At 33.1% G+C, this 57495-nt stretch carries 63 protein-coding genes and 1 pseudogene (1 of these 64 only partly in view); 35 read left to right on the top strand and 29 right to left on the bottom strand.

Annotated features, from left to right (window positions below):
• Both H593_RS0113100 and H593_RS0113095 read left to right on the top strand, forming a co-directional pair.
• Positions 1-995, top strand: the 3' portion of a protein-coding gene (locus H593_RS0113100) for a CusA/CzcA family heavy metal efflux RND transporter (RefSeq protein WP_028872871.1). The gene continues 3319 nt to the left of window position 1, outside the view; only the last 995 of its 4314 coding nucleotides appear in the window; the start codon falls outside the window, past its left edge; its stop codon occupies positions 993-995.
• Positions 995-2143, top strand: a complete 1149-nt coding sequence (locus H593_RS0113095; RefSeq protein ID WP_028872870.1) for an efflux RND transporter periplasmic adaptor subunit — start codon at positions 995-997, stop codon at positions 2141-2143. Before H593_RS0113100 ends, H593_RS0113095 begins: the two co-directional genes overlap by 1 nt.
• Before the next feature lie 384 nt (positions 2144-2527).
• Here the strand turns inward: H593_RS0113095 and H593_RS0113090 are convergent, their stop codons facing one another.
• Together H593_RS0113090 and H593_RS0113085 are read right to left on the bottom strand one after the other, a co-directional pair.
• The gene (locus H593_RS0113090) at positions 2528-4069 is read right to left on the bottom strand and encodes a glycine--tRNA ligase (RefSeq protein ID WP_028872869.1); all 1542 of its coding nucleotides are present in this window, start codon (positions 4067-4069) and stop codon (positions 2528-2530) included.
• A gap of 76 nt (positions 4070-4145) precedes the next feature.
• Positions 4146-5030, bottom strand: coding sequence for a hypothetical protein (locus tag H593_RS0113085; protein WP_028872868.1), 885 nt, complete (start codon positions 5028-5030; stop codon positions 4146-4148).
• Between the two features lie 69 nt (positions 5031-5099).
• Between H593_RS0113085 and H593_RS0113080 the strand changes: the two genes are divergently transcribed.
• Complete coding sequence (locus tag H593_RS0113080) at positions 5100-5780, top strand: ComF family protein (RefSeq protein ID WP_028872867.1); 681 nt, start codon at positions 5100-5102, stop codon at positions 5778-5780.
• 237 nt (positions 5781-6017) lie between these two features.
• Positions 6018-7622, top strand: a complete 1605-nt coding sequence (locus tag H593_RS0113075; protein ID WP_028872866.1) for an Ig-like domain-containing domain — start codon at positions 6018-6020, stop codon at positions 7620-7622.
• Here H593_RS0113075 and H593_RS0113070 read toward each other — a convergent pair.
• Together H593_RS0113070 and H593_RS0113065 are read right to left on the bottom strand one after the other, a co-directional pair.
• A complete protein-coding gene (locus tag H593_RS0113070; protein ID WP_028872865.1) occupies positions 7609-8388 on the bottom strand; it encodes an amidohydrolase in 780 nt (259 codons plus the stop codon). The two genes, H593_RS0113075 and H593_RS0113070, sit on opposite strands and share 14 nt — an antisense overlap.
• Positions 8389-8696: 308 nt before the next feature.
• On the bottom strand, positions 8697-9839 hold the full coding sequence (locus H593_RS0113065; protein WP_028872864.1) for a methionine aminotransferase: 1143 nt from the start codon (positions 9837-9839) through the stop codon (positions 8697-8699).
• Positions 9840-9963: 124 nt separating this feature from the next.
• Between H593_RS0113065 and H593_RS19225 the strand changes: the two genes are divergently transcribed.
• Entirely contained in the window at positions 9964-10704 is a 741-nt protein-coding gene (locus tag H593_RS19225) for a hypothetical protein (protein WP_051229732.1), read from the top strand.
• Between the two features lie 26 nt (positions 10705-10730).
• On the opposite strand, the gene H593_RS0113055 is transcribed toward H593_RS19225, so the two are convergent.
• Positions 10731-11195, bottom strand: a complete 465-nt coding sequence (locus tag H593_RS0113055; RefSeq protein ID WP_028872863.1) for a DUF1569 domain-containing protein — start codon at positions 11193-11195, stop codon at positions 10731-10733.
• 304 nt (positions 11196-11499) lie between these two features.
• On the bottom strand, positions 11500-12813 hold the full coding sequence (gene ahcY / locus H593_RS0113050; protein WP_028872862.1) for an adenosylhomocysteinase: 1314 nt from the start codon (positions 12811-12813) through the stop codon (positions 11500-11502).
• 138 nt (positions 12814-12951) lie between these two features.
• Between ahcY and H593_RS0113045 the strand changes: the two genes are divergently transcribed.
• The 13 genes from H593_RS0113045 (at position 12952) to H593_RS0112980 (ending at position 24542) form a co-directional block, all read left to right on the top strand.
• Entirely contained in the window at positions 12952-13578 is a 627-nt protein-coding gene (locus H593_RS0113045) for a 4'-phosphopantetheinyl transferase family protein (protein WP_028872861.1), read from the top strand.
• Positions 13579-14307, top strand: coding sequence for a phosphoglycerol geranylgeranyltransferase (locus tag H593_RS0113040; RefSeq protein ID WP_028872860.1), 729 nt, complete (start codon positions 13579-13581; stop codon positions 14305-14307). It abuts the gene before it with no gap.
• Complete coding sequence (locus H593_RS0113035; RefSeq protein WP_028872859.1) at positions 14307-14567, top strand: thiamine-binding protein; 261 nt, start codon at positions 14307-14309, stop codon at positions 14565-14567. The genes H593_RS0113040 and H593_RS0113035 overlap by 1 nt, the downstream gene beginning before the upstream one ends.
• A complete protein-coding gene (pnuC, locus tag H593_RS0113030; protein WP_028872858.1) occupies positions 14551-15192 on the top strand; it encodes a nicotinamide riboside transporter PnuC in 642 nt (213 codons plus the stop codon). Before H593_RS0113035 ends, pnuC begins: the two co-directional genes overlap by 17 nt.
• Entirely contained in the window at positions 15144-15710 is a 567-nt protein-coding gene (locus H593_RS0113025) for an AAA family ATPase (RefSeq protein ID WP_028872857.1), read from the top strand. The genes pnuC and H593_RS0113025 overlap by 49 nt, the downstream gene beginning before the upstream one ends.
• A 5-nt stretch (positions 15711-15715) precedes the next feature.
• Positions 15716-17272 (top strand): DUF4301 family protein, encoded by a 1557-nt coding sequence (locus tag H593_RS0113020; protein WP_028872856.1) that lies wholly within the window; start codon positions 15716-15718, stop codon positions 17270-17272.
• Position 17273: 1 nt separating this feature from the next.
• Positions 17274-17681: an alternative ribosome rescue aminoacyl-tRNA hydrolase ArfB gene (gene arfB / locus H593_RS0113015; RefSeq protein ID WP_028872855.1), complete on the top strand. Its 408-nt coding sequence runs from the start codon at positions 17274-17276 to the stop codon at positions 17679-17681.
• 289 nt (positions 17682-17970) lie between these two features.
• Entirely contained in the window at positions 17971-20160 is a 2190-nt protein-coding gene (locus H593_RS0113010) for a TonB-dependent receptor (protein WP_028872854.1), read from the top strand.
• Positions 20161-20696: 536 nt separating this feature from the next.
• On the top strand, positions 20697-22286 hold the full coding sequence (locus tag H593_RS0113005) for a hypothetical protein (protein ID WP_028872853.1): 1590 nt from the start codon (positions 20697-20699) through the stop codon (positions 22284-22286).
• A gap of 23 nt (positions 22287-22309) precedes the next feature.
• Positions 22310-22786: a hypothetical protein gene (locus H593_RS0113000; RefSeq protein ID WP_028872852.1), complete on the top strand. Its 477-nt coding sequence runs from the start codon at positions 22310-22312 to the stop codon at positions 22784-22786.
• Positions 22787-23165: 379 nt separating this feature from the next.
• Positions 23166-23627 (top strand): hypothetical protein, encoded by a 462-nt coding sequence (locus tag H593_RS0112990; protein ID WP_028872850.1) that lies wholly within the window; start codon positions 23166-23168, stop codon positions 23625-23627.
• Positions 23628-23633: 6 nt separating this feature from the next.
• Positions 23634-23924, top strand: coding sequence for a hypothetical protein (locus H593_RS0112985; protein WP_037052372.1), 291 nt, complete (start codon positions 23634-23636; stop codon positions 23922-23924).
• A gap of 12 nt (positions 23925-23936) precedes the next feature.
• A complete protein-coding gene (locus H593_RS0112980) occupies positions 23937-24542 on the top strand; it encodes a hypothetical protein (RefSeq protein ID WP_157588853.1) in 606 nt (201 codons plus the stop codon).
• 64 nt (positions 24543-24606) lie between these two features.
• On the opposite strand, the gene H593_RS0112975 is transcribed toward H593_RS0112980, so the two are convergent.
• Positions 24607-25032 carry a Rieske (2Fe-2S) protein gene (locus tag H593_RS0112975; RefSeq protein ID WP_028872847.1) on the bottom strand — a complete coding sequence of 142 codons (426 nt, stop codon included), beginning with the start codon at positions 25030-25032 and terminating at the stop codon, positions 24607-24609.
• Between the two features lie 383 nt (positions 25033-25415).
• Between H593_RS0112975 and greA the strand changes: the two genes are divergently transcribed.
• On the top strand, positions 25416-25889 hold the full coding sequence (gene greA, locus H593_RS0112970; protein ID WP_028872846.1) for a transcription elongation factor GreA: 474 nt from the start codon (positions 25416-25418) through the stop codon (positions 25887-25889).
• A 213-nt stretch (positions 25890-26102) separates the two neighbouring features.
• A complete protein-coding gene (locus tag H593_RS0112965; RefSeq protein WP_037052369.1) occupies positions 26103-26498 on the top strand; it encodes an HIT family protein in 396 nt (131 codons plus the stop codon).
• Here H593_RS0112965 and H593_RS0112960 read toward each other — a convergent pair.
• The 3 genes from H593_RS0112960 to H593_RS0112950 form a co-directional block, all read right to left on the bottom strand.
• Entirely contained in the window at positions 26495-28036 is a 1542-nt protein-coding gene (locus H593_RS0112960) for a tail fiber domain-containing protein (RefSeq protein WP_028872844.1), read from the bottom strand. The two genes, H593_RS0112965 and H593_RS0112960, sit on opposite strands and share 4 nt — an antisense overlap.
• A 156-nt stretch (positions 28037-28192) precedes the next feature.
• Positions 28193-28540 carry a hypothetical protein gene (locus tag H593_RS0112955; protein WP_028872843.1) on the bottom strand — a complete coding sequence of 116 codons (348 nt, stop codon included), beginning with the start codon at positions 28538-28540 and terminating at the stop codon, positions 28193-28195.
• A 9-nt stretch (positions 28541-28549) separates the two neighbouring features.
• Complete coding sequence (locus H593_RS0112950) at positions 28550-29755, bottom strand: sensor histidine kinase (RefSeq protein ID WP_028872842.1); 1206 nt, start codon at positions 29753-29755, stop codon at positions 28550-28552.
• A gap of 148 nt (positions 29756-29903) precedes the next feature.
• Here H593_RS0112950 and H593_RS0112945 point away from each other — a divergent pair, with 148 nt between their 5' ends.
• From H593_RS0112945 to aat, 3 genes are all read left to right on the top strand, one after another.
• Positions 29904-30773 carry a flavin reductase family protein gene (locus H593_RS0112945; protein WP_028872841.1) on the top strand — a complete coding sequence of 290 codons (870 nt, stop codon included), beginning with the start codon at positions 29904-29906 and terminating at the stop codon, positions 30771-30773.
• Between the two features lie 38 nt (positions 30774-30811).
• Complete coding sequence (locus H593_RS0112940) at positions 30812-31183, top strand: DUF3127 domain-containing protein (protein WP_028872840.1); 372 nt, start codon at positions 30812-30814, stop codon at positions 31181-31183.
• Between the two features lie 367 nt (positions 31184-31550).
• Entirely contained in the window at positions 31551-32177 is a 627-nt protein-coding gene (gene aat, locus H593_RS0112935; protein WP_028872839.1) for a leucyl/phenylalanyl-tRNA--protein transferase, read from the top strand.
• On the opposite strand, the gene H593_RS0112930 is transcribed toward aat, so the two are convergent.
• The 3 genes from H593_RS0112930 to H593_RS0112920 are packed head-to-tail and all read right to left on the bottom strand — an operon-like array spanning position 32174 to position 33975.
• On the bottom strand, positions 32174-32857 hold the full coding sequence (locus tag H593_RS0112930) for a DUF2490 domain-containing protein (RefSeq protein WP_037052366.1): 684 nt from the start codon (positions 32855-32857) through the stop codon (positions 32174-32176). The two genes, aat and H593_RS0112930, sit on opposite strands and share 4 nt — an antisense overlap.
• Positions 32838-33446: a hypothetical protein gene (locus H593_RS0112925; protein WP_028872837.1), complete on the bottom strand. Its 609-nt coding sequence runs from the start codon at positions 33444-33446 to the stop codon at positions 32838-32840. The genes H593_RS0112930 and H593_RS0112925 overlap by 20 nt, the downstream gene beginning before the upstream one ends.
• Positions 33412-33975, bottom strand: a complete 564-nt coding sequence (locus H593_RS0112920; RefSeq protein WP_028872836.1) for a DNA-3-methyladenine glycosylase I — start codon at positions 33973-33975, stop codon at positions 33412-33414. Before H593_RS0112920 ends, H593_RS0112925 begins: the two co-directional genes overlap by 35 nt.
• Positions 33976-34128: 153 nt before the next feature.
• Between H593_RS0112920 and H593_RS0112915 the strand changes: the two genes are divergently transcribed.
• Positions 34129-34752: a thioredoxin family protein gene (locus H593_RS0112915; protein WP_028872835.1), complete on the top strand. Its 624-nt coding sequence runs from the start codon at positions 34129-34131 to the stop codon at positions 34750-34752.
• 20 nt (positions 34753-34772) lie between these two features.
• Here H593_RS0112915 and H593_RS20145 read toward each other — a convergent pair whose 3' ends face one another.
• The 8 genes from H593_RS20145 to H593_RS0112875 form a co-directional block, all read right to left on the bottom strand.
• Positions 34773-35522, bottom strand: a complete 750-nt coding sequence (locus H593_RS20145; protein WP_147231155.1) for a hypothetical protein — start codon at positions 35520-35522, stop codon at positions 34773-34775.
• Positions 35523-35578: 56 nt separating this feature from the next.
• Positions 35579-36118 (bottom strand): hypothetical protein, encoded by a 540-nt coding sequence (locus tag H593_RS0112905; RefSeq protein ID WP_028872834.1) that lies wholly within the window; start codon positions 36116-36118, stop codon positions 35579-35581.
• Positions 36119-36154: 36 nt separating this feature from the next.
• Positions 36155-36847, bottom strand: a complete 693-nt coding sequence (gene truB, locus H593_RS0112900) for a tRNA pseudouridine(55) synthase TruB (RefSeq protein ID WP_028872833.1) — start codon at positions 36845-36847, stop codon at positions 36155-36157.
• Positions 36848-36852: 5 nt separating this feature from the next.
• A complete protein-coding gene (locus H593_RS0112895; RefSeq protein WP_028872832.1) occupies positions 36853-37650 on the bottom strand; it encodes an undecaprenyl-diphosphate phosphatase in 798 nt (265 codons plus the stop codon).
• Positions 37651-37719: 69 nt separating this feature from the next.
• Entirely contained in the window at positions 37720-37989 is a 270-nt protein-coding gene (locus H593_RS0112890; RefSeq protein WP_028872831.1) for a DUF3098 domain-containing protein, read from the bottom strand.
• 9 nt (positions 37990-37998) lie between these two features.
• Positions 37999-38376, bottom strand: a complete 378-nt coding sequence (locus H593_RS0112885) for a hypothetical protein (RefSeq protein WP_028872830.1) — start codon at positions 38374-38376, stop codon at positions 37999-38001.
• 52 nt (positions 38377-38428) lie between these two features.
• On the bottom strand, positions 38429-39022 hold the full coding sequence (locus H593_RS0112880; RefSeq protein WP_028872829.1) for a hypothetical protein: 594 nt from the start codon (positions 39020-39022) through the stop codon (positions 38429-38431).
• 76 nt (positions 39023-39098) lie between these two features.
• Entirely contained in the window at positions 39099-39977 is an 879-nt protein-coding gene (locus H593_RS0112875) for a cell division protein FtsX (protein ID WP_028872828.1), read from the bottom strand.
• A 121-nt stretch (positions 39978-40098) separates the two neighbouring features.
• Here H593_RS0112875 and H593_RS0112870 point away from each other — a divergent pair, with 121 nt between their 5' ends.
• The 5 genes from H593_RS0112870 to H593_RS21430 all read left to right on the top strand — a co-directional run bounded on the left by H593_RS0112870 (position 40099) and on the right by H593_RS21430 (position 44792).
• Positions 40099-43023: a leucine--tRNA ligase gene (locus H593_RS0112870; RefSeq protein ID WP_028872827.1), complete on the top strand. Its 2925-nt coding sequence runs from the start codon at positions 40099-40101 to the stop codon at positions 43021-43023.
• Positions 43024-43082: 59 nt separating this feature from the next.
• Positions 43083-43388 (top strand): DUF6370 family protein, encoded by a 306-nt coding sequence (locus H593_RS0112865; RefSeq protein ID WP_028872826.1) that lies wholly within the window; start codon positions 43083-43085, stop codon positions 43386-43388.
• The gene (locus H593_RS0112860) at positions 43388-43747 is read left to right on the top strand and encodes a hypothetical protein (RefSeq protein WP_028872825.1); all 360 of its coding nucleotides are present in this window, start codon (positions 43388-43390) and stop codon (positions 43745-43747) included. The genes H593_RS0112865 and H593_RS0112860 overlap by 1 nt, the downstream gene beginning before the upstream one ends.
• Positions 43748-43872: 125 nt before the next feature.
• Positions 43873-44568 carry a zinc metallopeptidase gene (locus H593_RS0112855; protein WP_028872824.1) on the top strand — a complete coding sequence of 232 codons (696 nt, stop codon included), beginning with the start codon at positions 43873-43875 and terminating at the stop codon, positions 44566-44568.
• A 98-nt stretch (positions 44569-44666) separates the two neighbouring features.
• Positions 44667-44792, top strand: coding sequence for a hypothetical protein (locus H593_RS21430; protein ID WP_261793638.1), 126 nt, complete (start codon positions 44667-44669; stop codon positions 44790-44792).
• 317 nt (positions 44793-45109) lie between these two features.
• Here the strand turns inward: H593_RS21430 and H593_RS0112840 are convergent, their stop codons facing one another.
• The 3 genes from H593_RS0112840 to H593_RS0112830 all read right to left on the bottom strand — a co-directional run bounded on the left by H593_RS0112840 (position 45110) and on the right by H593_RS0112830 (position 48027).
• Positions 45110-45883: a prohibitin family protein gene (locus H593_RS0112840; protein WP_028872823.1), complete on the bottom strand. Its 774-nt coding sequence runs from the start codon at positions 45881-45883 to the stop codon at positions 45110-45112.
• 174 nt (positions 45884-46057) lie between these two features.
• The gene (locus H593_RS0112835) at positions 46058-46528 is read right to left on the bottom strand and encodes an Lrp/AsnC ligand binding domain-containing protein (RefSeq protein ID WP_028872822.1); all 471 of its coding nucleotides are present in this window, start codon (positions 46526-46528) and stop codon (positions 46058-46060) included.
• A gap of 134 nt (positions 46529-46662) precedes the next feature.
• On the bottom strand, positions 46663-48027 hold the full coding sequence (locus tag H593_RS0112830; RefSeq protein ID WP_028872821.1) for a saccharopine dehydrogenase family protein: 1365 nt from the start codon (positions 48025-48027) through the stop codon (positions 46663-46665).
• 77 nt (positions 48028-48104) lie between these two features.
• Between H593_RS0112830 and H593_RS0112825 the strand changes: the two genes are divergently transcribed.
• A complete protein-coding gene (locus tag H593_RS0112825) occupies positions 48105-48500 on the top strand; it encodes a DUF423 domain-containing protein (RefSeq protein ID WP_028872820.1) in 396 nt (131 codons plus the stop codon).
• A gap of 60 nt (positions 48501-48560) precedes the next feature.
• The gene (pckA, locus tag H593_RS0112820; RefSeq protein ID WP_028872819.1) at positions 48561-50177 is read left to right on the top strand and encodes a phosphoenolpyruvate carboxykinase (ATP); all 1617 of its coding nucleotides are present in this window, start codon (positions 48561-48563) and stop codon (positions 50175-50177) included.
• A gap of 76 nt (positions 50178-50253) precedes the next feature.
• Here pckA and H593_RS0112815 read toward each other — a convergent pair whose 3' ends face one another.
• Both H593_RS0112815 and H593_RS0112810 read right to left on the bottom strand, forming a co-directional pair.
• Entirely contained in the window at positions 50254-51006 is a 753-nt protein-coding gene (locus H593_RS0112815; protein ID WP_028872818.1) for a uroporphyrinogen-III synthase, read from the bottom strand.
• A gap of 15 nt (positions 51007-51021) precedes the next feature.
• Positions 51022-51675: a DUF4271 domain-containing protein gene (locus H593_RS0112810; protein WP_028872817.1), complete on the bottom strand. Its 654-nt coding sequence runs from the start codon at positions 51673-51675 to the stop codon at positions 51022-51024.
• Positions 51676-51839: 164 nt separating this feature from the next.
• On the opposite strand from H593_RS0112810, the gene H593_RS0112805 reads away from it, so the two are divergent.
• From H593_RS0112805 to H593_RS19215, 3 genes are all read left to right on the top strand, one after another.
• Positions 51840-52565: a polyprenol monophosphomannose synthase gene (locus H593_RS0112805; protein ID WP_028872816.1), complete on the top strand. Its 726-nt coding sequence runs from the start codon at positions 51840-51842 to the stop codon at positions 52563-52565.
• A 1-nt stretch (position 52566) separates the two neighbouring features.
• Positions 52567-53913, top strand: coding sequence for a dihydroorotase (locus H593_RS0112800; protein WP_028872815.1), 1347 nt, complete (start codon positions 52567-52569; stop codon positions 53911-53913).
• Between the two features lie 87 nt (positions 53914-54000).
• Positions 54001-54477: a DUF4296 domain-containing protein gene (locus H593_RS19215; protein ID WP_084142327.1), complete on the top strand. Its 477-nt coding sequence runs from the start codon at positions 54001-54003 to the stop codon at positions 54475-54477.
• On the opposite strand, the gene H593_RS0112790 is transcribed toward H593_RS19215, so the two are convergent.
• Positions 54456-55472, bottom strand: a complete 1017-nt coding sequence (locus H593_RS0112790; protein ID WP_028872814.1) for an NAD-dependent epimerase/dehydratase family protein — start codon at positions 55470-55472, stop codon at positions 54456-54458. The genes H593_RS19215 and H593_RS0112790 overlap by 22 nt on opposite strands.
• Positions 55473-55542: 70 nt before the next feature.
• Here H593_RS0112790 and tyrS point away from each other — a divergent pair, with 70 nt between their 5' ends.
• Complete coding sequence (gene tyrS / locus H593_RS0112785; protein WP_028872813.1) at positions 55543-56835, top strand: tyrosine--tRNA ligase; 1293 nt, start codon at positions 55543-55545, stop codon at positions 56833-56835.
• A 92-nt stretch (positions 56836-56927) separates the two neighbouring features.
• Here the strand turns inward: tyrS and H593_RS21295 are convergent.
• Together H593_RS21295 and H593_RS19210 are read right to left on the bottom strand one after the other, a co-directional pair.
• Positions 56928-57155 (bottom strand): annotated as a pseudogene (locus H593_RS21295) (YHS domain-containing (seleno)protein); the annotation flags it as partial.
• A gap of 18 nt (positions 57156-57173) precedes the next feature.
• Positions 57174-57495, bottom strand: a 322-nt coding sequence (locus H593_RS19210; protein ID WP_157588851.1) for an IS30 family transposase, incomplete at its 5' end; no start/stop codon positions are given.

The raw sequence follows: 57495 nt of genomic DNA, 5'->3' as shown, positions 1-57495 counted from the left end.
TTTATTATCAATATGACGAAAACAATTTGGCCATAAATAATGCCCCTCTCAATGTTTTTGGGGTGTCACAGGATTTTAAATTCCCGACTGTTTATTTTGCTGAAAAGAAACGTAATCAATCAAAAGTAGATTTGCAAGAAACGAAGTATAGCTTACAATTATTGACAGTTAAAAGGGATGTCTATTCAAATTACTATCAATTGAGTTATGCAAAAAATAAAGCTTTGGCTTATCATTACTTGGATAGCTTGTATAAGGATTTTGCTAAAAAAGCAGAAAGACGTTTTGAATTGGGAGAGACCAATTATCTGGAAATGATTACTGCGCGTTCTAAACAAAAACAATTAGAATCCTTATATAAACAATCGTTACAAAATGTGAATCAATCTATAGCGCGACTTAAAAAAGTGGTTCAGGTGGACTCTATAAAAATTAAAGATGCTGAACTTCAAAAATTAGAGCTTCAAAATTTGTCATTAGACAAACATGAAGGCTTGTCCTTTTTTGATGCGTCCCTAAATTACCAGCAAGCGCAAACTAAATTGGAGAAACAGAGTTTGCTTCCAGATTTAAGTGCGGCGTATTTTCAAGGGACAAACAATAATTTAAACCAAACCGTTATTGGATATCAGTTTGGATTAAAAATTCCTTTTTTGTTTGGTGGTCAACGCTCTAAAATCAAAGCATCAAAAATTACTGAAGATATTGTCTCAGAGCAGAAAATTGACTATGAGAAACAATTAAATGCTGAATATGAATTGCTAACAGCAAAACTTAGGCAACATGAAGAAAGTATTGACTATTATGAAACACAAGGCAAAATACTTTCCGAAGAAATAATAAAAACAGCAAATCGCACATTTAAGGAAGGTGAAATTGACTTTTTCCAATACATCCAGAGTTTAGAGACTGCTAAAGAAATTCAATTAAGTTACCTAGAGCAACTCAATCAATATAATCAAACAGTAATTACTATCAACTATTTAATTTTATAATGATGAAACATACCTATATCTTATTATTTACAATGGTTTTATTCGCCTGCGGAAATTTAGAAAACAAAGAAGAAGTTAGTTTAGAAACTGAAGAGCATTCAGATAAAATCACTATTACTAAAGCTCAATTTGAAGGAGAAAAAATGGCTTTTGGTAGCCTAGAAGAAGTTGATTTTTACGATACAGTAAAAGTTAATGGTGTGATTGATGTACCACCACATAATAAATCTAGCGTGACTACATTTGTGGGTGGTTATATTACCAAAACCCCTTTATTGATTGGTGATAAAGTAAAGAAAGGACAACTTTTGGTGACACTTGAGAGCACTGAGTTTGTCGAATTACAACAGCAATATTTGGAGGTTGCAGAACAAATTAATTATTTGAAATCTGAGTTTAACCGACAAAAAACATTGTTTGATGAGCAAATTACTTCAGAAAAAAACTATTTAAAAGCCGAAAGTGCTTATAAAAGCAACTTAGCACATTATAATGGATTACGTAGAAAATTGCAAATGATTAATATCGATCCAAAGCGGGTAGAACAAGGTCAAATCTCTTCTACTATTAATCTTTATGCTTCAATCGATGGTTATGTAACTAAGGTAAATGTGAGTAATGGTACTTTTGTGTCGTCTAGCGATGTGATTTTGGAAATTGTAGATACAGACCATATACATTTAGAATTGTCGGTGTTTGAAAAGGATATCATGAAAATTAAAAAAGATCAGGAAATTTTATTTAAAATACCTGAAGCTTCCGAAGCCATTTATGAAGCTGAAGTGCATTTAGTTGGCACTACTATTGACGAGCAAACAAGGCGTGTAAAAGTACATGGGCATCTGGATAAGGATGAAGAGAATTTTATTGTTGGTATGTTCGTAGAAGCCGATATTATTATTGCTAATACAAAAGGAATGAGTTTACCAATCGATGCCGTTATAGAGGTTGAAGGTAAAGCCTACGCTTTGGTAATGGAAGAAAAGCAGGGTGATGAATTTTATTTGGAAAAAATAAAATTGGATGTTGGTAAACGAACAGAAACAACTATTGAAATTTTAAATTATGACCTTTTAAAAGGTAAGCAAATCATAATTAAAGGAACAGGTATGTTGCTTAATGGAGCAGAAGCAGGGCATAGCCATTAAGTTGTGGTATTGGGGAGTAACTTTTTCACTATAATTTTATTTTAAAACAGGAATAGCACTTGGTGCCAGAGAGGCATTAACTCTTAGCCAAACTACGTGTGAAGACAGTTTCTTTAATTGCTGCGTTTATATGTATTTTACATAACAAGCTTTTGCTCACGATTACTTTATAAAAGACGCTTATAAAGAGGATAATGGCACTAAATACAGTTTTCCTTTCTTACAGGGTATTATCGAGGCTAATTTGACAGAGTTGTCTTCTGTTCGTGAATTTGGATTTAATCTAGGGTATCGATTTTAAGAACTGGTATGATCACAAAAATAAGAAACCCCAAATTATTAAAATTTGGGGTTTCTTTATTTTATAAAAGGTTTAATTACTTTTTATTTCATTTTCTGTAACCAATGCTTAGCATCAACCTCTTTGTGGATGATCTCATTTAAGTCTTCAATCTTAACACGTTGCTGTTCCATAGTGTCACGATGACGAATTGTAACTGTATTATCTTCTAAAGTGTCGTGATCTACCGTAATACAAAATGGTGTACCGTTAGCATCTTGGCGTCTATAACGTCTTCCAACGGCATCTTTTTCGTCATAATCTACATTAAAGTCCCATTTAAGATCCTCCATTATTTGTTTAGCAATTTCTGGAAGTCCGTCTTTTTTAACCAATGGTAAAATTGCAGCTTTAATAGGTGCTAATACAGCTGGTAATTTTAAAACAGTTCTAACGCTTCCGTCTTCTAAAGTTTCATCCTCAAGAGCATTTGAGAATACAGCTAAGAACATACGATCTAAACCAATAGAGGTTTCTAGAACGTAAGGTGTGTAGCTTGCATTATCTTCATGATCAAAATACTGTAATTTCTTGCCTGAGAACTCTTCATGCTGTTTTAAATCGAAATCTGTACGCGAGTGAATCCCTTCTAATTCTTTAAATCCGAACGGGAATTTAAATTCTATATCTGTTGCAGCATCGGCATAGTGCGCTAATTTTTCATGATCGTGAAAACGGTAATTGTCTTGATCCATTCCTAAAGATAAATGCCATTTCATTCTGTTTTCTTTCCAGTATTCAAACCATTCTTTTTGAGTACCTGGTTTGATGAAAAATTGCATCTCCATTTGTTCAAACTCACGCATTCTAAAGATAAATTGTCTTGCAACAATTTCATTCCTAAAGGCTTTACCTGTTTGAGCGATTCCGAAGGGAATCTTCATACGTCCACTTTTTTGAACATTCAAGAAGTTAACAAAAATACCTTGGGCTGTTTCAGGACGCAAGTATAAGTCCATTGCACTTTCTGCACTAGCACCTAATTTTGTTCCAAACATTAAGTTGAATTGCTTAACATCTGTCCAATTTCTAGAACCAGTCATTGGATCTGCAATTTCCAATTCTTCAATCAATGCTTTTACATCTGCCAAATCTTCTCTTTCTAAAGATTGACCTAAGCGTTTTAATATGACATTGATTTTTTCTTGGTAACCAACAACTCTTCCGTTAGTACTAACAAATTCTTCTTTATTGAAAGCGTCTCCAAAGCGTTTTTCTGCTTTTTTAATTTCTTTATCTATTTTGCTTTCAATCTTAGCACAGTAATCTTCAACTAAAACATCTGCACGATATCTTTTTTTAGAATCCTTATTGTCAATTAATGGATCACTAAAGGCATCGACGTGACCAGAAGCTTTCCATGTCGTAGGATGCATAAAAATCGCAGTATCAATACCTACAATGTTTTCATTCATTTGTACCATGGCTTTCCACCAATAGTCACGAATGTTTTTCTTGAGTTCTACTCCATTTTGTGCATAATCATATACTGCACTTAATCCGTCGTAGATTTCACTACTTTGAAATACGTAACCATACTCCTTTGCGTGAGAGATTACCTTTTTAAATTGATCTTCGTTTGCCATATTGCAAAAATAAAAAACCGCTCCAATTAATGGTGCGGTTTTTAAGAAATTATATAAGATTATTATAAACTAATACTTAATTTAAATTTACTTGTGTACTTCCTAGTTTTCTGTCCTTGTGAAAAATAGAGATATAATAATTTCCTTGTTCTAAAGGTTTTTCATTTATATCTGCATCTACATCGATACAAACTTCGACAACATTATTATTGTAATTCACAATTTCTTTGGCGCTATAGATTAATGTGGACTCACCAAAATTAATAGAACCTTTGTCTGCAACTACGTTATTTTTAGGATTTACTATTTGTATATAAAAATCTTTCGCTCCTGCTTCCGTCAATGAGTTTTCAGCAAGAATAAAACAGACTTCTATCGTTTCTACCCGTTTTGCTTTAGAACTAAATCTTTTGTTACCAAAGAATGTTTCAAACCCTTTTGCTTTGAAAGAATTAGCGGTTAATAAAGCGCCCTTCTCTAACGTTTTGTTTAAGTTTTTGTTTTTTTGAACTAGGGTTGAATTTTCAAGTTGCTGCTTTATTAACTCGCTGTTTGCGAGTAGTTTCTCTCTTTCTAAATCTTTATTTACCTCGTTTAAAGAGTCTACAGTCTTAAATAAAGTCTTATTTTTAAGTTTTAAGTTAAATAGTTGTTGTTTAAATTTTGAAAGTACAGAGAGGTCACTACGTAATATTCTAAGAGAGTCTAACGTTAATTTAGTTGCTCGTTTAGCATCTTCCAGTTGGGAAGATATCAAATTATTGGAAATTGAAACGTCATCATAGCTAGCTATCATTTGAGATAATTCACTTTCAACAAGCTTCTTTTCTTGTTCTAAAAATTGCTGGTGCGTTGCAATGGATTTATAACTTGTGAAACTGTAAACAGTTAAAACTGCGACCGCAATAATTAAAGAACCAATAATTAATCTGTAGTTAAGTAATTGAGGGTTAACTATCATTATTAATTTTGTTATTTAATCATGCGAAACTAAAGAATATGTTATCAAAAATTAATTTTAATCGTTGAAATGATAAAAAACTTGTTAAACTTGTTCTTTCCTGAAGTTTGTAGAGCTTGTAGCAATCATTTGTCTGATAATGAACTACAAATTTGTACAAATTGCCGACATGATTTACCATTAACAAATTTTCATAGCGATCCTGAAAATGCTGTTCATAAGATGCTCTACGGAAGAGTGAAATTAGAACAAGCCACTGCTTTACTTCATTTTTCAAAAAAAGGAATTGTACAGCAACTCATGCATAATCTTAAATATAGAGGTCATGAAGAAGTTGGACAGCTTCTAGGTGAGTGGTTAGGTGATGAATTAAAGATGCTGGATGCCTATTCTAATATTGACGTAGTTATTCCTGTCCCTTTACATAAGCATAAACTTAGGTCTAGAGGCTTTAATCAGGTTGATAAATTTGGTATTGCGATTGCTGCAGCTTTAAATGCAGATTTTAATGATTCGGTATTAATAAAAACGACTAATACTAAAACACAAGTATTCAAAGATAGGCTGAAACGAAATTCTAGTGATCACAGCAATTTTAAAATTATAAACGGAACCACTTTAGAAAACAAACACATCCTTATTGTGGACGATATTATTACAACTGGTGCTACTATAGAAGATTGTGCCAATATCTTATTAGAAATCAATGATATTAGGCTAAGTTTGGCGACCATGTCAATCACAGATTAACACCAATTTAATTTTGTAATAGAGCATTAAAAATTTGATTTATTTTTAGCTTAGATGAAATGAAAAGTCAAAGCATAGTTTTAGTTATGGTTTTGTGTTTTACTGAAATACGAGAGAAAAAGAAACAAATTATATGTGATATTACATGTCTAAATAGGCGTAATACACTATAAAACGACGTTAATTGTTTTGATGATAAATAGGTTTATTGTTAATTTGTTGAAATTTGAAGCACGAATGCGCAAAAACGTTTTACAAAGTGTAGTCATCCTTATAATCATTTCATTAGTGATAAGTTGTGCTAATAGAGGAACACCTTCTGGAGGTCCTAAAGATGAGGAGGCGCCATTAATAATCAAATCTTCTCCAGAGAATTTGACAACTAACTTTAAAGGCAAGGAGATAAAAATTTATTTTGATGAGTACGTTAAAATCAAAGACCTACAAAAGCAGCTTATTATTTCTCCACCAATGGATCCAGAACCAACGGTTACTCCTATGGGAACTGCGAGTAAATATATTACCATAACCATTAATGATACTTTAGATGACAATACAACGTATGCGTTTAATTTTGGGCAAAGTATTGTAGATAATAATGAAGAAAACCCTTATGATTATTTCAGGTATGTATTTTCTACAGGAGATTACATCGACTCTTTATCCGTAAAAGGTCGAATTTTAGATGCAGAAAACAGATCGCCAGAAACATTTGTCTCTGTTATGTTATATGAGAAAGACTCTACGTTCACAGACTCTGTTGTGTATAAGAAAAAGCCAAAATACATAACCAATACACTAGATAGCCTCACAACATTTAGTATTGATAATATTAAACCTGGAACCTATAAATTAGTGGCTTTAAAAGACGATAATGGGAACTTCACATTTCAGCAAGACAAAGATAAAATAGGATTTTATGAAGGTTTCATTACTGTGCCAACCGATGAAAATTATACCATAAAGTTATTTAAAGAAGCGGTAAATTTTGATGTTAAAAGAGCACGTCAAGTTGCTGGTCAAAAAATAGCCTTTGGGTTTGAAGGGGATTATAAAACAATGGAAATTGAGTTGCTAGGCGACAAGCCAGAAGGATTTACCACAAGAGTGACTAAAGATCAAAGCGCAGATACCTTGTACTACTGGTATAGACCAAAACTTGAATTGGATTCTACTCAATTTATTGTAAGAAATAAGACCTTTATAGATACGCTTAAACATCGATTTAGAACTATTGATAAAGACACCTTGACCGTAAAAATGTTGTCTTCTGGAACATTGGGTTTTAGTGATGATCTAAAAATATCTGGTACAATTCCTTTTGTGAAATTGAATGAGAAACAGATTAAAATTTTAGATAAAGATTCTCTAGATGTGTCTTTTGAGACCACTTATGATTCCTTAGACAATGTTTATAGTTTGCAATTTGAAAAGCAAGAATCTCAAAAGTATGCGATACAAATGTTGCCAGGAGCTTTGGAGGATTTCTTCGGAAATGTGAATGATACACTTAATTATAGTGCTAGAACAAAACTCTATTCTGATTACTCTAATATAAGAGTAACATTGAGAAATATGACCTATCCAGTGATTGTTCAATTGATGACTGAAAAAGGAGAGGTCAAGTATGAGCAGTTTGCGAAAGTGGATCGCTTATTTGATTTTAGAAACCTATCGCCAGGAAATTATTATTTACGGGTTATTTTTGATGCTAACGGAAATCAAAAATGGGATTCAGGAAATTACCTTGAGCAATTTCAAGCCGAGCGTATTAGTTACTATCCAGAACTTATTGATGCCAGAGCAAATTGGGATCCAGTAATTGAATTTATTTTAGAGTAAATAAATCCCTATCCTTCAAAAAGCCTAACTTCTCTCTGTACTTAGAGATATGATCTTTTTTTAGCGTTATAATTTCAGTGGCTTCTTGTCCTGTAGGAATTGTATCCATGCGTTTACCTAGGACATCATAAGCGCCAGAATTCCCAGAATACTCATGTTTATTGCCATCTAGTCCAACTCGGTTAACACCTATGCAATACGTCATGTTCTCAATAGCACGCGCTTTTAGTAAGGTATCCCAAGCTGCAATTCTAATTTTGGGCCAATTAGCGACATAAAGCAACACATCATAATCGTTTGTATTTCTAGACCAAACAGGAAAACGTAAATCATAGCAAACCAAAGGGCAAATTTTCCAGCCTAAATAACTAACTGTTATTAGGTTGGACCCAGCTTGGTAAGCCTTGTGCTCACCTGCTAAAGTAAAGGTATGTTTCTTATCGTAATAGTCGATTTTACCACTAGGAAAAATAAATAGCAGTCTGTTATAATAATGATCATTCTCTTCAATAACGATACTTCCCGTAATTGCAGATTTTTTAAGGTTTGCTAATTTTTGCATCCATGATATGGTATCTCCGGTCATGGTTTCTGCTACCTGACTTGGATTCATAGTAAATCCAGAGGTAAATAGTTCAGGAAGTATAATTACATCAACAGGCTCCAAAATAGCACTAATGGTATTAGTGAAGTTTATTCTATTTTGCTCCGGGTTTTCCCAGACGAGATTAGATTGTATTAAGGCAACTTTTAGTTCGCTTTTCATGAGTTATAGATTATATACCAAAGTTATGACCAATCATTTTAAAATCTATTTGATATTACTCAATGAAATTACAAATTTCAGAATAACTAAGCCTTGTATTATTGTAAAAAGTCTAATTCAGTTTTAGTTCTTTAAATTGAAGTAGAGTTCTATTGATGATTAAGCAGTATTCCATAATTGATGCCTAGCTTTTTTTGACTTTCTGAGCGTCTTTGTGCACTTATTTTTCTGCACTATTTTTTTTTAATTAAAAGATCAGATTCCTATATAACGTTAGTTTCTTCAATGCTTAACGCTTAGAAAAAGAGTTAAATTTTATTCAAGATTTCTGCTGCAGCTTTGAGCGTTTCAGTTGTTTTTGCAAAACAAAAACGCAATACTTTATCATCATGTTGATGATCATTGAAGACAGATAATGGAATGGAAGCAATCCCCTTTTCAATGGTAAGACGTTTTGCGAAATCTAGATCTTTTTCCGAAGTAATTTCAGAAAAATCTAACACCTGAAAATACGTTCCTTTTGATGGTGTGAATTTAAATTTTGAATCCTTAATAAGCTTTAAAAAGGTATCTCGCTTCTCTTGATAAAATTCAGATAAATCTAGATAATGATTGGGTTGAGTTAAATAATCTGCTAATCCTTTTTGTGTTGGATGATGTACAGAGAATACATTAAATTGGTGCACATTTCTAAAGGCTTCCATTAGTTCTTTTGGTGCGCAACAATAACCGACTTTCCAGCCTGTATTATGAAATGTTTTCCCAAAGGACGCGGTGATAAAACTACGTTCTTTTAACTGCGGAAAAAGGCAAACACTTTGATGTTGCTCGCCGTCAAATATGATATGCTCGTAAACTTCATCACTTAATACGATGATGTCTGTGTGGTTTGTTAATTCTTGTAGTTTAAGCAGATCTGCTTTACTCATCACAGTTCCGCTAGGATTGTGAGGTGTATTAATAATAATCATTTTGGTATTATAATTAATCGATTTCTCGACGAGAATCCAGTCTATTTTATAGTTTGGTGCTTGAAGTCCTATTGCAATTGGTTTTCCTCCATTTAATTCGATAGCTGGTTGATAACAATCATAAGCAGGTTTGAAAATGATGACTTCGTCACCTAGCTTTATAAAAGTTGAAATTATTGTGAAAATGGCCTGCGTTGCGCCAGCTGTGACTGTTATTTCAGTTTCAGGATGGTAAGAGGTGTCGTATAGCAACTCAAATTTTTTGGCAATAGCTTGACGTAATTCTAAATTTCCTGCCATAGGAGCATATTGATTATATCCAGAATTCATGGCTTTAGAAACCGCATCAATAAGTTTTTGATCACTCTTAAAGTTAGGGAATCCTTGTGATAAATTGAGTGCATTGTGTTTGTTTGCCAATACGCTCATGACAGTGAAAATTGATGTTTCTACGTTGGTGAGTTTTGGTGTAAGTTGCATAATGTAAATATACGAATACATTAATGTGATAATAATTAAAAGAAAAAAGAGTTGTAGTGTTATAATCTATCTAATTATCAAAAGATTACTACTCATACTATTTGTTCTATTATTTGCTTGCAATATGAACTCTGAAAGGAGTTCAATTATAGAGCAATCCATAATTGACGTTAATGAAAATCAAGAACTGAAAATTTCTACATTAGAACCATCACTAGATTCTGTGAAACTCAACATCAATTTTAAACCTCAAGGCAATTACACATCTATTAAAAATGGAATAGAAACTGATAGAGCGTATTTTAAACGTTCATATCAAAGCAATCCAACAAAAGCGATTGATAGTGCATCTCAATATTTATATTCAAAATTGCTGAATGATATCGTTCCGCATTGGTACGGAACGGAATGGGATTTTAACGGTCATACAGACATTCCAAATAATGGAGAAATTGCTTGCGGTTATTTTGTGTCAACGACTTTAAAACATTTTGGCTTTAATCTCAATCGATATAAAATGGCGCAACAAGCTGGATTAATTGAAGCGCGAATGTTACAACCTAAATCTCAACTTAAAATCTATAGAAACCAGTCTTTTGAAGCTTTAAAACAGAAAGTGAATTCGGTTTATAATAATGGGGTTTATTTTGTAGGATTAGATAATCACGTTGGTTACGTGATAGTAATAGACAAAGAACTCTATTTTTTACATTCTAGTTATTGTGATGATAAGGTGATTATTGAATTGGCAGAAATTGCACCATGTTTTTCTTCGAATATTTATGTTTTTGCTGAAATATCAACTAATAAAAATCTGGTTAAAAGTTGGATATTTAATGAGCGATTGAATGTGCCTGTTAATTGATTGCCCTAAGGAAAACTTCAGACTCTTTACTTCACAACAATATCATTAATAATTTTTAAATGGTGATTAGTGTGAAGTAACAGAAAACGGTAAATTCTTGGTGTATTAATATTTCCGAATAAAGGATGCTTGAAATATGCGTTTTTGTTTAAACCAGCAATTGTTTTCACGTTGGTTTTAGCTAATTCAATTTGCGAAACCAAGTCTTCTTTTAAAACAGTTTCAGGAGGCTTCACATATTTTGGAGCTTTTGCTTTTCCTCTAGGAAAGAAACCGAGTGCAAAGAATAGCTTCCCTATTAAACTAAAATTGTTTGTGTAGGTTTTAGGATCTGATGATTGAACTGTAATTATCACGTTATTAATAACCTTGAGGCTATGATCTATATGCCAAGCAATATTGCTTTTAGATATTTTTGGATTAGAAACGGTATGGTTTTCTATATGTGCTTCTAAGGTGGTGATTCCAATATTTAACTTTTCTAAACTCATGAAATTCTTATTATTAGGATTGTCAATGTACTAATAAATTTAATAGATTCTCCTAATAAGCTCCTTCCTTTAGCTAAAGGAAGGTGGATTTTGATATGTCAAAATTCGGATGGTTTGACGAAAAATGAGCGAAGCAAATTTTTAATTGTGCCATCTTATAAAAAGATTGCCACATCGCTAAAAAGTTCCTCGGAATGACATAAACACAAAAAAATCCCAAACAAGACTGTTTGGGATTTGTAATAATTTAGTTTTATATTAAAGAGATTGCTTCGTCGCAAAATCCTCGTAATGACGTTCTTAATTAATAACGATAATGCTCAGGCTTATAAGGTCCTTCAACTTTAACACCAATATAATCTGCTTGGTAATCTTTAAGTTCTGTTAACTCGACACCAATTTTCTCTAAGTGTAATTTAGCTACTTTTTCATCTAAATATTTAGGTAACATGTATACTTCGTTTTTGTAATTGCCGCTGTTTTTCCAGAGCTCAATTTGAGCTAAAGTTTGATTAGTGAATGAATTACTCATTACAAAACTAGGGTGACCAGTTGCGCAACCTAAGTTTACCAAACGACCTTCAGCTAAAAGGATAATATCTTTTCCGTCGATCGTGTACTTATCTACTTGAGGCTTAATTGTGTCTTTAGTATGACCGTGGTTTTTGTTTAACCAGCCTACTTGAATTTCGTTATCAAAGTGACCAATGTTAGCCACGATAACTTTGTCTTTCATTGCTTCAAAATGCTCAGCACGAACGATGTCTTTATTTCCTGTCGTTGTGATAACGATATCAGAATTTCCTACAACGGTTTCTAATTTTTTAACTTCAAAACCGTCCATTGCCGCTTGTAAGGCACAAATTGGGTCAATTTCAGTAACCGTTACAATACTACCAGCACCTTTGAAAGAGGCAGCAGTACCTTTACCAACATCACCATAACCACAAACAGTAACACGTTTTCCTGCAAGCATAGTGTCTGTTGCACGACGAATCGCATCTACAGCACTTTCTTTACAACCGTATTTGTTATCAAATTTTGATTTAGTTACAGAATCATTTACGTTGATCGCTGGCATTGTTAATGTTCCATTTTTTACACGTTCGTATAAACGATGAACACCAGTTGTTGTTTCTTCAGAAAGTCCTTTAATTCCCGGAGCTAATTCTGGGTATCTATCTAATACCATATTCGTTAAATCACCACCATCATCTAAAATCATGTTTAGTGGTTGACGATCTTCTCCAAAGAATAAGGTTTGTTCTATACACCAATCAAATTCTTCTTCTGTCATATCTTTCCAAGCATACACTGCAGTTCCAGCTTCTGCGATTGCAGCAGCAGCTTGATCTTGTGTAGAGAAAATGTTACAAGAACTCCAAGTTACATCTGCACCTAAAGCTTGTAATGTTTCTATTAAAACAGCGGTTTGAATCGTCATGTGAAGACATCCAGCAATACGAGCACCTTTTAATGGTTGCTCATTTTTGTACTCTTCACGAAGACTCATTAGTCCTGGCATTTCAGCTTCAGCCAATTCAATTTCTTTTCTTCCCCAAGCAGCAAGAGACATATCTTTTACTTTGTTGGGCACGTAAGTCGTTGTTTTATTCATGTGTTTATTTTTTCTTTCTTAATTTTTAAAATGGTTTGCCTTTGGCTTTAGAGTTTAAAATTGGTTAAATTCGCTTGTCTAAAAAAATCAATTCCCCTTAGGCGATGCAAAGATAATCATTAAGTTTCAGATAATTAAATGCCACTTTACAAAACTATCCAACCAAACTCACAAACTACTGTTAAAATCTGGAAGATTACAGAGTCTTTTGACGATTTGATGGCGCCTTTAGATTTGAAAGAAAACAGCTTAGAACGTGTGCTAGGAATGAAAAGTGAGTTACATCAACGTGGGTTTCTTAGCGTTCGACATATACTCAGAGATTTTGGATATACAGATCAAGATTTATATTATGATGACCGTGGCAAACCACATTTAAAAGATGGAAAGCATATTTCTATTACCCATTCTTTTACCTTTTCGGGAGTTATTATTAGTACTTCGGAAGTTGGCATCGACATAGAAAAGCAACGTCATAAAATTGCTATTATCGCAAGAAAATTCGTTCACTATGAGTTTAATTATCTATTTGAAACTGATGTAGATTATATTAAAAAGCTGACTGTTATTTGGGGAATTAAAGAATCACTTTATAAATTGTTTGCTACTCCAGGCATGTTGTTTCGAGAGCACTTTTTAGTGATTCCGTTTATGTTAAAAGATGGTGAAACGGTTGCTTGGATAGATTATCAAGACAAAAAATATAGATATAATACGCATTTTTTAGAATTTGAAGGATTCTCTTGTGCTTTTGTAATCACCTAAATGAAAGCAATTTATAAAAACATATTACGTTCAATTTCCGAAGAAAAGAAAGGACTAGCAGTTTTAATAGACCCAGATAAAATGCCTATTGAAAAGGTTTTTGGTTTTATTGAGAAAGTGAATCAATCTATAGCGACGCATATTTTTGTTGGTGGAAGTACTGTTGATGATACTACTACAGCTATTTTAGTCGCTACAATAAACACACATACTAAATTACCTGTCGTTTTATTTCCTGGTGATGTTTCACAAATTACTAATCATGCAGATGCCCTATTATTTTTGTCATTAATTTCTGGTGATAACCCTGAGTATCTTATTGGGAAACATGTAAGAGCAGTTTCAAAATTAAGAGACTCTAATTTAGAAGTGATTCCAACAGGGTACTTATTGATTGAAAACGGAAAACAAACTTCCGTAGAAAAAGTGACACAAACGAAACCTTTAGCGAGAGACAATGTTCAAGAAATAGTAGATACAGCGATAGCAGGTGAACTATTAGGAATGCAACTTATTTATCTCGAAGCAGGAAGTGGCGCTTTACAACCCGTACCAACAGAAATCATTAGTTTTGTAAAGCAAGCGCTTAGTATACCTTTGATTGTTGGAGGCGGAATTAGAACCAAGCAACAATTGAAAAATGCATACGATTTTGGTGCTGACCTTGTTGTTATAGGGACAGCTTTTGAAGATGATGAAGCTTTTTTTGACGAATTAAAAAAAAAATAATGAACATATCAGTAGAACTAACATTAACACCATTGCATGACGATTATGAACCTGCAATAATTCAATTTATAAAGAAATTGCGAGCGTCTAATTTAAAAGTGCTTGAAAATCCTTTAAGCACTCAGGTTTATGGAGACTACGACGAGGTGATGAAAACCTTGACCATAGAAATTAAAGAGGCTTTTGAGTTGATAGAACGCGGTTTGTTACACATGAAAATAGTTAAATCTGATCGTTACGACTATGAGCCACATTTTTGAGTTCTTTTTTGGTCAATACGACGACTATACAGCAACAGATATTGTCCTAGAAATAACAGCAGTAATTTTTGGATTCCTTTCAGTTTGGTTTTCTAAGCAAAATAAAATTTGGGTATTTCCAACAGGTATGATTAGTACAGCAATATTTGTCTATTTACTTGTGAAATGGGAATTACTTGGTGATATGATGATCAATGCTTACTACTTTATAATGAGTATTTACGGTTGGTACATTTGGACTAGAAAAGTAGACGATTCTCATGTGACTCCAATTTCTAGAATGACTCTAAAAGAAAAGCAAATAAGCATATGTATTTTTATTGCAACCTTGTTTTTTGTTTATGCAGTTTATCAAATATGTGACAAATGGACGAGTTGGGTGGCGTATGTAGATACGATTACGACAGCTGTATTTTTTGTTGGCATGTGGTTAATGGCTCGCCGAAAATTAGAAAATTGGCTTTTTTGGATTATTGGCGATATGATTTCTGTTCCATTATATTTCTATAAAGGATTTACTTTTACGAGCTTTCAATATTTAGGATTTACATTTATTGCCATTTTTGGCTATTTAGCATGGAAGAAAAACTTAAACAAATCACAGACGCTAACCCAAACTGTATAAAAGTTGTTTTATATGGCCCAGAATCTACAGGAAAGTCAACTTTAGCCAAAGCATTGGCAGATTGGTATGATACTGTTTATGTAGAAGAATATGCTCGCTTTTATGCCGAAGCTAAAGCACAAAATAATCTCCAGTTATCTAAAGAGGATGTATTACCAATAGCTATCGGGCAAATAGCTGCAGAAAATAAGCAACTCAAAAACGCTAATAAACTTCTAATTTGCGATACAGACTTACTAGAAACAAAAGTATATTCTGAGCATTACTACGGTGGATTTTGTCCAGAACTAGTAAAAAAATATGCGCATGAAAATACTTACGATTTGTATTTTTTAACTTATATTGACACGGTTTGGGAGGCAGACGGTATTCGTGATCAACCCAATAATAGAGAACAATTATTTAATCGTTTTGAACAGGCGTTGATAGATTCTAATAAGCCCTATGCTTTGGTAAAAGGAAGTTTTAAAGAGCGATTAAATATTTGCAAGACCCAGATTGAAAACCTATTAAAATAAGTACATTGAATTTTTCTGAAAAAGACATACGACAAATAGAAAATAAAGGATTAACCTTAAAAGGTGTTGAACAACAAATCAAACTTTTTGAAAACGGGCTTCCTTTTGCTAATTTAGTCTCTGAAGCTACAATAGATAATGGAATCGTAAGATTACCAAAGAATCAACTTGATAATTATATCTCAAAATTTGATGACAAAAAGAATAAGATATCCATCTTAAAATTTGTTCCAGCATCTGGTGCCGCAACGAGAATGTTTAAATTTTTATTCACCTTTTTGGATGACTACAATATTGAAAAAGGTAGTATAAACTCCTATATTAATAAAACAAAGAACAAAGACTTGTCTCTGTTTTTTATCGGGTTAGAGAAGTTTCCGTTTTATCACATTGTTTTGGATAGTTTAAAGAAAACTTTTACAGATTTTGAAAGTATGCCTATCAATGAGCAGGAGTTAAAGTTTGTGGAAATGATGCTTGATAGCGATAAATTAGATTTCGGAAATTCACCAAAAGGATTATTGCCTTTTCATAAGTATAAAAACCAAATGGTTTCTACCGCTTTTGAAGAGCATTTGTATGAATCTGCTTTGTATTCTTCTATTGAGGAACCGGTTAAATTACATTTTACAATTTCGCAAAAACACAACCATAAGTTTGATGAGGAGTTTCGTAGAATTGAAAAAAATGTTGAAGAAAAATCGGGTTCTACATTTGATATCTCATTCTCTTATCAAAAAGAATCTACAGATACTATTGCCGTAACGCCTAAAAACAAACCATTTAAAGAAGATGATGGTTCTTTGCACTTTAGACCATCTGGTCATGGTGCATTGATAGAAAACCTTAACGACTTGGATGCGGATATTATTTTTATCAAAAATATTGATAATGTTGTTACTTATAAATACAAAGAGGAAGTTGCTAAGTACAAAAAAGTATTAGCTGGGATTTTATTAGAAGTTCAAGAACGAGCATTCAGTTATCTTCATTTGCTTGAGACAGGCAAACCTTCCGAAGAAAAACTTATTGAGATTGGTGAGTTTTTAATGAACAGGATGACCGTCAAAATAAGTTCTGAGTTTGAAAAATACTCTTTAAAATATCAAATTGAATATTTAGCTGAAAAGTTAAACCGTCCCATTCGTGTCTGTGGAATGGTAAAAAACGAAGGAGAACCTGGTGGCGGACCATTTTGGATTAAGGATGAAAGCGGAAGTATCTCTATACAAATAGTAGAATCTGCCCAAATTAATAAAAAGAGTAGACGTCAAAAAAATATTCTTAAAGATGCGACGCATTTTAACCCTGTAGATTTAGTTTGTGGTATCAAAAATCATAAAGGAGAAAAGTATGATCTTAAAAAATTTATAGATTATAAAGCGGCCTTTATTACTATGAAAACAAAGACAGGAAAAGATCTTAAAGCATTGGAACTTCCTGGATTATGGAATGGTAGTATGGCAAACTGGAATACGATTTTTGTGGAGGTGCCCTTGATTACTTTTAATCCTGTAAAAACGGTCAACGATTTATTAAAAGCACCACATCAAATTAAATAACATGTTTGATGAGAAAGCCATATTAAGAGAGTTGAGCTTTAAATTTATTAGAAGTTCTGGAGCAGGCGGTCAACATGTCAATAAAACGTCATCTAAAGTAGAATTGACTTTTGACGTAGAGCACTCACAATTCTTATCGGTTGATCAAAAGGAACTCATCAAAACTAGTCTGAGAACAAGACTTACAAAAGAAGATGTCTTAATCTTACAATGTGGAGAGAGTAGGAGTCAGCATAAAAATAAAGCCATAATTATCAACCGTTTTTTAGATTTGATTAGAGAGAATTTAATCGAAGAAAAAAATCGCATTCTAACTAAAATTCCACGAGCAGTGGTTAGAAAACGATTAACCAATAAGCGTAAAACTTCAGAAAAGAAATCAAAGCGTAAGCCTCCAGAGATAGATTGAAAAAAAATAGTAATTCTTGATGTACAAGTGATAAATCTATTTTACATTTGCACTGTTCTCAAAAAAGGGGTGCCTATTATCGGCTGAGATCATACCCATTGAACCTAGAACAGATAATGCTGTTTAGGAAGCGAACGTTAATAAAATGTCCTGAGGACATTTTTAGTGAGTGCAAAAAATGCTTGTAGCCTTTTTGTATTCATTAAAATATTAATGCTCAAAATTTTACTAATTATTAACAATAAAGAATAATGACCTCTTTTTATTCGATTATAAATTTATAGTCGTAATGAAAAACTATTTTCTTTTTTTAGCACTTTTAGTGCTAACGTCCAGTGCTTTTGCACAAGACAATCAAACAAAACAGGATTCTACTAAAACAGAAAAGCTAGACGAAGTCTTAGTTAAAGCCGTTAGGGTAGAAGCCACATCTCCAATCACGCACACAAATGTGACTAAAGAACAATTGGCAAAACGTAATTTGGGACAAGATATTCCTGTCCTATTAAACTTCTTACCTTCGGTTGTAACTACTACAGATGCTGGAGCAGGAGTAGGTTATAGCGGAATTAGAGTTCGTGGTATTAATGCACAATCTACAAATGTAACCATCAACGGGATTCCCTATAATGATGCCGAATCGTTAGGAACATTTTGGGTTAATTTAGGTGATTTTGCATCGTCTGTTGAGAGTTTACAATTGCAACGAGGTGTTGGAACGTCAACCAATGGTGCTGCTGCTTTTGGAGCCAGTATCAATGTGTTAACAGATGCAGTTTCTAAAGAATCTAATGGTGAAATTTCTAATTCCTTTGGTAGTTTTAATACTAGAAAACACACTATCAAATTTAGTACAGGATTGCTAAATGACCATATTGAAATCGCTGGTCGTTTATCAAATATTTCCTCAGATGGTTATATTGATAGAGCAAGAACCGATTTGAAATCTTACTTTTTACAAGGGTCTTATATTGATGATAATACATTAATAAAAGCCATAACTTTTGGCGGACAAGAAGTTACATACCAAGCTTGGAAAGGTATCGATGCAGATCAGTTGGATGAAGACCGTACTTTTAATCCATCAGGTCAGTATACAGACGCCGACGGGAATACACGTTTTTATGACAATGAGGTTGATAATTACAATCAAGATCATTATCAATTACACTGGAACCAACGTTACAACAATAAATGGTCTACCAACATTGGTTTAAATTATACCTATGGAAGAGGTTACTTTGAACAATACAAAGAAGATGAAGATTTTGAAGATTATGATTTAACACCAATCACTATTGGAGGAGAAACTGTTAATACTACCGATTTAATTAGACGTCGTTGGTTAGACAATGATTTTTATGTACTTAATGCGAGTGCTAATTATAAAAATAATGAGGTTGACATGATCTTTGGTGGGTCTTACAGTGTCTATGATGGTGATCACTTTGGGGAGATCATCTGGTCTGAGTTTGCAAGCGATAGCGAGATTAGAGATCGTTATTATGAAGGTAATGGTAAAAAAACAGACTTGAGTTTCTTTACAAAAGCGACGTATCGTCTTAATGATAAAGTAAGCTTATATGGGGATTTACAGTTTAGAACCGTAGATTATAAAACGTCTGGTTTGACCTCAGATAGAGTGCCTTTTAATGTGGATGAAACGTTTAATTTCTTTAATCCAAAAGCAGGAATCACGTATACCGTAAATACAGATAATAATTTGTATTTCTCTTATGCAAGAGCGAATAGAGAGCCAAATAGAAGTGATTTTGAAAACAATCCAGATGTTAAACCAGAGCAGCTTAATGATTTTGAATTAGGTTGGAGACATAACACTAAAAAGTTCAGGTTGAATGTGAATGGTTATTACATGTTATACAATGAACAATTGGTTTTGACTGGTCAAATTGATTCTACGGGAGATCCTATTAGATCAAATAATGGCGATAGTTACCGTTTAGGATTAGAAGTAGATGCAGCTATTGCACTAACAGATAAATTTTCTTTACAACCCAACGTTACGATTAGTTCTAATAAGAATATAGAGACCTTTGAATCTGTAAACGGAGAACTTTTAAATTTAGGACAAACAGATATCTCGTTTTCTCCAGAATTAGTAGCAGCCAATGCCTTCGTTTTTCAAGCAAAAAAAGGTTTTCAAATCTCTTTATTGAGCAAATTCGTAGGTGAGCAATTTATGGGAAATACTGAAAACTCAGATTCTAAATTAGCAAGTTATTTTATTAATGATATCAGTATTACGTATGAATGGAAACCAAAATCTGTTTTTGAAACAGTCGTATTTTCTGGATTATTTAATAATATTTTAAATGAAGAATTTGTGTCTAACGGTTATTTCGGATCGTTTGATTTTGAGGATAGTTCGAGTGCAACAGGAACAACAACTGGATATTTCGCAGGTTTTTATCCGCAAGCGACGTCTAACTTTTTGTTGGGTGTGACTTTGAAGTTTTAATATTCCTGCGCAGGCAGGAATCTCTGATTGAATTTGTTGAAGAAAACAAGACTCCCAAATTATCAAAGTTGGGAGTTTTTTAATGAAAATAGTAAAATAAATTCATGCTTTCAGCCTATACTATACTTGCAGAGTACGGAAAAACCGTAATTTTTAGTTGTTTTCAAACCAAATTTTAACATTCGTTTTAACAGTTTTTAGAGTTTTGAAGTTCTACTTTCATAATCCCTTATAATTAATAATTTCCCTCATAATAAAGGTATTTGATTAATAGCAACACATCAAATATTAACTTAAACTATTTAAGCATTTATGAAAAATTATTTTAAACCTGTCTATTTATTTTAGGACTCTTACTCTTTACTATTAGCTGTCAAAAAGACGACACTCCAATTCCTGAAGAAGAAGACGTACAAATTGAAAGCCTCAAAGCTTTTAATATTACTTCTAAAGATATCCCTTCTCATATTTTAGACTTTGTCAAAACAAAAACCAATAATACCTTTAAGGTCAATATTTCTAAACGTGGTATTAAGTTGTCAAACTCAAATGTTAATGCGTATAGTAGAGAAACACCTTTAGGCATTGTGCAAACTAACAAAATAGTGCAAGTTTACAACGAACGTAATACAAAATATACGTTTAAAGTAACTGATCCAACTAATTCAAATAGTGTTATAAATCTAGTTGTTGTAGATATGAGTGGAGATATTATTGAATATTTTATCCAGTATATATTTGATCCTAATATTTCTGTACCACGTTTATCATCTGGAGCAATAGATATGAGTAGATTTACTGGAGGAATGACTTTTTATGATATGGAAGGCATTATAATTGGCAACTTTGTATTGAATGATGGTGATTTAGTTGATTTTGATGGAGAAATAGATCCATGTCCAGAAGACGAAGTTGTAGAAGAAGAGGAAGATGATACAGATGATAGTAGTAATTCTACTTCTGGAGGAGGTGGAAGTAATCAAACCAGTGATCCAAATAACAACAACTCCTCAGATACCGGTAGCTCAGACTCTAGTGGTGGAGGTGGTGGATACATTGATAATCCTGATGAACCATGTGGCATGGATTGGAGTTATGGTGCATGTGGATGTCCAACTGGTCCAAATGATGGACATGCAATCACTGGAAATGACTGCTGTAATGGAAACCCTTTAGTTGTAACCAATACGTGTACAGGTCAAACTTGGAGTTCTGCAGCTAGAATTATTGAAGGAGGAACTTCTCCTTGTGATGGTGATGTGGGTGTTTTGATTGAAATAGAAGAGGATAACGATTGTTTGTCAGGTTTTAATTGTCGATCTGGAGAATTTCTAGATGAAAACTGTGAATGTCAAATTGACCTTACAGATCCTTGTGCTAACAGAGATCTTCTGAATTATCAGGTTTCTTCAGAGATTTTATCAACTCTTGAATCTAGGCAACAACCAAATAGTGCAGTTCAATCATCTCAAATGGTTGACTCATTTACTTTAGAAACTATTAATGATGGTTGGGGTGATGTCAATCAAGATAAATTTTCTATAAAAATAAACCAACTACCAGATGGGTATACTCCTTTTCAACTTTTTGATGAGATTAGGATGAATTTTGCAAATATGGTAGTTGGTGGTGATATGGCGTATATCTCAGATGTGAATTTGGAACCTTATTCAGATGATGACGGAGTTCTGTGGGATTCCGATAATCCTGAAGGAGCTGCAATGGATTTCGATACAATATTAGATACCTCTACTGTTTATTGTGTGGAATATAACGTAGAAGAAATGTATTGGATTTTTGCTACAGTTACTAGTTATGATCATCAAGGGCATTTTGTTGCGGGTTTAAGACAATTTGGTCTTGAGCCAAATGGAAGTGGAGGATATTCATTTTATGTCCGAGCTGCAGATAGATTAGGTGGTGTAATTGATTATGGTTTTAATGCCATGAGTTTTGACTATGAAGTCTTGTTTACCCAAGCAGGACACCCTACATGGAAAAACCTAATGAATAACACTATGTCTTTTGTTCGAAATCAAGGTGGCGATGTCGAAGAATTTGATAGTAATAAGACTTATGGCACAAGACATCCTTTTGATGAGGATGATTGTCAAGATGAAAACTAAAATAATAATTAAAAATAATAAAAATGAAATATTTATTCTCAATAACTATATTTTTAAGCTTCAATTTATTAATTGACACAATTGAAAGTACTTGTAATAATTACAACGATAATAATCTTATTGCAACTACTCAAATATCTTTAGAAGATCAAGTTTATGATAAATTGGAAGTTAAAACTAATTTACCAAAAATGCTAAATAAGTTCTTGGACAGAAAAGCTTTAATTAGAACAGATGTTCCTTCAACCCTTTGGGAGGAAATTAAAAATAATATTGATTATGGTGGTTTTAAAACACAAATTGTAGATATAATTCCTGATTTTTACTCAGATTCAGAGTTGCAAGCATTACTTAACACGCATAGTGATAGTCCTAAAGTTCCAATCACTAAAATGAATTTTAGACAAGTTTTAGCTCAAAAATCTCAAAATTTTATTGATGTCCAATTTATAAATACAGTTAACAGTATACTTTCTGAAAATGGTTTTAGTGCATTATAATAATTAATTAAACATTTTTATGCAAAAGAAAACACGACCTGATTATCCTATATGGTTTTATGTGATAAGATTAATTAACATGTTTTGTTTCTTAATTTTCAACTTCTTGATGTTTTTTAATGTAGGTTACACAGGTTGGTATTTTTTATATATTTTTTATTTTTGGTTGTTAATTATTATTTCTATAATTGAGATTGGTTATGTTGTAAGAGGTGACAAGGAATTATATAATGTTTATAAAAAAATAAATATCTTGTTTTTGATTATATATGTCTTATCAATTCTCAGTGTTCTTTATTATATTGTGATTAGTTTATTTTTTTAAAGCAAAACAAAGCTCCCAAGTCTTTAGACTTGGGAGCTTTTTAAGGAACTTTTAATGATTTTGAAAGATTCTGTTGTTACAGTCGTAAACTTAGAGTATAATAATGGTGAGGCTCATATTAATATCCCAGTAGATCCTTATACAGTAGTTATTGCACATACTCATCCTCCAAGTGAAGATGGTTACTACGCTATGTTTTCTGAACCAGATATTACTAAAATGGGAGAAATTGTAAATCATGTAGAAAATAGTTTCTCGCAGAGTGTACCGACTATTGATATTACACATATTGTAATTGCAGATGGCAAGACTTTTGCTATACGTTTTGACGACGCAGCGAGTGTACAAAAGCTTTTAGATATTTATAGTGATAAAGATAAGAAAAAGGAATTTGTAAATAATAATGGAGGAACAGCTTCTGTTGTTGAACCCACTAAAAATAGAGCAGATTGGGATGAATTTCAACAGGTGCTAAATGGCGAAAAACCAATTAGTGACCTAGGGTGTAATGAATAATTTAATATGATGAAAATTTCAATAAAAAAACTAGAAACTTATTTTACTATTTTTTTAATTATCTCTGCTGTATTGTATAGTTTGCCATCAAGTTTGTTGATGGCTGTTTATACTCCAAGCTATCTAGGTTGGGCTGCTTTATTTTTAATTTTAGTAACATTAGGTTTGTTTATTTGGTTATCAATACTAAATGCTAAAAATAGAAACTATAAAAAAATAATGAAAAGATTTGCTTTTTTGATAGTAATTTATGGGGTAAGTGTTTTAATCAAATATTTGGTGCAAACATATTATTAATAATTTTTCGAAATGAATTTAATCCTAAAGGTTATACTCCAAATGAAACAGCTCCATGTAATTAAATTATATATTCTTTTTATAATTTGCTATGCTTGCAGTTCAGGTAAACAAAACGTTTCAAACGATAGCTCTATAATTATTGAAACTCAGGTTAAGCGTAGTTTTTCTTTATATGAAAAAGAAGCTGAGTTAAATTTTGAAAGGAATAATTATTTAAACTATTATATAAATCAAATTGATACAGATAATTTTAAGAATTCTGCGTTTAAAAATAAATTAGGAGATTCTCTTTTTAATATAATTTTTAATAATAATGAGATTGAGTATTTGAAAAAAAGAGAAAATCAAGATGACATTGATGTTTCTAAATTAAGTTTTAATGATAAAATTAAATTAATAACAAATACTAAAATTGAAAATGAGAATATGTCTTTTCAAAATGACTCTAAAACTATAATAAGTTTATCATTTCCTAGATTTACCTCTAATAAAAACTATTGCATCATAGCATTTTCCCATGGTACTAGAGGTGCAATGCAAGGAGGAATAAATTTATATGTTAGAGATAAAGAAGATTGGAAATTCTATAAAACTATAGACTCATGGATTGAATAAAATACAAAAACTCCCAAATCATAAACTTGGGAGTTTTTTTATAAGTTACATTTCCGTAGTAAACCTAATTACTAACCACAATAGTATTACCCGAAACAGTGACACGATACTCTTTAAGTCCGCAAGGTAATTGTGTCCCTAATGACTGTCCTGTAAACAAATTAAATTTATTTTCATCTGCGCAACTACAAGTTACTTCTATACCATCTCGCTGTAAAAGTGAGCAATTTTGTTGTACATGATTAGGATCTGCAGCATCCCAAGCTCTGTAATTATTATTACCAACATTAGTCACATAAATACCTGCATTACCTTGATTGGCAATATAAACGATATTACTAGTGAACATTAGTTGGCTATATTCTGGCAGGTTAAGATTGATACTAGCATTAACACCAACGTCAACTAAAAAATTACAATTATTAATTCTATCGTCGTCTCCGCAACTTATTAGAAGAAAAAGAGAAAAAATGAATGCTATTTTTTTCATAAATACATGTTTTAGATGGTCAATGACATCTCTAATATTCTGATTGCCTATTTTGGGTCGCAATTTACAATATTTTAAATCTAAATTCTATAATAGAACGCCGATATGAGAGTGAAAATTGTAATTAAAGAGAAGTTTTTATAATTTTAAGTGCGACACAGTCATGGTTAAATTCTAACAAGTAGGAAAATGATATATTTTGAAAGAAGTTTTTAACTGTGATAGACGTTCTTACGCATAATTTGGCTTAGAGTTGAATTAAATATTTCGTATATTTGTATTGAATCTCGTGACAGCGGGATTTTTTCATTAGTCCCGAACTCGTTTCAGGATATTTTGGGTGTAGCTGTCACTGATGTTGTTTAACATTAAACGAATGAATTATGAGTAAAGCATCTTATTATACTCCAGAAGGATTGAAAAAATTAAGAGACGAACTTAAAAGATTAAAAGATATAGAGCGTCCAAGTGCTTCTCAAGCTATTGCTGAGGCTAGAGATAAAGGTGATTTAAGTGAAAATGCAGAATACGATGCCGCTAAGGAAGCTCAGGGTATGCTAGAAATGAAAATAGCTAAGCTAGAAGATACTTTGGCAGGTGCGCGTGTGATTGATGAGTCTCAAATGGACACATCAAAAGCTTTAGTATTGTCTACAGTGAAAATCAAAAATCAAACCAATGGTATGGAAATGATATATACTTTGGTTGCAGATGGTGAAGCCGATTTAGCATCTAATAAATTATCTGTTAATTCTCCTATCGGAAAAGGGCTTTTAGGAAAGTCTGTTGGTGAAGTTGCAGAAGTTCAAGTGCCAAATGGTATTATGAAATTTGATATTTTAGAGATTTCAAGATAAAGTTTTTTGCTTTCTGAAAGGAGCTGTTCTAAGACCATCGAATCTTCTAAAAGATAGTTGTCAAACTAAAAATTATAAACAAAAGATTCCTCAAAAAAGAGGAATCTTTTTATATTTATGGCAACTTGACAAGTTGAGCGCGATCAAAATACTTAGAGTCTTGAACTAGAGGTCCTTTTAACGGTATTCAGGTTAACATAAATCAATAAAACCATGGCATCATCTATTTTTACTAAAATTATTTCAGGCGAAATCCCTTGTTACAAAGTTGCAGAAACCGAAGATTATTTAGCTTTTTTGGATATTAATCCCAATGCTAAAGGTCATACGCTATGCATTCCTAAGAAAGAAGTTGATAAGCTTTTTGACTTAGAGGAAACGTCATATCATGGCTTAATGGAATTTTCAAGGCAAGTGGCTCTTGCCATTGAGAAAGCGGTGTCTTGTAAGCGTGTTGGGATGACTGTTATTGGTTTAGAAGTGCCACATGCTCACGTGCATTTAATCCCATTGAATTCTATGGAAGACGCTCGTTTTATCAATAAAATACAATTAGAGAAAGCCGAGTTTGAAGCTATTGCAAATAAAATTAAAAATCACTTACATTAGTTTTTATTTAATAATTGATTTACTTTCTGCTCTAATAGGTCAAGCCTTTTGTTTTGCTCATCAATGATATTTTGTTGCTCCTTAATTGCTTTTGTTAGAATAGGAATAATTCTCGTATAATCAAGAATAACAAAAATTTCAGACTCATTTTTTAAAGGTTGATTTTGTTTAACTTCTTTTGTAGCATTTGTTGGTAATCTTTTATCTCTAGTTATTTCTGGTAAAATTTCTCTAACTTCTTGAGCTATAAAACCGTATTCTTTTTCTGTATTTAAGCCCATATATGGATACTTTTCTAAATCAAAATGATAAGTCACAGGGTTTAATTGGGCAATAATATCCAAAGCGTCATTTAAAGGTTCTATATCTTTTTTAAGTCGTTTATCAGAGGCAGCACCAAAAAAACCAGTATACCCTAAATCCTCAAGAAAAAGTCCTGCCCAACCAACACCTGCTCCATTTTCTCTAGTACCTAAAACACCAATTCCCTCTCTACCATTTATTGTCCCACGAACACCAACAGCGGTGTTCGTTAGTGTGTTGTTAATAGCTAAACCAAAAACTCCAGCAGCACTAAAGGCAGTACCACTATAATTTGTAATACCTTCAATACCATTATAACCATTAGTTACATCTATATTATAACCACTTACAGATACACCTTCTAAACCACTATTATCAAATGCAGCCATAGCTGCTGCTCCAACATTGACACCACCATTTGTCATTTGTAACATGTTTGTTGGTGTGTTAGTTCTTATTCCAATTCTATCAGCACCAGCGTCAATAAAAAACATATTAGCTTGTGTATTAGACTCTATTCTAAAATCATTACTAGCGATACCTTGTTCATTAAAAATAGATGCACCATTACCATGTAATCTAATATTATAAGCATTGTTTTCATAGATATCTATAACACCATCATCATCAAGATCATACAAACGTATTAAAACGTCTCCACTACTTACAGCACCGTCTCTTAAGTGAATATCATCTGAGAAGTAAGAATTACCAGTAACATTAAATTGTCCTGCATTATTAACACCACCAACGGTTGTTCTACCGTTGTTTAATACTGAAAACTGATTTAGACCATTATCCTGGATATGAAAGTCACCGGTTGAATTAAGATTATGAACAAGATTAAATGCGTCACTAATTATAGTGGTGTCTTCAATCAAGTCTCCGCCTAATCTTATGTCATTATTTGGTGTGTTAAAATTTAAACCATTTGTAACAGCTCTAGGAACTGTTGCTCCAAGTGCAATCCAATCATTACCATCCCAATAATGAAAACCAACACCAGTTGTGCTATTTGTATTCCAAACTAAAAGCCCAACAGGTGCTCCGCCAGTAATAGGCGCTATTGTTGTTGAATTTGTAATATCTACACTTGGTACTAATACACCTTTATCTGTACTTGTAACGTCTAGAATTGATCCTCCAGCAGGTGTTGTGGTTCCTATTCCTACTTGTGAGAACATAGAGAAACTTAATAAAAGAAATAAGATGGTATTAAACTGTAATTTATTCATAATCAGATTGTTTTAGTCGAAACTAATTATTAATATTTAATAACAGTACTTTATTCTATGAAAGGTAAAACCTTTAGATGAAATGACTATGAGATTAGTTTCTAGTGACTTATTTAAAGAATTAGATAATTGGATTAGAGTATAAATAGCAATCAACTATAAAATACTAAGAACTAATAGCATAACAATAGTTAACAAAATTGCACTTGTAATTAATATCCAAGACAATTTTTTTAGTTTTAGAGATTTTAGTCTTGGTTGTATGGCGCGTTTTTGATAAGCAACTACTCGCTCAATTTCATTAGTCCATCTGGCTGGGTAAATATCGGTATTACAAGTGTTACAGTGCATTTCATTTATCCGCTCCTCTGTGATAGCTTTGTAAAAAGCGTTTTCTACAAATCGTTGTTTAAATGTGAGTTCTAAACCTTTGTTAGAATAACATTCTGGACAGTTGTTGTTGAGCTGTACTTCTTTTAATGTGAAATGGTTTTGCTGTTTCATGACTTTTAATTAAGCTATTAATTTCAATGAAATTTGCATGGTTGTTCCTTTTCCAATTTCAGAATTAAGTACTTTTATTTTTCCGTTATGATAGTCTTCTATGATTCGTTTTGCTAATGATAATCCTAATCCCCAACCTCTTTTCTTTGTGGTGTAACCTGGCTGAAATACAGAATTATAGCTTTGTTTAGAAATCCCTTTTCCGGTATCTTCAACTGTGATTTTTACGTACTTGTCGTCATTGGTGATTACTAATTTTAAAGCGCCTCTTCCTTTCATGGCATCAATGGCATTTTTTACTAAATTTTCAATGGTCCAACTAAATAATTGATCATTGAGGTTGACGTATAATTTTTCTTGAGGAGCACTGATTTCAAAATCAATTAATTTTGAAGATCTTGATTTTAAATAATCGTAAGATTCAATGGTTTCTTTTACAATATCACAACGTTTTAAGGTTGGCAATGAACCAATTTTGCTAAAACGATCTGTAATGATTTGTAGTCTTGTGATGTCTTTTTCTATTTCAACTAGATAGTCTGGGTTGACGTTTTCGCCTCTCAATATCTCTGTCCAACCCACTAATGAAGATAAAGGTGTTCCAATTTGATGGGCTGTTTCTTTAGCCATACCTGTCCAGAGTTTATTTTGGTCTGCAGTTTTGGTGCTTTTATAAAAGAAATAGGCTACTGCTGCAAACAGTAATATAATTAGAAGTAAGGCTAAAGGATAGTATTTAAGTTTGTTGAGAAGAGATGAATTCCCATAGTAGATTGTCTGATTCGTGTTTTCTATTTTAATTGGTTTGTTTTCTTTACCATATTGGGATATCAGTAACTTGATATTTTCATCTACGTACTTAGATTCTTTAATAGCATGTATAGAATCCACTTCAGTTTTAGTTATAATATTCCTAAAAGTACTAGCTGTTGAGTCGCCATTCATAAGAATCATTGGCGTTGTATTGTTGTTGTCAAGTATTTTCCAAGCCAAGTCCAAATCAGCTAAGATATCATCACTATTATTAATTTCAGATTGTTCAATAGCCTTAAAAATATCTCTTTGAGCAAAAGATGTGATTTCCATTTTACTGCGTTCTTCTGCTTTAAAATTTTGAAAAAATACATACGTATTCCAAAGAATAAGAGATATAATTATAAAAGAAGCCACGATAATAATCCATCGTGTCATATTGCGATTTATGGTGAATGCCATTAACTTATAATTTGATTTTAAATATAAACGTTTTATGTTAATAATATTGTCTTGATAGAGGGTGAATTCATTTTTATAGCGTAAACAATATGGTTACATTTGCATTTCAATATCTTGAAACGCTACTATTTAACTATAAATTAAACAAATGGCATCATTTAATCCAAAAGACATCTCTACAGGCAAATTGCATAGTTACTTATTAAGTGCTGTGGCTCCGAGACCGATTGCTTTTGCGAGTACTATGGATGCTGAGGGGAATCCTAACTTATCCCCTTATAGCTTTTTTAATGTATTTAGCGCGAATCCGCCAATACTCATTTTTTCACCTGCAAGACGTGTTAGGGATAATACTATAAAACATACTTTAGAGAATGTTATGGCAACTAAAGAAGTTGTTATAAATGTCGTAAATTACGATATTGTACAGCAAATGTCATTAAGTAGCACAGATTATGCTAAAGGGGTTAATGAATTTGATAAATCAGGGTTAACCATGTTAGAGTCTGATTTGGTAAAACCTTTTAGGGTCGCAGAATCTCCAGTACAGTTTGAATGTAAGGTCAATGACATTATCCATTTAGGAACCGAAGGAGGTGCAGGAAATTTAATAATTTGTGAAGTAGTCAAGCTTCATATTGCTGATGATGTTTTAGATGATGAAGAAGTCATTGTGCAAGAGAAATTAGATCTTGTAGCAAGAGCAGGTGGTAGTTATTATAGCAGAGCTAAAAATAGCTTTTTTGAAATACCAAAGCCATTGTCTACATTAGGTATTGGTGTTGATGCTATGCCTGGTCTAGTTAAGAATAGTATGGTTTTAACAGGTAATGATTTAGGACTATTAGGTAACGTAGAGGCTTTGCCAAATCAAGGTGAAATAGAAGAATTTATAAATACTGTGAGTGAGCGTTATCCTAATATCAAGAACAAGTCTCATCATGAAAAACATAAAATTGCCAGAAACTATTTGAGTTATGGTGATGTCGATAGTGCATGGAAATTGCTACTATCATAAATAATAATAGTCAAAAATTAAATTTAAGGAATACAACAATGGAAGTACAAGGAAAAGTCAAAATGATCGGAGAAACTCAAACGTTTGGAAGTAATGGGTTTAGAAAGAGAGAACTGGTAGTAACCACAGAGGAACAATATCCACAACATATCTTAGTTGAATTTGTTCAAGACAAAACAGATTTATTGAACAGCTACAAAGTTGGTCAACCAGTGAAAGTAAATATCAATTTAAGAGGTAGAGAATGGGTCAATCCGCAAGGAGAGACTAAATATTTTAATTCTGTACAAGGATGGAGAATCGAAGCTGCACAGCCAGAAGGGGATAATGCACCTTCTGTTGCACCAACAGAAGCTTTTGAACCAGCAACAAATTTAAACGAAGAAGATCACGACGATTTACCGTTTTAATCTTCGCTAAATAAGTTAACGCTTCATTTAACGTATACATTAGTATTGGAAGCCTCGTTGAAATCAATGAGGCTTTTTTTATGTAATAATGCTATTAAATAGATGTTTACTTAGTAGAGGTTATAGTCAATTTTGTTAATTCTGGTTGAGGAAACCGTTTTGGGTGAGGAATTAAAAAAGCCCCAAATTTCTTCGGGACTTAGTACTGTGGTTTTAGGTTTGATCTTTATAAACAAACTCAAAAAAAAGCAATGTTGAACTAAATTTAATCCACAAAGATCATATCAAATATGAAAAAAAAAGGAAACTTCTCAAAGGATATCTATAAATTTAACATAAGAACTAAATCAGGCGACCTTTGTCAAGCATGCATCTTCTAAATCATACTATAGAATTTCCGCCAATTTCCCAAGCGTCTAAAGAGGGTATATTGGCTATTGGAGGTGATCTGTGCCCTGAGCGTTTGATGCTCGCATACAAAAGTGGAATCTTCCCATGGTTTGACAACGAAGAGCCTCTAATCTGGTGGTCTCCAGATCCTCGGTTTGTTCTGTTTCCGGAGCAACTAAAAGTGTCTAAAAGTATGAAGCAAGTACTTAGAAATAGTGATTTTGAAATTACAATAAATAAAGATTTTGAGTCTGTCATTAATGAGTGTTCAAGAATAAAACGAGATGGTCAAGCGGGTACTTGGATTACTAAAAGTATGACAGAAGCTTACATTAAGTTACATGAATTAGGCTATGCAAAATCTGTTGAGGTTTGGTTAGATCACCAACTTGTTGGAGGTTTGTATGGTATTGATGTTAACAACGGTGTGTTTTGTGGTGAAAGCATGTTTAGCCTTGTAAGTAATGCTAGTAAAGTAGGTTTTATCACGTTTATTCAAAATTCAAATTACAAGCTTATTGATTGTCAGGTATATACCAGTCATCTCGAGAGCCTAGGCGCGCAAGATATATCTAGAGAAGAGTTCTTGGAATATTTGATTTAAATTCTTAATTCTACAGAGGTATTAAAAAATAAGCTCTCACTCGTTTCAATATTCAATTCTTCAAGTCGAAGTTCTAAACCAAATTCTAATCTTAATTTTTCTGATAATTGAATACCAATTGAAGGTGATAAACGATAGCCGATTTCTGGTTTTCTTGAAGAGGAACTCGTTAGTAAAGCTTCATTATAAACCACAAAATACGTTTCACCTACGTCTAGTTTTAAACCCTGTAAAGGAATATCTAGAGCTAACCTGTATCTAAATCTAAACGCAGTAAAATCATCATAAAAGCGTTGCTCGCTTCTAAAGCGATGACCAAAGCGTAACGTCTTCAATATAGATCTTCTATTAAACTGTTGTGTGAGTCTAATTTCATTACTAGAGTCTTCAAAAAGATTACGGTTTCTATACATTAAACCCAGTGCTACACTCTGTTTTAAATCTAATTTTAAGGTAGAAAAATGACTCAATTGAACTTGTCGCATCTGGTATATTAATTCGTCATTATTATAAGTGAATGCACGAGAACTTACAGCAAAATTAGTACTGTAATTTTTGGTAAATTCATGGCTTAAAGCGAATTCATGCTCGTGAAGAACTGTGGTTTTATCTTGGGCTTGGCTCCCAAAAGTTGTAAACAACAAGAGCACAACCAGTAGTCTAGTACATGATATATTCATAGCTGTCTGGCTGAAGGTTTCGAGCGTTTAAAAAACGCCCATTTGAATCAAAAGTCATTTCTTTTAGTTGCCATTCTTTATCTGATTTTATAGCAATAATTATTTCGTAATTTGAGTTTATAGAGGAGCTGCTTCTTAGTATAGCGTTTAAAAAATCTACTTCGGAAATTTTACTACTATAGAGATATTGCTCTTGTATTTTTATAATACTATACTTAGATGCTTGTGTTTCTAAAAATAAATATAAAGCCTCTTTTACTGTTTCTTTTAGCTCTTTTTCTTTGATTGTTTTCTCAATATCCTCTAAAACACCATCACTATTGAACTCAACACTAAACCAATATTTTTTAAATTTAAATTTACTTTCATAGCTTAATTTTTTTTCATCAGTTTCTTGATAGTGACGAATACGTTTTGCGTTTTTGGGTATATTTAGTAAGACGATTTGGGTGTTCTTAGGATATTGATCTATGGAGATCCTAAACTCTTTTTCGTTTTTGTTTTGTGCTATAACATCTGAAAAAGAAAGCACAGCAATTAGGACGATTAGAACATTAAACTTCATCATATCTAAAACAATTAATTTCATGATCATTTACCATTCCTGTAGCTTGCATTTGCGCGTAAATTACAGTAGAGCCTACAAACTTAAACCCTCGTTTTTTTAAATCCTTACTTAAGACGTCACTCAAAGGTGTGTTGTTAGGAGCATCTTTGTGATTTTTAAATTCATTTTTAATTGGCGTTCCGTCAACAAAACTCCAAACGTATTTTGAAAACGAACCAAACTCATTTTGAATTTTTATAAAAGCTTGCGCATTTGTAATGGTGGCATTGACTTTTAGCTTATTTCTTATAATGCCTGCGTTTAGGAGTAGGCTGTCTATTTTTTTCTGATTGTAAGTTGCTATTTTTGTATAGTCAAAATTATCAAATGCTTCTCTAAAGTTGTCACGCTTTTTTAAAACTGTAATCCAGCTTAGACCTGCTTGAAAGGTTTCTAAAATAAGAAATTCAAATAGTGTATCATCATCTTTAACCGGAACACCCCATTCTTCATCGTGATAGGCTTCATAAAGTGGATTGCCTTTACACCAACCACATCTGTGTTTTTCCATAGGAATACAAGCTTAGATAAACTGAATTTTAAAAATAGTAAGTTTTTAGTTAATATCTCGTCTTAGTTATAACAAATCAATTTGAGTAATGAGATTATGATTGAAATTATTTATCACTATCGCAGTTTAGCTTAAATTGTAAATCTAAATAAGATGAATACATTGGAGAACAGACCAGTTAAGGACATAATTACAGAGAGTTTAAAGCACGCAATTTCATATCAAGACTATCGTAATTTGGTAAAACAGTTAGTGGTGGAAGAATCAACTACTGGAGACGAAAAAACCGAAGCTCTAGCAAATTATACCATGCTTAACGACAGGAGAATGAAGCGCTGGGATAAGACGCTTAAAATTTCCGAAGGCATAAAAGAAAAGGTTTTTAATTTTTCTGGAAATGTAACCTGGTTGGTTATCACAGAAAGTTGGTGTGGAGATGCTGCTCATGTGATTCCGGTACTAAATAAAATAGCAGAGCTTTCTCAAAACATTGATTTAAAATTGGTGATTAGAGACGAAAATAAAGACTTGATGGACCAGTTTTTAACTAATGGTGGGCGAGCAATCGCAAAGGTAATAATGATTGATAATGCAACAGGAAACGTGCTTAATACCTATGGTCCAAGACCAACTTTAGCTACAAAACTAGTTAATGACTATAAAGAGGAACATGGCGCATTAACACCAGAATTTAAAGAAGATTTACAAGTTTGGTACAATGCAAATAAAGGTCAGAACGTAATGAGTGATGTTATAGAAATGCTGAGTGGATTTTAGTTTTTTAAGCATTAAAACCTCTATTTGCCTTTGAAATAATAAGTAATAGAGCCTATCTGACTTTTGCGATTTGCATCAGTAAAAATAGCATTTTGAGCATATTCTAGAGCGGTATCTATTAAACATTGGTTATCGCTAGAGGAAGATGAATTGATATAAGGGTCAGTAACTTGCCCTTTTGAATTCACTGTAATATTAACTACAATTTTCCCACCAGTTTCGCATAAATAAACAGGAGGAGGTAGCCTTACTTTTTGCCTGTTTTTTAATGAAAATGAGACGCTACTATTAGAGTTGCTAAGTGTTTTTTTATCAGGTTCTTTGGCGGTATGCATGGCTAAGACATCATTAGTTTTATTGAAGCGTTCTCGTTCTTTTTCATTAAGGGCATATTGTTTTGAACTTTGAGAAGATAAGGCAGAGGTCAACACGTCCTCAGGAGTTTGAGAACTGTCTTCAAGGGCATCGTCCTCTTGTGTTTGCTCTTCATGAGTTGGTGCGTTACTCATGGATTTAAAATTACGCATCATTTCCTTAAACGATTCATCTTCATTAGAGGCTTCATTAGTGTTAGCCTGTTTCATGGCTTCAAGCGCTTTAAGTTCTTGTAAGACTTTTAATTCTTCTTCAGTTTGTGGTTCAATTTCATAGAAGCTTTCAGTAATCAATTCTGATTTTTGTGTTAGACTGAAATTAAACATACCAAGAACTATAGTCCCTGTAATTAAGGACGTAAAGAGGACTGCTTTATGTTTTTCAACAAAGTTCAAGTAGACTAAATTAAATTCATTTGATATAATATATACGGTTAAAATAAGAAAAAAGATTAAAACAACATAAACTCTAAGAAAACAGCGAAGCTAGACAACTTTTCTTCCTGTCTAAAACCAAAGCGTTTTCTGCTAAAGTCAAAACCTATAAGCCATGAATTTTTAAAATCGTCATCATAGGCACGATAACCAATTCCTGCTTTATACATATTACCATTTTCAAATGCTTTTCCCAAATCAACTAACTTACCATAACCCCCTCTAATAAATACTTGATCATCAAAATCAAAGATGTTATAAGTGAAATCTAAATAGACAGGTAAGAAGTTTAAGCTTTGATCGAGATAATGATCGTATTCAATGTTTAAACCAATACTTGATCTTATATCAAATTGATAGCCTAGCGTATTATTGAAGAAAATTCCGTTGAGATTAATAAACGATTCGTCATTATCATTTCCAATGGTATAATCCTCATTGTTTGTTAATGTCGCAGATAAGGATGCTTTATAAAAAAGTCCGCTAGTTTTTTGATCGTCTTGAGCGTGCAGTATTGTAAAAAAAAATAAGAGAAGAAGTGTAGAGATTTGCTTCACGATAGTATCAATTTAGACCAAAATGATTATCAATAATTATTCCGAAGAAAGAGATCCTATAAAATCTTCGGGAGAAATTGCGTTTTTAACATCATAGTTTCCAATTTTGGTGCGTCGAAGAACAGAGAGATGTGCTCCAGAGTTTAAGGCTTTCCCGAAATCATGAGCCAATGAACGTATATAAGTCCCTTTACTACAAATTACGCGAAACTCAATATATAACCCGTCTATTTTGGTGATTTCAAATGTTGATATACTTACTTTTCTAGAGGCGATTTCTACAGCTTCGCCAGCTCTTGCATACTCATATAAACGCTTTCCATCTTTTTTTAATGCCGAAAATACTGGTGGATATTGATCAATCTCTCCAGTAAATTGCTTGGTGGTATTATGAATGCCTTCTTCAGAAATGTGCTCGGTTGGAAACGTTTGGTCTATTTCAGATTCTAAATCGTAAGAAGGTGTTGTGCTGCCCAAAACAAAAGTCCCTGTGTATTCTTTATCCTGTCCTTGAAATGTATTGATTTGTTTAGTCATCTTACCTGTACAAATAATCAATAACCCTGTGGCTAAGGGATCAAGGGTTCCTGCATGACCAACTTTAATTTTTTTAATATTAAAGGCTTGTCTAATTTCCCATCGCAGTTTATTAACGGCCTGAAAAGAGGTCCAAGTTAATGGTTTGTCAATGAGTAAAACTTGACCAGATTGGAAGTCTTCAGTAGTCATAAATTTTATTTGTTTGTTAAGGTAAATGTAATGGCAGTGATACCAACAACGACACAGTAAACAGCAAAATAGGAGAGTTTACTCTTTTTTACCAAAGCAATCATCCAAGTACAAGCAAATAGTCCTGCAATAAATGCTGCAATAAAACCAGCACCTAAATTAGTAAAGTTGGAACTATCATAAGTTATGTCTCCGCTTAAAACGTCTTTGGCGATCTTTCCGAAGATAAGAGGCACCACCATTAAAAAAGAAAAACGAGCGGCTTTAGTTTTGTCATTACCCAATAAAACAGAGGTGGAAATTGTTGCTCCAGAGCGTGAAATTCCAGGAAGCAAAGCAATGGCTTGGGATATTCCGATGATTAAAGCATTTGAGAAACTCACTTTTTTCTTGGTATTTTTTGCTCTATCTGCTAAAAATAATAAAGCAGCAGTAACAATAAGCATACAGCCTACAAGTAGAATATTACCTCCAAATAATTGCTCAAGCTGTTCCTCAAAAAAGAGCCCGACAATGACAGCGGGAATCATAGATAATACAATTTTAGAAACAAATTGTAAATCCTCGTTCCATTCAAATCTTAGAACCCCTTTTATAAGATCTAAGATGTCTTTTCTAAATATAACAATAGTGCTTAATGCAGTAGCAAAGTGTAAAACAACAGTGAATAATAAGCTTTCTTTTGGTAGAGATTCGTCACCTAGAATAGCTTTTCCTAATTCTAAATGACCACTAGACGATACTGGTAAAAACTCAGTTAGGCCTTGTATAATTCCTAATATGATTGAATCGATAATATCCATGAGGCAAATATCTACTATCAAATTCCAAATTAGTAAATTGGAAAGTGAATTATTTATAATGTTTGGGATTTATGATTTGGATTTTTTCTCTTTATCAGGATTCAACAAAATAGCATAGACTTGGATACCAAATCCTAGTAATACGAGTGTTGGAGCTAATCTGATACGTGTCCAATGGAATATGGAAGGGTCAAAAACATTAGGGTCATCGCTTCCGCCTCCAGACATTATAATAAAACCTATTACAATAGATGCTAAACCAATGAGCATGAATTTGTAGTTCTTTTTTCCGAAGATAAACTCGCCTTTAGATGTGTCTTTACGTTTCTGTTCTCCCATAGTATGATCTTAATCCTCTGTTGCGTCTGCATTAGAGGAAAACTCTGTAAAAATTATCTCATCGTCTATTGCCAATTGCGCAATATGCTCTGAGGTACCATAAAATAATTCTGGTAGGTGCAAAGTAACAGTTTTATTTAAAACTTTTGCGTTAAGAGAATCTAAATTTAATCCGTTTTCTAAACCACGATTGATGTAATAACGGTCTGTGCTATTATCATGAAACACAATATCAAATGACGGTCCTTTAGTTATTTCGATAATCTTAGCAGTTACAGTACTGCAGTCTTCAGGTTGTGGGTTCCTAATAATACACGAGTGAAGCGATAAAGAAGCTATAAAAATAATAGTTATCGCTAGACCAAAATAAAGATTTCGTTTATTCATTTGGTGGGTATTGGTTGATTTCATTACAACGCAATATAAATTAAAGTATTGTTTAGTTTTTCTTTTTAGACAGACCTTCTGAAAAAACAATAGTATTCAACATACTTTCTAGTTTAGCTTTTTGTGCTTCTGTAGTATAAGACAAAATTATAGAAAGGCTAAAACCTTTGCTTATTGTAGTGTAGTATTGCTGTTTAATGTCTAGGCCTAAATAATCTAAGGTAACATTCATCATGTCAAAACTGTATTTTCCAATTATGAATTCCTCCTCGATCATATCAAACTCATAACTTACAGTGGTTAGGCTGAGCGCTTTTTGAACTTCCTGAAGATATGTTCGGCCGCGTTTTACATGTGGATACATTTTAGTGTTTTCGGCAACTATAGATAAGGACGGATTGTAAGCAAACAGATCGTCAGGACCATATTTAAAAAGGGTAAACAGATAGGTATTATTAATTTCAGAGGCTTCCAAAGCTCTTTTATAAGAGTCACTTTCAATAAGCTCTTTGCTAACTTTTGCGATCTCTTTCATCTCCTCTTGTGATTTTACATACCAAGAATCGTCAAATGGCACATACATTTTAAAATAGTCATTAGAGTATACAGCATTTTCTGTAGACCCAAAATCAAAATTTTCTAGCATCTGCTGTTCTTTCTTACAACCAAAAAAAGAAACGACAACTAGGAATAACAAGAGCTTTTTCAAAAGGTAAAAAGAATTAATAATACAATTGATCGGTTTTTAAATTTAAGAAACGTTGCGTAGCAATAAAGGTGCTCATCCATGTGATGAATATACCAAGGAGAAATATACCTACAAATAAACCGCTAATTAATAGGGGTTGCTGCAGTAATTCTAGTTCTGGGAATGTTCTGTCGAGATAATATAAAACAACACCCATTCCTAATAAAGCTACGATAGCACCTATAACTCCCAACTGAACACTTTTTAGTACAAATGGTTTTCTAATAAAGCGTTTGGTCGCGCCAACCATTTGCATTGTTTTGATGATAAAGCGTTTAGAATACACCGCTAATCGTATTGAGCTATTGATCAATAAAACGGCAATTAACGTAAAAAGTGCACTAAGAACTAACACCCAAAATGTGATTTTTTTGACATTATTGTTCATGATTTCAACCAAGTCATTATCGTATTTGATATCCTCAATAAATGCTTTGTTAGATAATTCGGATGTGATGTTATCTAAAGTTTCATTGGTCACATAATCTGCTTTAAGATAAATATCAATGGAGTTTTGTAATGGGTTTGTGCCCAAAAATTCCATAAAATCTTCACCAATATCAGACTTTACAATTTGAGCAGCTTCCTCCTTAGAAACGTAGGTCGCTTCTTTTGTGTAATCTGCCATGGCTAAACTTTTTTGAAGCTGATTTACTTCAACCTTCTTCGCAGTATCGTTTAAATAAATAGTGACAACGACCTGCTCTCTAAAATGGTCGGCTAGTTTTTTAGCATTCAGCACCAATAAACCTAAACAACCCAATAAAAACAATACTAGACCAATACTGATTACCACAGAAAAGTAAGAAGAAATTAACTTTCGTTTTTGATATTGATCAAAAGATGACGCCATAAAATTTAAGATTAATGCTGTAAAAATATAAAAGAATTCGTTTGTTTAATGATAACAACGCTTAAACTTTTAATTGTGTTGTAATACCTTTAAATTTACGGTCTAAATTTGCAATCAAACCATGAACTACCATTTTAATGATATTGAAGCCAAGTGGCAAAAATATTGGGCAGAAAACCAAACATTTAAAGCTTCTAATACAAGCGATAAACCCAAATATTATGTGTTAGATATGTTTCCTTATCCTAGTGGTGCAGGATTGCACGTTGGTCATCCGTTAGGTTATATTGCAAGTGATATTTATGCAAGATATAAACGTCACAAAGGGTTTAATGTGTTGCATCCTCAAGGGTATGATAGTTTTGGTTTACCTGCAGAGCAGTATGCAATTCAAACAGGTCAACACCCAGCAATTACAACAGATACTAATATAAAAACTTACCGTAGACAATTAGATCAAATCGGGTTCTCATTTGATTGGAGCAGAGAAGTACGCACGAGTAGTCCAGAGTATTATAAATGGACCCAGTGGATTTTCATTCAGCTTTTTGAATCTTGGTATAATAAAGATAACAACCAAGCAGAATCTGTTGACACATTAATTTTAAAATTTTCTTCGGAAGGTAATGCCCATATAAACGCAGATTGTGACGCTGATATCACTATTTTTTCTTCTGAAGAATGGAGTGCTTTGTCTTCAGAACAACAACAAGACATCCTATTAAAATACAGGTTAACCTATCTAGCAGAAACGGAAGTCAACTGGTGTCCGGCATTAGGAACCGTTTTGGCAAACGATGAAATTGTCAATGGCGTTTCAGAACGTGGAGGCCATTCTGTGATGCGTAAGAAAATGACGCAATGGAGTATGCGAATTTCAGCCTATGCAGAGCGTTTACTTCAAGGGTTAGAAACTATTGATTGGACAGATTCGCTCAAAGAAAGTCAGCGTAACTGGATTGGGAAATCTGTTGGAGCTTCTGTAGTTTTTAATGTGAACAATCACGATGAGGTCATCGAGGTGTTCACAACACGTCCTGATACCATCTTCGGAGTCTCATTTATGACCTTAGCACCAGAACACGACCTGGTATCAAAAATAACAACCGCAGATCAAAACGCACACGTAGAAGCTTATATCCAAGCGACAGCAAAACGCAGTGAGCGTGATCGTATGGCAGATGTTAAGACCATTTCGGGAGCATTTACAGGAGCTTATGCAGAGCATCCATTTACTAAAGAACCACTTCCAATTTGGATTGGTGATTATGTATTAGCAGGCTATGGGACAGGAGCAGTTATGTCTGTGCCCTGTGGAGATCAACGTGATTATGATTTCGCAAATCATTTCAATATTGCTATTCCTAACATATTTGAAGGTATTGATATTTCCGAAGAAGCTTATGGCTCTAAAGACAATGTGAAAATTGCCAATAGCGATTTCCTGAACGGCTTAAACTATAAAAAAGCGAGTAAAACTGCTATTTATGAATTAGAAAAATTAGGACAAGGCGAAGGAAAAACAAACTATAGATTACGTGACGCAGTATTTTCTAGACAACGGTATTGGGGAGAACCATTCCCGGTGTATTATGTGAAAGGAAAGCCGCAAATGATTGACAAAGTACATTTGCCAATTCGCTTACCAGACGTAGAAAAGTACTTACCAACCGAAACTGGTGAACCTCCTCTAGGTCGTGCAGATGTTTGGGCTTGGTGTACAAAAAACAACAAAGTAGTGTCTAACGATCTTTGTCATTCAGAGCAAAGCGAAGAATCTCATAATGGCGTTTACCCTCTAGAACTCAACACCATGCCAGGTTGGGCAGGAAGTTCTTGGTACTTCTTTAGATACATGGAGGATGCCATGCGTGACGAAACCTTTGCAAGTGAAGACGCACTTAACTACTGGGAAAACGTTGATTTGTACATAGGAGGAAGCGAGCATGCCACAGGACATTTACTCTACTCCCGTTTTTGGGTGAAGTTTATGAAAGATCGCGGGTTTGTAAATGTGGAAGAACCGTTTAAAAAGTTGATTAACCAAGGGATGATTTTGGGGACTAGTGCTTTTGTTTATGAAGCTATTCATGGAGAAAAAAGCTTGCATGTTTATTTGTCTTCTGATTTAATTGAAGGACCAAATTTTATTGATTCAACACATCCGAAATGGGGTGAAATTGTAAACGTATGTAAAATTGAAGGTTCTAAATTAAACCTAAGATTAATTCATACTGATGTGTCATTTGTAATTACTTCAGATGAATTGGATATGGAAGCGTTTAAAAATTGGCGACCAGAATATAAGACTGCTAAGTTTATAACTCATGAAGATAAAACTTTCAAAGTCAAGCGTGAAGTCGAAAAAATGTCCAAGTCAAAATACAACGTGGTCAAGCCAGACCAAATTGTAAAAGATTACGGAGCAGACAGCTTACGCCTCTACGAAATGTTCTTAGGGCCTTTAGAACAAGCAAAACCTTGGAATACTGCTGGAATTACAGGTGTTCACAGTTTCCTTAAAAAGCTATGGAAACTTTATGTCGATGATAACGGTTTAAAAGTCAACGATGCAGAGCCAACAAAAGATGCGCTGAAAACCTTACATAAAACCATCAAAAAAGTAGAAGAAGATATTGAGAACTTCTCGTTCAATACATCGGTGTCTACTTTTATGATTGCATCAAATGAACTAACCGCTTTAAAATGTACGAGTAAAGCCATTTTAGAACCATTTTTGATTTTATTATCGCCTTACGCACCACATATTGCTGAAGAATTATGGAGTAGACTTGGTAACGAACAATCAATTTCTATAGCGTCTTTTCCGAAGTTTGAAGAAAAATATTTGGTAGAGAGTAGTAAAAATTATCCAATCTCATTTAATGGTAAAATGCGTTTTACCTTAGAATTACCAATGGATATGAGTAAAGACGATATTGAAAAAACAGTCATGGCTCATGAAAAAACAATCGCTCAATTAGATGGTCGTCCGCCTAAAAAAGTGATTATTGTACCAGGTAAAATTGTAAATATTGTAGGTTAATTGAAAATTATTTTTAGTTGACAGTTTTTAGTCGGTAATAAGTCATATACATTAGAATTATGAAATTAAAAGTATTAATAGTATTAGTTATTACAGTTTTTGCATGTAATTCTGCAAGTTCAAAAAAGCAAACGGTCGAGTTATCCTGTGGTCAATGCCAATTTGGTTTAACTTCACAAGAGGGTTGTGATTTGGCAGTACGAATAGACGATAAAGCCTATTTTGTTGATGGTGCAGATATTGATGATTTTGGAGATGCTCATGACAAGGACTCAGGCTTTTGTGAAGTGATTAGAACTGCGGAGGTTTCTGGAGATATTATTGATGATCGTTTTAAAGTAAACACCATAGCACTTAAAGACTAATGCGGTTTATACTCAAAAAACATGATAAGGTTCTTTTTGTGTTTTTTGCAGCGGCATTAATAGGGTCTTTTTTGATTTGGACTTTTGAAGAGCAGTTTGATGAGAAGGGTTGGAGCGCAAATCCCTCAATGCGTTATCAAATGGCAGATGATATTATTGACAGTGATTTGCTCATTAGAAAATCTAAAGATGATATTATTAATCTATTGGGTCTACCTTACGATACAAATCTCTTCGGAAAAGATAATTTTGTTTATAAGCTGGGTAAACCGCCAAGTTTTTCTGAACCTAAAGTAGCGTTATTAATTATTGTTTTTGAATTAGATCGTGCTGTTGAAGTCATTGAATCAATAGAATAAGTACAGCTTCAATTTTTTAAATCCTTTTTTGTAAGATCTTAACTGACAAATTTTCCTATCTACAAATTGGCTCACTTTTTGCTATATTAATTCTGAGATTTTAATTTAAAAAAAACAGGAACGGAATGATTGGATACTACATTCTAATTGGCGCTATAGCATTAGTGAGCTGGTTAGTAAGCAAGAAATTAAAACAAAAATTCGCAAAATATTCTAAAATACAATTGCGAAATGGTATGAGCGGACGAGAAATCGCCGAAAAAATGCTCGCAGATAATGGTATTAGTGATGTTGAGGTGATTTCGGTTGCTGGTCAATTGACAGATCACTACAATCCAAAAAATAAAACAGTTAATTTAAGTGAAGCGGTTTACAATCAGCGTAATGCAGCTGCAGCAGCTGTTGCAGCACATGAATGCGGACATGCAGTACAGCATGCACAAGCATACAGTGCTTTAGGGATGCGATCTGCTTTAGTGCCAATTGTAAGCGTAACTTCAGGAATGTCTCAATGGCTAGTTATAGGTGGGTTGATTTTTGGTGCTGCAGCTGGTGTTGGATTGGGGTATTGGGTGTCTGTTGCTGGATTGCTGTTTATGGGATTTGCTACCTTATTTAGCTTTATCACATTACCAGTAGAGTACGACGCAAGTAACAGAGCATTGGCTTGGTTAAAAAATAAAAACATGCTAACTCCAGAAGAGTATAAAGGATCTGAAGATGCACTAAAATGGGCTGCTAGAACATATCTTGTTGCCGCAATAGGTGCATTAGCGTCTCTATTATATTGGGCTTTACAAGTGTTTGGAGGTCGAAATTAATCCTTCCGAAGAAACAAGCAACAAACCGAATTACGTTTTTTACATGTATTCGGTTTTGTTTTTATTCTTGTAAAGCACCTATATTATTTCAAACTTTTGTGCCATTTGGATTAAGTGATATTGGGATGCCAAGAGTACACTTAGGAGTTAGCGCTGGAGTAGTTGATGGTTTGGAATTTGATCATACAGTCTATACTGGAGGATCTTTATTTGCTGCTATATAAGCGGCTAAAATAGCACTGATAAATCCTGCTAATTATATTGGTTCAAATACGAATCCACGAGGATCAGATACTGCTTATGATGAAGCTGTAGCAGCCATCCCATTAAAATTGAATATTTCAAATTTATCAAATATTACATTTGGTTCTGATAATTTGGTTTTTGTATGGTCTCCGGGAATGTGTTTTGTGACAATTTCTTCGAAAAACGCATTCACGGTTAAAAAGTTAATAATAAAATAATTGATTCTCAACTTTAAAACAAAAAGGCAACCTTAAATTAGGTTGCCTTTTTGTTTTAAATATAATTTGCTATACAATCAATTTTTATCTGAATTTATGAGATAAGGGGTTTTGCCATCTGTAATTATGATCTTGCTGTTTGCAGATTTGGCTAATTCTTTGAAGGCTTCTATACTCCTTATTTTTATAATTGCTGGCGTTAAACCCTCTGATAAAATTATTTGTGCATCTCTAGTCCCTTTGGCTTCGATGATTTTTCTTTCAGCCTCAAGGCGCTCTTGTTGTAAAGTGAATTCCATACGCATGGCGTCTTGCTCTGCTTGTAATTTTTGTTCTATAGAAGAAGATAATCCTCTTGGTAATTGAATACTCTTCATCAAAACAGCTTCTATAATAATACCTTGTGTTTTAAGGTTTTCAGCCATTTTTATCTGGATGGCTTCTTCTATATCTGCACGACGACCCGAGTGCATGTCCTTAGCAAAGAATTGTGAACATACATCTGCAGATGCAGATCTGAATACACTAGTAATAACCCCTTTGTAATTTGGACCAATAGTCTCCAAAATATAAGGAACCTTATTGACTTCTAGTCTATATAATATTGAAATTTCTGACTCTACACTTAATCCCTCCTTACTAGGTAAGTTAAGTAATAACTCTAGGTTATTTGTTTGGATAGATTCTTTAATAATTCGCGTTGTAAATGGATTAAAGACAATGGTTCCTTGAGTGGTTACTTCTGTCTCCAATTTCCCTAATGTTTGCCTAACACCTGCTTCTCCAGGTCTAATTACAGCACAGTTGGTAATTAGCATTGCTAATAAAACCAATAAAATAGTATTTTTCATAACGTAACATTTTTTTGTATATAAATATAATTTATATTTAAATGATATTTGCATAATAAATGTTTATGATAACTATAAGCTTTATTAAAGGCATAATGCAGGCAGAACGGGTATTAAAACAAAAAGGCAACCTTAAATAAAAGGTTGCCTTTTTGTTTTAATACTGTTTTAAATTTAAATTTTTATCTGCCTATCAATTTGTTGATTCAATGAAATAAAAGTCTCTGTCCTGGATACACCCGTTATAGATTGAATATCTCTATTAAGGACCTGCATTAGGTGCTCATTATCTTTACATAAAATCTTACAGAAGATACTCCAATTACCAGTTGTGTAATGACATTCTAAAACTTCAGGAATTTTTTTTAATTGCTTGACAGCTTCTGGATTGCTAATGGCTTTATCAAGAAAAATACCAATAAAAGCCATAGTCGTGTAACCCAAAACTTTTGGATTAATTACAAATTTGGAACCAGAGATTAAACCAGATTTTTCTAATTTACGCAATCGTTGATGAATAGCAGCTCCAGAAATCCCTACTGATCTTGCGATTTCCAAAATTGGTGTTCTCGCATCTTCCATTAAGGCACGCAATATCTTTTTATCGATTCCGTCTATTTGTATGTTTTGATTAACTATTTTCATGTGTTTTATCTATTCTTTTTCAGTGGTCACATGCTGTTCGCTATTAATCATTCTCTTGGATTATAATGCTCTTTTAACATGCTCGTTTCATAGAAATAGAAGAGTTTTGAGCCAAGCATATTTCGGAATAAAAATTATACGTTTAAAGGGTTGTATCCTAAATAAGGTACTTCCTTCTCAGTAAATTTAATACCAAATTCTTCAAGCTCTTTTAAAATAGGTTTGTAAACTTCTTTTGATATCGGAATTTGAACACCTGGTGTCGTGATTTCTTCATTTAAAATAGCCAAAGTTGCAATCGCTAAAGGTAGTCCAACTGTTTTTGCCATGGCTGTATATGTTTGATCTTCTCCAATGGCAACCATTGTAGAGTCTATTTGGTGCATTTCACCATTAAGCTCGTACCCAAATTTATGATACATAACAATCATATCTTTATCGTCCTCTTCAAGTGTCCAACTATCCATTAATATTTTCTGAAGAATTTGTGCTGGTGTCGCTTTTCTGAGCTCGACCATTTTAGTTTTGTTAAAGATATCAACCTCTTCTAATTTGTCCCAAACAATATCATCTTGGTCAACTTTTAAGGCATGTCTAAACTTTAATTCTACAGAGTCTGTAGGACTATATGGAAGAAAGGAATTTACGAAATCACGATAGCTCATGTTCTCACTATCATCTATTGTATAGCTATCATCTGTCATCCCTAATTGCACAAACATATTCCAAGCACGACTAAAGCCAACACGACGAATTGTACCACGATATAGGGTTTTAATAGTGTCTAAACCATAAATAGACTGGTATTTTAAAGAATCTCTGTTGGCATAGGCTTCAAAACGACCGTAACCATCAATTTCAAGAAATTCGGTTCTTCTAAAAAGTCGATTGTACGGGATGTATTTGTATGTGTTTTCTTGAAGAAATTTTGCAGCACTACCTTGACCAGCAACGACAACGTTTCTTGGATTCCATGTAAATTTATAATTCCAGAGGTTATTGTCACTCTCAGGAGCTACTAATCCTCCAGTAAATGATTCAAACAGTACTATTTTACCGCCTTTGTCTCTAATGTTATCAATGACTTTTATAGCACTCATGTGATCAATACCAGGATCAACACCTATTTCATTCATAAAAACGAGGCCTTTGTCTGTAACTACTTTGTTTAGCTTTTGCATGTCTTCACTAACATATGAAGCTGTTACCATATTTTTTCCGAAGGCAACACAATCTTTTGCAACTTCGAGGTGAAATCTCGCGGGAAGCATGGAGACTACAATATCTGCATTTTCTATTGCAGCTTGCCTAGATGATTTGTCAAAAACATCTAAAGTGATTGCATTGGCATTTTCGTGATCACCAATTAGTTTTTTTGCATTACCAATATTGATATCTCCAACGATAATATGAAGTTCTTCTTGGGTTGATTTGTCTAATAAATGTTTTATGAGGTAAGAAGTGGATTTTCCAGAACCTATAACTAAAATCTTTCGCATAGTGGGTTGAGTTGAGTAATTTTGTGTCTACGAATTTACTAAATACAAAGGGTTATAAAAACCTAAAGCCAATATATATGAATAAAAAAAATCTTGTCTTAGGAAGTCTTTTTGGTATAATAGCTATCATGCTGGGCGCCTTTGGTGCGCATGGATTAAAGTCATTAATCACTTTAGAGGCGATACAAACTTTCGAAGTAGGTGTGCGTTATCAAATGTATAATGCTTTATTTCTTTTATTTATAGGAGGTTTCTCACCAATGTCTGAAAAAACTAAGCGAATAATTTTTTATTTGGTACTCATTGGTGTTTTGTTTTTTTCGGGTTCATTATATGCTTTATCAATAAATGATATTACGAGCTTTGATTTTAAAGCTATTGGTTTTATGACGCCAATAGGTGGATTGTTATTAATTATTGCTTGGCTTCTCGTGTTGATAAACTTTTTAAAAATAGACAGTGATAAATCTTAAAATAAGCGGACTACTTTAAAATATTGTTTAATTTTGCAATCTAAACAACATAAACAAATTATGGTAAACCATACACAAAAGACGAAAACGATTGCGTTAGAAGCTTACGGTATTAAAAATGCTAAAGTTAAATATCAATTATCCTCAGATGAGCTTCATAGATTGACCATAGAGAAAGGACAAGGCGTAGCGTCTTCTTCTGGTGCTTTGGCAGTTAATACAGGTGAATTTACTGGGCGTTCACCACAAGATAGATTTATTGTTAAAGATGATATCACAAAAGATCGCGTTTGGTGGGGAAAGATTAATATTCCTTTTGACTCTGATAAGTTTGAAGCTCTATACAATAAAGTTACAGACTACCTTTCAAATAAAGAAGTGTTCGTAAGAGACAGTTATGCCTGTGCAGACGATAATTACAGATTGAATATTCGTGTTATAAACGAATATCCTTGGAGTAACATGTTTGCATACAATATGTTTTTACGCCCTACGGAAGAAGAATTAAAGGATTTTACTCCAGAGTGGACTATCGTTAGTGCGCCAGGATTTATGGCAGATCCTGAAGTCGACGGAACAAGACAACATAACTTTGCGATATTAGATTTTACACGTAAAATTGCGCTAATAGGAGGCACTGGATATACAGGAGAAATCAAAAAAGGAATTTTCTCTGCCCTTAACTTTATTCTCCCAGTCTTTAAAAACACCTTACCAATGCACTGTAGTGCTAACGTAGGAAAAGACGGAGATACTGCTATATTTTTCGGTTTATCTGGTACAGGTAAAACGACATTATCTACAGATGCAGATCGTAGTTTGATTGGTGACGATGAGCATGGTTGGACCAAAGAGAATACGGTTTTTAATTTTGAAGGTGGTTGCTACGCTAAAGTGATAAACTTATCTCAAGAACAAGAGCCTGAGATTTATGCGGCAATCAAAAAAGGAGCAATTCTTGAGAACGTCGTCATGAATGATAAAGGAGATGTTCAATTTGAAGATACATCAATCACTCAAAACACGCGCGTTAGTTATCCTATTTACCATATAGAAAATATTAGAAAACCATCAATAGGTGGGAACCCTAAAAACATTTTCTTTTTAACAGCAGATGCATTTGGTGTGTTACCTCCAATTTCAAAGTTAACGCCTAGTCAAGCAGCCTACCATTTTATTTCTGGATATACCGCCAAGGTTGCGGGGACAGAAGCGGGAGTTGTTGAGCCGATGCCAAGTTTTTCAGCTTGCTTTGGAGCGCCATTTATGCCTTTACATCCAACAAAATATGCCGATATGTTAAGCCAAAAGATGAAAGAATCTGGAGTTAATGTATGGTTAGTCAATACAGGTTGGACAGGAGGACCTTATGGTGTAGGAACACGAATGAAACTTAAATATACACGCGCTATGATTAACGCTGTTCTCAATGGTGATTTAGGAGCGTATACTTATGAAAACTATCACATACACTCTGTGTTTGGGGTTGCTCAACCAAGATCATGTCCTGGAGTTCCTAATGAAGTCTTGAGTCCAAGAACAACATGGAATAACGATGAAGCCTATTATAGAACTGCGCTTAAGTTGTCTAATGCTTTTAGAGAAAACTTCAAAGAGTTTGAAGAGCATGCAACTGAGGAAATACGAAGAGGGGGTCCTCAACGTTATGCGCTATAGAAAAACAATATATAGAGACCAAAAAAAAGCGATTTCAAATTTGAAATCGCTTTTTTTTATGTTTTAATTAATCGTTTTATTTATTTTTATTAACCTTATCTATGTACTTTTTTAAAGCCATAGTCATAGAAGGTGTTTCAGGGGTAGGAGCTGAAATATCTACTCTTAAACCATGAGATTCAACAGCTTTTATTGTCGTGTTTCCAAAAACAGCTATTCGTGTATCATTTTGTTTAAACCCTGGAAAGTTATGAAATAAAGATTCTATTCCTGATGGGCTAAAGAACACTAAAATATCATAGTAAACATCAGCAAGATCTGATAGATCACTAATCACTGTCTTATAAAACACAGACTGTTTCCATTTTACTCCTAATTCGTTTAATATTTCGGGAACTTCAGGTTTAAGTTTATCTGTTGTTGGCAATAGAAAAGATTCTTCTTTATATTTTTTAATTAAAGGAGAAAGGTCTGCGAACGTACGTTTACCAACATATATTTTACGTTTTCTATATACTACATACTTTTGAAGATAGTAAGCTACAGCCTCAGATTGACAAAAATATTTCATCGAATCTGGTACTTTAAAACGCATTTCATCTGCAACTCGAAAGAAATGGTCAACAGAATTTCTGCTTGTTAGAATTATTGCAGTATAATTAGCAAGATCAATTTTTTGTTGTCTTATTTCTTTAGCCTCTACACCTTCTACATGAATAAAGGGTCTAAAATCAATTTTTACCTTTTGCTTTTCTTGAAGATCAAAGTAAGGGGAGTTTTCTATTTTAGGTTCTGGTTGGGATACTAAAATCGTTTTCACTTTCGTCATATTACTTAAAGTGTTTTATGCGTTGAAATCTTTAATTAACTTATATAAAATTAGATAGGGACCAATTTCAAGTGCGCAAAGATACAAAATAAAATAGAATATATTATTTATTAATAGTTTTTGATTATTCTTAAATGAAGTGGCAAAGCCAACTATATTAATTAAAATTATTAGCCCAATAATCACATAAATTAAGTTTTTTGTAGGTTCTAAAGCGTATATTAACAGACAGTTAATAGGAAGTAATATAAAACCTGAGTAATTTTTAAATGTAGTTTTTTGAAATAAGTAGGAGTCGACAACTTCGTCAATATTAAAAAGGCTTGCAATCAAACGTTCTAGAAGTACTTTCATTAAAAATAAAACACCAATCCCAAAAAGCAATTTAAAAAACTGATTAATATTAAATTCAGATGAATTAACTAGAACACTATAACTTAGAAAGGCAAATATAGAAACTGAAAGTATGCCATTGAAAAATAGAAGCGCATCAAAACCATCAATAAATTTTTGTTCTCTAGCATATATTTTTAGATACTTAGAATTACCTATAACGACTAAAAAGTCTTTAAATCTATGCGCAAATAAAAATTTAGACACGGTTATAAGCCCTAAGCCTAATACTAGAAAAATAGTAAACCAATCATTAGAAATTACGTCTCTAAGCATGGTACAAAATTATGAAGAATATTTGATGATTTAATACCTTATTTCAAGCAGCTAAAAATCATTAATCTTAGGATTAACATTGTTTATGATTTTTATACTTAATTTGAAGTGATAAAACACCTATTTTTGTCCGCAACTAACACGTCGAGTCCGAATATTATTTTATGAGAGATGCTATTGTCATCATACCAACGTACAATGAAATAGAAAATATTGAAGCGATACTAAGAGCAGTCTTTTCTCAAGAGAAGTCCTTTGATGTTTTAGTAGTGGATGATAATTCTCCAGATGGGACATCAGAAGCAGTAAAAGCATTACAAAATGAGTTTGGTAGTCAACTTCACTTATTGATTAGGCCTAAAAAAACGGGACTTGGTACTGCTTATATTGAAGGGTTTAAATGGTGTTTGACTAAACAATATGATTATATATTTGAAATGGATGCTGATTTTTCACACAATCCTAATGATTTGATAAATCTTTATAACGCTTGTACCATCGATAGGGCAGATATGTCTATTGGTTCTCGGTATATTAACAATAAAGTTAATGTTGTAAATTGGGATATGAAGCGATTACTGTTATCCTATTTTGCCTCAAAATATGTAAAGTTAATTACGAGGATGAGAATAGACGATACCACTGCAGGATTTGTATGTTATCATAGACGCGTTTTAGAAACGATCGATTTGGATAATATAAAATTTGTTGGTTATGCATTTCAAATAGAAATGAAATTTAATACATATCTCAATAAATTTAAGATAATTGAAGTTCCTATCGTTTTTACCGATAGAAAAAAAGGGAAATCTAAAATGAGTGGAGGTATCATTTCTGAAGCTATTTTTGGTGTTATTAATATGAAGTTAAAAAGTTTATTTACAAGCTAAGATGAAGAAAAAAACCATACTTATTAAAAATGCTAAGATAGTAAACGAGGGATCGGTTACAGAAGGAGATATTTTAATTGAAGGGGAGTATATCAAAGAAATATCAGATTCAATTAGCGCAAAATCTTCTGATGTCATAGTTGTTGATATCGAAGGTAATTATGTGTTCCCTGGCGTTATTGATGATCAAGTTCATTTTAGAGAACCAGGATTAACACACAAGGGGAATATTGCTTCAGAGTCGAGAGCAGCAATAGCAGGAGGGATTACATCGTTTATTGAAATGCCAAATACAAACCCTCAAACAACAACTGTTGAGAAGTTAGAAGAAAAATTTGAAGTAGCTTCAAAAACGTCTCATGCTAATTACTCATTTATGTTTGGTGGGACTAATGATAATCTAGAAGAAATTTTAAAAGTTAATCCAAAAACCGTCGCTGGCTTAAAATTGTTTTTAGGCTCATCTACAGGAAACATGTTAGTTGATGATCCTAAAGTATTGGAAAAAATATTTAGTAGTACAGATATGGTTATTTCTGTTCATTGTGAAGATGAAGCGACAATAAGAAAAAATTTACAAGAACATATAGAGGTGTATGGCGATGATATTCCGATGTCAAAACATCCAATTATTAGGAGTGAAGAAGCATGCTACCTATCCTCCTCTAAAGCTATAGAACTTGCAAAAAAAACAGGAGCTAGACTACATGTTTTTCATTTGTCAACGGGAAAGGAAACGAGTTTGTTTAGTAATAAGATTCCTTTAAAGGATAAAAAAATAACAGCAGAAGTATGCATCCATCATTTGTGGTTTAGTGATGAAGATTACGACAAAAAAGGAACACATATAAAGTGGAATCCAGCTGTAAAAACAGCAAAGGATAGAGATCAACTCTGGGAAGCGCTCTTAGACGATAGAATAGACGTGATCGCCACAGACCATGCGCCACATACGCTTGAAGAAAAAAACAATGTGTACACCAAAGCGCCCTCTGGAGGGCCTTTAGTGCAACATGCCTTGGTTGCAATGATAGAAATGTTTCATAAGGACAAAATATCACTACCAAAGATTGCACAAAAAATGGCTCACAATCCAGCAATTTTATTCCAAGTAGAGAAACGTGGATATGTTAAAGAAGGGTATTTTGCAGATTTAGTTATAGTCGATATAAATAATCCGTGGACAGTAAATAAGGACAATATACTTTATAAATGTGGATGGTCTCCGTTTGAAGGTACAACGTTTAGGTCTAGAATAACACATACCTTTTTGAATGGTACGCTCGTCTATAATAATTTTAAGGTTTTAGACGTAAAAGCAGGTAAACGATTAACTTTTAATAGATAGAACGAGCCTACAAAAAGAGCGATCATACAAGGCGATTTTTAGTAGCGAACATTAGGTGTCCATTGAAATAATAATACATATAAGCATATGAGACAGGTTTTTATTTTCTTAATGACTATACTGGTTTTTAGTTGCAACTCCGCTAAAAAACCTAAAAAACCAGATGATCTTATTTCTAAAGATAAAATGGTAGATATTCTATATGAAGTTTTAATCATCAATGCAGCAAAAGGAACAAGTAAGACTATTCTTGAAAATCAAGGTGTCCACCCTGAAGACTATATCTTTAAAAAATATAGAATTGATAGTTTGCAATTCGTTTCAAGTAATGAATATTATGGTTTTGACGTCGAAGAATATGAATCTATTATAATTAGAGTAGAAGATCGTATCATTAAGACTAAAGATGAATTTCAAACTAAAATTGATAAGGATACCGAAGAAAAACAACGCAAAAAAGATTCCATTAAACAATTAGTAGATACGCTAAAAGTCAAAAAGATTAGAAAACTAGACGAGACGAAAAAATTAGACTACAAAAACTATCCCGATTCATCTAAATAATATTTTGAAACTCGAGTTATAGAATCGTCGATAGGAGTAAAACTAAAGTGAAGCTCCTTTTTTAGTTTAGAATTATCAAAAACTATTTTACTAGAAATTGATTTGGCCATTTGTTTTGATAATTTTCGGCGTTTACCAAAAAGTTTATGACTTAACCAATCTAATCTCCAAGCGACTGATAATAAAAGTGAAGAGGCTTCCTTATTTGCAGATTTTACGTTTAGAGCTTTTGCAACTTTATCCTGAAAGATCTTAAAGGTTAAATTTTCAGCAATTAAAATATAACGCTCATTTTTTAAAGAACTATTCATAAGCTTCGTCATGCAATCTACAACGTTCCATACGTCAACATATCCAGAAGTCCCTTTAGGATAGAATTTTAGTCCCTTGTAAATCTGTTTAAATAGACTTCCGCTACCTCCTGCATTCCAAAATCCAGGACCTAATATAATCCCAGGATTCACAATTACTGCATCCACACCTTCTTGAGTACCTCGCCAAACTTCTATTTCTGCTCCATATTTAGTGATAGCATAAACACTATTATCAGCTTCTGGGTTCCATTCTGTTTTTTCTGTAACGAGTGTGTCTTCATTTGGTTCATTTCCAATCGCTGCAATAGAACTTATATAGCATAATTTTTTAACTGTATTAGAGATACAGAGGTTTACAATATTCGCTGTGCCTTTAATATTTATTTTTCGGAGTTCATGATATTTATTAGGTTCAAAACTTATAAAAGCAGCGCAATGATAGACGTGAGTGATATCTATAAAAGCAGCCTCTAATGAAGGGATGTCATTAATATTAGCTTCAACCCATTCAATTTTATTATAGAAGGTTTCAATATCATCAGTATAATAACTAAATACTTTTTTCACAGACTCTAATTTGTGAGCTCTTCTGTAAATGGCTCTAACAGAAGAATCATTGCTCACTAATTTGAACAACAAATGAGATCCAACTAAGCCCGTACCACCTGTAACTAAAATCATTTTGTAAAATTAGTCTTTTTTCTTTTGACGTATAAATCTATATTTGTCAAAGATTACTAATATAGATATTATGATAAAGAATTTTGTAGAAGAATTGAAATGGAGAGGTATGATCCATGATACCATGCCTGGTGCAGAAGAACATTTAATGGAAACCATGCGATCTGCCTATATTGGCTTTGATCCAACGGCAGATTCTCTTCATATTGGTAATCTTGTACCAATTATGCTGTTAGCACATTATCAACGCTGTGGTCATAAGCCATTTGCATTGGTGGGTGGAGCAACCGGAATGATTGGGGATCCTTCTGGGAAATCTAGTGAGCGTAACCTGCTTGACGAGAAAACATTGCGTCATAACCAAGATGCTATTAAGGATCAATTAGCTCACTTTTTAGATTTTGAAAGTGATGTAGCTAATTCCGCAGAGTTGGTTAATAATTATGATTGGATGAAAGAGTTTTCATTCTTAGAATTTATTCGTGATGTTGGTAAACATATTACGATAAACTATATGATGTCAAAAGACTCTGTAAAAAATAGAATTTCTTCGGAATCTACCGACGGAATGTCCTTTACAGAATTTACATATCAGCTCGTTCAAGGTTATGATTTCTTGCATTTATACAGAGAAAATAATTGCTCTATCCAAATGGGTGGAAGCGATCAATGGGGAAACATCACAACAGGAACAGAATTAATTAGACGTGTTGCTCAAGGAAAAGGTTTTGCAATTACATGTCCTTTAATTACGAAGAGTGACGGTTCTAAATTTGGTAAGTCTGAAGGCGGAAACGTTTGGTTGGATGCGAATAGAACCTCACCATATAAGTTTTACCAATATTGGTTAAATTCTAGTGATGAAGATGCCGAGAAGTATATTAAAATATTTACATTCTTAACTGAAGATGAAATCAATTTTATAATTGCAGCACATCAAGAAGTACCCCATCAACGCGGACTTCAAAAACGTTTAGCTGAAGAGATTACAATAATGGTACATTCCAAATCTGATTTTGAGAATGCAGAGAAAGCATCGAACATATTATTTAGTAAAACGTTTAAAGCAGACATTAAAACGTTGGATGAAAAAACATTTTTGGATGTATTTGAAGGTGTTCCGCAAGCAGAAATATCTAAAGACGAATTACCGCAACTGGATATGATTGGCGCCTTAGCAGCTCAAACAAACTTTTTGGCCTCTAATAGTGACGCACGTCGTGCGCTAAAAGAGAATGCTGTATCAGTTAATAAGGAAAAGGTAAAAGAAGCGTATCAGCTTTCTGAAGAAGATTTGATTAACGATAAATATATCATAATCAACAAAGGAAAGAAGAATACTTATATAATTAAAGTGGTATAAATAGAAAAACGTCCCGTAATTTACGGGACGTTTAACATTAAACCAATCAACTATTATGAGAAGCTAATCTTTCTTTTTCATAGAACTCTAAACTATTTTAGATTCATAGCTTCCCAGTTTTTGTCGGCTTTACGTTGTAAACCTTTCACATCATTTTCTTGCCATGACGTTAATGTATTGTTAAACCAAGAATTATAGAATAAATAGAGCTTCCCGTCCCTAATTTCGAACGTTTTAGGGTCTATATCTACTTTTTCAGATTTTTCGGCAATAGCATAAGCAAAATAACCGCCATATTGCGGAATATATATTTTTGGATTTTTATTAAATGGCTGAGTTCAACCCATAAGTGCAACACACTTATTATTTAGGACTTCAATAGGGTTATTATAATTAAACTTTCTAATTGGTCTGTAATTTAGTAATTTTTCTACTTCTTTTATTCTCTTAGCTGAGACTTCTCTAAGGTCTGTTTTCTTTGGAAAAAATCTTCTTATTACACCTATTCTGTTTTCGACAGTTCCCTTATCTTGAGAGGTATATGGTCTTGTGAAGTATGCTTTTACATTCACGTCTTTTGCTATTTCACCATGCCGAGCAAACTCCTTTCCATTGTCAAATGTTATTGTCTTAATCCAAGATGAGTCAAAATTTGTAAGC

The sequence above is a fragment of the Psychroserpens burtonensis DSM 12212 genome (assembly GCF_000425305.1).
Taxonomy (GTDB): domain Bacteria; phylum Bacteroidota; class Bacteroidia; order Flavobacteriales; family Flavobacteriaceae; genus Psychroserpens; species Psychroserpens burtonensis.
The sequence above is the reverse complement of the archived record's forward strand: the minus strand, read 5'-3'. Positions and strand labels throughout refer to the sequence as shown.

Bases quoted from the DNA above. Each gene is read 5' to 3' on its own strand.
- H593_RS0113095 (WP_028872870.1), top strand. From the start codon at position 995: ATGATGAAACATACCTATATCTTATTATTTACAATGGTTTTATTCGCC.
- H593_RS0113090 (WP_028872869.1), bottom strand. From the start codon at position 4,069: ATGGCAAACGAAGATCAATTTAAAAAGGTAATCTCTCACGCAAAGGAG.
- H593_RS0113085 (WP_028872868.1), bottom strand. From the start codon at position 5,030: ATGATAGTTAACCCTCAATTACTTAACTACAGATTAATTATTGGTTCT.
- H593_RS0113080 (WP_028872867.1), top strand. From the start codon at position 5,100: ATGATAAAAAACTTGTTAAACTTGTTCTTTCCTGAAGTTTGTAGAGCT.
- H593_RS0113075 (WP_028872866.1), top strand. From the start codon at position 6,018: ATGCGCAAAAACGTTTTACAAAGTGTAGTCATCCTTATAATCATTTCA.
- H593_RS0113070 (WP_028872865.1), bottom strand. From the start codon at position 8,388: ATGAAAAGCGAACTAAAAGTTGCCTTAATACAATCTAATCTCGTCTGG.
- H593_RS0113065 (WP_028872864.1), bottom strand. From the start codon at position 9,839: ATGCAACTTACACCAAAACTCACCAACGTAGAAACATCAATTTTCACT.
- H593_RS19225 (WP_051229732.1), top strand. From the start codon at position 9,964: ATGAACTCTGAAAGGAGTTCAATTATAGAGCAATCCATAATTGACGTT.
- H593_RS0113055 (WP_028872863.1), bottom strand. From the start codon at position 11,195: ATGAGTTTAGAAAAGTTAAATATTGGAATCACCACCTTAGAAGCACAT.
- ahcY (WP_028872862.1), bottom strand. From the start codon at position 12,813: ATGAATAAAACAACGACTTACGTGCCCAACAAAGTAAAAGATATGTCT.
- H593_RS0113045 (WP_028872861.1), top strand. From the start codon at position 12,952: ATGCCACTTTACAAAACTATCCAACCAAACTCACAAACTACTGTTAAA.
- H593_RS0113040 (WP_028872860.1), top strand. From the start codon at position 13,579: ATGAAAGCAATTTATAAAAACATATTACGTTCAATTTCCGAAGAAAAG.
- H593_RS0113035 (WP_028872859.1), top strand. From the start codon at position 14,307: ATGAACATATCAGTAGAACTAACATTAACACCATTGCATGACGATTAT.
- pnuC (WP_028872858.1), top strand. From the start codon at position 14,551: ATGAGCCACATTTTTGAGTTCTTTTTTGGTCAATACGACGACTATACA.
- H593_RS0113025 (WP_028872857.1), top strand. From the start codon at position 15,144: ATGGAAGAAAAACTTAAACAAATCACAGACGCTAACCCAAACTGTATA.
- arfB (WP_028872855.1), top strand. From the start codon at position 17,274: ATGTTTGATGAGAAAGCCATATTAAGAGAGTTGAGCTTTAAATTTATT.
- H593_RS0113010 (WP_028872854.1), top strand. From the start codon at position 17,971: ATGAAAAACTATTTTCTTTTTTTAGCACTTTTAGTGCTAACGTCCAGT.
- H593_RS0113000 (WP_028872852.1), top strand. From the start codon at position 22,310: ATGAAATATTTATTCTCAATAACTATATTTTTAAGCTTCAATTTATTA.
- H593_RS0112990 (WP_028872850.1), top strand. From the start codon at position 23,166: ATGATTTTGAAAGATTCTGTTGTTACAGTCGTAAACTTAGAGTATAAT.
- H593_RS0112985 (WP_037052372.1), top strand. From the start codon at position 23,634: ATGATGAAAATTTCAATAAAAAAACTAGAAACTTATTTTACTATTTTT.
- H593_RS0112980 (WP_157588853.1), top strand. From the start codon at position 23,937: ATGAATTTAATCCTAAAGGTTATACTCCAAATGAAACAGCTCCATGTA.
- H593_RS0112975 (WP_028872847.1), bottom strand. From the start codon at position 25,032: ATGAAAAAAATAGCATTCATTTTTTCTCTTTTTCTTCTAATAAGTTGC.
- greA (WP_028872846.1), top strand. From the start codon at position 25,416: ATGAGTAAAGCATCTTATTATACTCCAGAAGGATTGAAAAAATTAAGA.
- H593_RS0112965 (WP_037052369.1), top strand. From the start codon at position 26,103: ATGGCATCATCTATTTTTACTAAAATTATTTCAGGCGAAATCCCTTGT.
- H593_RS0112960 (WP_028872844.1), bottom strand. From the start codon at position 28,036: ATGAATAAATTACAGTTTAATACCATCTTATTTCTTTTATTAAGTTTC.
- H593_RS0112955 (WP_028872843.1), bottom strand. From the start codon at position 28,540: ATGAAACAGCAAAACCATTTCACATTAAAAGAAGTACAGCTCAACAAC.
- H593_RS0112950 (WP_028872842.1), bottom strand. From the start codon at position 29,755: ATGGCATTCACCATAAATCGCAATATGACACGATGGATTATTATCGTG.
- H593_RS0112945 (WP_028872841.1), top strand. From the start codon at position 29,904: ATGGCATCATTTAATCCAAAAGACATCTCTACAGGCAAATTGCATAGT.
- H593_RS0112940 (WP_028872840.1), top strand. From the start codon at position 30,812: ATGGAAGTACAAGGAAAAGTCAAAATGATCGGAGAAACTCAAACGTTT.
- aat (WP_028872839.1), top strand. From the start codon at position 31,551: ATGCATCTTCTAAATCATACTATAGAATTTCCGCCAATTTCCCAAGCG.
- H593_RS0112930 (WP_037052366.1), bottom strand. From the start codon at position 32,857: ATGAATATATCATGTACTAGACTACTGGTTGTGCTCTTGTTGTTTACA.
- H593_RS0112925 (WP_028872837.1), bottom strand. From the start codon at position 33,446: ATGAAATTAATTGTTTTAGATATGATGAAGTTTAATGTTCTAATCGTC.
- H593_RS0112920 (WP_028872836.1), bottom strand. From the start codon at position 33,975: ATGGAAAAACACAGATGTGGTTGGTGTAAAGGCAATCCACTTTATGAA.
- H593_RS0112915 (WP_028872835.1), top strand. From the start codon at position 34,129: ATGAATACATTGGAGAACAGACCAGTTAAGGACATAATTACAGAGAGT.
- truB (WP_028872833.1), bottom strand. From the start codon at position 36,847: ATGACTACTGAAGACTTCCAATCTGGTCAAGTTTTACTCATTGACAAA.
- H593_RS0112895 (WP_028872832.1), bottom strand. From the start codon at position 37,650: ATGGATATTATCGATTCAATCATATTAGGAATTATACAAGGCCTAACT.
- H593_RS0112890 (WP_028872831.1), bottom strand. From the start codon at position 37,989: ATGGGAGAACAGAAACGTAAAGACACATCTAAAGGCGAGTTTATCTTC.
- H593_RS0112885 (WP_028872830.1), bottom strand. From the start codon at position 38,376: ATGAATAAACGAAATCTTTATTTTGGTCTAGCGATAACTATTATTTTT.
- H593_RS0112880 (WP_028872829.1), bottom strand. From the start codon at position 39,022: ATGCTAGAAAATTTTGATTTTGGGTCTACAGAAAATGCTGTATACTCT.
- H593_RS0112875 (WP_028872828.1), bottom strand. From the start codon at position 39,977: ATGGCGTCATCTTTTGATCAATATCAAAAACGAAAGTTAATTTCTTCT.
- H593_RS0112870 (WP_028872827.1), top strand. From the start codon at position 40,099: ATGAACTACCATTTTAATGATATTGAAGCCAAGTGGCAAAAATATTGG.
- H593_RS0112865 (WP_028872826.1), top strand. From the start codon at position 43,083: ATGAAATTAAAAGTATTAATAGTATTAGTTATTACAGTTTTTGCATGT.
- H593_RS0112860 (WP_028872825.1), top strand. From the start codon at position 43,388: ATGCGGTTTATACTCAAAAAACATGATAAGGTTCTTTTTGTGTTTTTT.
- H593_RS0112855 (WP_028872824.1), top strand. From the start codon at position 43,873: ATGATTGGATACTACATTCTAATTGGCGCTATAGCATTAGTGAGCTGG.
- H593_RS0112840 (WP_028872823.1), bottom strand. From the start codon at position 45,883: ATGAAAAATACTATTTTATTGGTTTTATTAGCAATGCTAATTACCAAC.
- H593_RS0112835 (WP_028872822.1), bottom strand. From the start codon at position 46,528: ATGAAAATAGTTAATCAAAACATACAAATAGACGGAATCGATAAAAAG.
- H593_RS0112830 (WP_028872821.1), bottom strand. From the start codon at position 48,027: ATGCGAAAGATTTTAGTTATAGGTTCTGGAAAATCCACTTCTTACCTC.
- H593_RS0112825 (WP_028872820.1), top strand. From the start codon at position 48,105: ATGAATAAAAAAAATCTTGTCTTAGGAAGTCTTTTTGGTATAATAGCT.
- pckA (WP_028872819.1), top strand. From the start codon at position 48,561: ATGGTAAACCATACACAAAAGACGAAAACGATTGCGTTAGAAGCTTAC.
- H593_RS0112815 (WP_028872818.1), bottom strand. From the start codon at position 51,006: ATGACGAAAGTGAAAACGATTTTAGTATCCCAACCAGAACCTAAAATA.
- H593_RS0112810 (WP_028872817.1), bottom strand. From the start codon at position 51,675: ATGCTTAGAGACGTAATTTCTAATGATTGGTTTACTATTTTTCTAGTA.
- H593_RS0112805 (WP_028872816.1), top strand. From the start codon at position 51,840: ATGAGAGATGCTATTGTCATCATACCAACGTACAATGAAATAGAAAAT.
- H593_RS0112800 (WP_028872815.1), top strand. From the start codon at position 52,567: ATGAAGAAAAAAACCATACTTATTAAAAATGCTAAGATAGTAAACGAG.
- H593_RS19215 (WP_084142327.1), top strand. From the start codon at position 54,001: ATGAGACAGGTTTTTATTTTCTTAATGACTATACTGGTTTTTAGTTGC.
- H593_RS0112790 (WP_028872814.1), bottom strand. From the start codon at position 55,472: ATGATTTTAGTTACAGGTGGTACGGGCTTAGTTGGATCTCATTTGTTG.
- tyrS (WP_028872813.1), top strand. From the start codon at position 55,543: ATGATAAAGAATTTTGTAGAAGAATTGAAATGGAGAGGTATGATCCAT.